Origin of the sequence: Pseudomonas sp. Tn43, assembly GCF_014192635.1 — a bacterium.
Lineage (GTDB): Bacteria > Pseudomonadota > Gammaproteobacteria > Pseudomonadales > Pseudomonadaceae > Aquipseudomonas.
In genome coordinates this window covers 365,508-418,176 of the sequence record NZ_JACHYG010000006.1, presented here as the reverse complement: position 1 = coordinate 418,176, position 52,669 = coordinate 365,508, and the positions used below count along the sequence as shown (strand labels likewise).

The 52,669-nt window shown below is 60.3% G+C and carries 45 protein-coding genes and 1 tRNA gene (1 of these 46 running past the window's edge); 22 read left to right on the top strand and 24 right to left on the bottom strand.

Annotation, left to right across the window (positions count from 1 at the left end):
- The 7 genes from FHW68_RS18435 to FHW68_RS18405 form a co-directional block, all read right to left on the bottom strand.
- Nucleotides 1–1,745: DUF5801 repeats-in-toxin domain-containing protein (locus FHW68_RS18435; protein WP_409258761.1), on the bottom strand; the 1,745-nt coding region annotated here is incomplete at its 3' end.
- Between the two features lie 296 nt (nt 1,746–2,041).
- The gene (locus FHW68_RS18430) at nt 2,042–3,034 is read right to left on the bottom strand and encodes a LacI family DNA-binding transcriptional regulator (RefSeq protein ID WP_095630542.1); all 993 of its coding nucleotides are present in this window, start codon (nt 3,032–3,034) and stop codon (nt 2,042–2,044) included.
- A gap of 75 nt (nt 3,035–3,109) precedes the next feature.
- A complete protein-coding gene (locus FHW68_RS18425) occupies nt 3,110–4,612 on the bottom strand; it encodes a glycoside hydrolase family 32 protein (RefSeq protein WP_183682087.1) in 1,503 nt (500 codons plus the stop codon).
- On the bottom strand, nt 4,609–5,754 hold the full coding sequence (locus tag FHW68_RS18420; protein WP_095630544.1) for an ABC transporter ATP-binding protein: 1,146 nt from the start codon (nt 5,752–5,754) through the stop codon (nt 4,609–4,611). The genes FHW68_RS18425 and FHW68_RS18420 overlap by 4 nt, the downstream gene beginning before the upstream one ends.
- Before the next feature lie 27 nt (nt 5,755–5,781).
- Entirely contained in the window at nt 5,782–6,624 is an 843-nt protein-coding gene (locus FHW68_RS18415; RefSeq protein ID WP_008074255.1) for a carbohydrate ABC transporter permease, read from the bottom strand.
- On the bottom strand, nt 6,621–7,583 hold the full coding sequence (locus tag FHW68_RS18410) for a carbohydrate ABC transporter permease (protein WP_183682084.1): 963 nt from the start codon (nt 7,581–7,583) through the stop codon (nt 6,621–6,623). The genes FHW68_RS18415 and FHW68_RS18410 overlap by 4 nt, the downstream gene beginning before the upstream one ends.
- A 21-nt stretch (nt 7,584–7,604) precedes the next feature.
- Nucleotides 7,605–8,879 carry an ABC transporter substrate-binding protein gene (locus FHW68_RS18405; RefSeq protein ID WP_095630547.1) on the bottom strand — a complete coding sequence of 425 codons (1,275 nt, stop codon included), beginning with the start codon at nt 8,877–8,879 and terminating at the stop codon, nt 7,605–7,607.
- Between the two features lie 168 nt (nt 8,880–9,047).
- Between FHW68_RS18405 and FHW68_RS18400 the strand changes: the two genes are divergently transcribed.
- A complete protein-coding gene (locus tag FHW68_RS18400) occupies nt 9,048–10,613 on the top strand; it encodes a carbohydrate porin (RefSeq protein ID WP_183682082.1) in 1,566 nt (521 codons plus the stop codon).
- Between the two features lie 89 nt (nt 10,614–10,702).
- Here FHW68_RS18400 and FHW68_RS18395 read toward each other — a convergent pair whose 3' ends face one another.
- The 4 genes from FHW68_RS18395 to FHW68_RS18380 form a co-directional block, all read right to left on the bottom strand.
- On the bottom strand, nt 10,703–12,679 hold the full coding sequence (locus tag FHW68_RS18395; RefSeq protein ID WP_183682123.1) for a metallophosphoesterase: 1,977 nt from the start codon (nt 12,677–12,679) through the stop codon (nt 10,703–10,705).
- 97 nt (nt 12,680–12,776) lie between these two features.
- Nucleotides 12,777–13,586 carry a diaminopimelate epimerase gene (dapF, locus tag FHW68_RS18390; RefSeq protein WP_183682120.1) on the bottom strand — a complete coding sequence of 270 codons (810 nt, stop codon included), beginning with the start codon at nt 13,584–13,586 and terminating at the stop codon, nt 12,777–12,779.
- A gap of 242 nt (nt 13,587–13,828) precedes the next feature.
- Complete coding sequence (locus FHW68_RS18385) at nt 13,829–15,568, bottom strand: dipeptidase (RefSeq protein WP_183682079.1); 1,740 nt, start codon at nt 15,566–15,568, stop codon at nt 13,829–13,831.
- A gap of 366 nt (nt 15,569–15,934) precedes the next feature.
- Nucleotides 15,935–17,047: a CapA family protein gene (locus tag FHW68_RS18380; RefSeq protein WP_183682074.1), complete on the bottom strand. Its 1,113-nt coding sequence runs from the start codon at nt 17,045–17,047 to the stop codon at nt 15,935–15,937.
- 152 nt (nt 17,048–17,199) lie between these two features.
- Between FHW68_RS18380 and FHW68_RS18375 the strand changes: the two genes are divergently transcribed.
- Nucleotides 17,200–17,274: transfer RNA gene (locus FHW68_RS18375), tRNA-Gln, on the top strand.
- Between the two features lie 197 nt (nt 17,275–17,471).
- Here FHW68_RS18375 and FHW68_RS18370 read toward each other — a convergent pair.
- Nucleotides 17,472–19,472: a U32 family peptidase gene (locus FHW68_RS18370; protein ID WP_183682071.1), complete on the bottom strand. Its 2,001-nt coding sequence runs from the start codon at nt 19,470–19,472 to the stop codon at nt 17,472–17,474.
- A 110-nt stretch (nt 19,473–19,582) separates the two neighbouring features.
- Nucleotides 19,583–21,469, bottom strand: coding sequence for a sigma-54-dependent Fis family transcriptional regulator (locus FHW68_RS18365; protein ID WP_095631149.1), 1,887 nt, complete (start codon nt 21,467–21,469; stop codon nt 19,583–19,585).
- Between the two features lie 359 nt (nt 21,470–21,828).
- Between FHW68_RS18365 and FHW68_RS18360 the strand changes: the two genes are divergently transcribed.
- The 5 genes from FHW68_RS18360 to FHW68_RS18340 all read left to right on the top strand — a co-directional run bounded on the left by FHW68_RS18360 (nt 21,829) and on the right by FHW68_RS18340 (nt 27,213).
- On the top strand, nt 21,829–22,887 hold the full coding sequence (locus tag FHW68_RS18360) for an ATP-NAD kinase family protein (protein WP_183682068.1): 1,059 nt from the start codon (nt 21,829–21,831) through the stop codon (nt 22,885–22,887).
- Nucleotides 22,888–22,920: 33 nt separating this feature from the next.
- Entirely contained in the window at nt 22,921–23,898 is a 978-nt protein-coding gene (locus tag FHW68_RS18355) for a thiamine pyrophosphate-dependent dehydrogenase E1 component subunit alpha (RefSeq protein WP_095631147.1), read from the top strand.
- Between the two features lie 32 nt (nt 23,899–23,930).
- Nucleotides 23,931–24,950 carry an alpha-ketoacid dehydrogenase subunit beta gene (locus tag FHW68_RS18350; RefSeq protein ID WP_183682065.1) on the top strand — a complete coding sequence of 340 codons (1,020 nt, stop codon included), beginning with the start codon at nt 23,931–23,933 and terminating at the stop codon, nt 24,948–24,950.
- Nucleotides 24,947–26,059 (top strand): acetoin dehydrogenase dihydrolipoyllysine-residue acetyltransferase subunit, encoded by a 1,113-nt coding sequence (locus tag FHW68_RS18345; RefSeq protein WP_183682060.1) that lies wholly within the window; start codon nt 24,947–24,949, stop codon nt 26,057–26,059. Before FHW68_RS18350 ends, FHW68_RS18345 begins: the two co-directional genes overlap by 4 nt.
- A gap of 89 nt (nt 26,060–26,148) precedes the next feature.
- The gene (locus tag FHW68_RS18340) at nt 26,149–27,213 is read left to right on the top strand and encodes a 2,3-butanediol dehydrogenase (protein ID WP_260296691.1); all 1,065 of its coding nucleotides are present in this window, start codon (nt 26,149–26,151) and stop codon (nt 27,211–27,213) included.
- A 136-nt stretch (nt 27,214–27,349) separates the two neighbouring features.
- On the opposite strand, the gene FHW68_RS18335 is transcribed toward FHW68_RS18340, so the two are convergent.
- The 6 genes from FHW68_RS18335 to FHW68_RS18310 are packed head-to-tail and all read right to left on the bottom strand — an operon-like array spanning nt 27,350 to nt 33,538.
- The gene (locus FHW68_RS18335) at nt 27,350–28,864 is read right to left on the bottom strand and encodes an ABC transporter substrate-binding protein (RefSeq protein WP_183682054.1); all 1,515 of its coding nucleotides are present in this window, start codon (nt 28,862–28,864) and stop codon (nt 27,350–27,352) included.
- Nucleotides 28,865–28,897: 33 nt separating this feature from the next.
- Nucleotides 28,898–29,869: an ABC transporter ATP-binding protein gene (locus FHW68_RS18330; RefSeq protein ID WP_183682051.1), complete on the bottom strand. Its 972-nt coding sequence runs from the start codon at nt 29,867–29,869 to the stop codon at nt 28,898–28,900.
- Nucleotides 29,866–30,852 (bottom strand): ABC transporter ATP-binding protein, encoded by a 987-nt coding sequence (locus FHW68_RS18325; RefSeq protein WP_183682049.1) that lies wholly within the window; start codon nt 30,850–30,852, stop codon nt 29,866–29,868. Before FHW68_RS18325 ends, FHW68_RS18330 begins: the two co-directional genes overlap by 4 nt.
- Nucleotides 30,849–31,703, bottom strand: coding sequence for an ABC transporter permease (locus FHW68_RS18320; protein ID WP_183682046.1), 855 nt, complete (start codon nt 31,701–31,703; stop codon nt 30,849–30,851). Before FHW68_RS18320 ends, FHW68_RS18325 begins: the two co-directional genes overlap by 4 nt.
- A complete protein-coding gene (locus FHW68_RS18315; RefSeq protein WP_095631139.1) occupies nt 31,700–32,647 on the bottom strand; it encodes an ABC transporter permease in 948 nt (315 codons plus the stop codon). Before FHW68_RS18315 ends, FHW68_RS18320 begins: the two co-directional genes overlap by 4 nt.
- 3 nt (nt 32,648–32,650) lie before the next feature.
- The gene (locus tag FHW68_RS18310; RefSeq protein ID WP_095631138.1) at nt 32,651–33,538 is read right to left on the bottom strand and encodes a proline iminopeptidase-family hydrolase; all 888 of its coding nucleotides are present in this window, start codon (nt 33,536–33,538) and stop codon (nt 32,651–32,653) included.
- 180 nt (nt 33,539–33,718) lie between these two features.
- On the opposite strand from FHW68_RS18310, the gene FHW68_RS18305 reads away from it, so the two are divergent.
- From FHW68_RS18305 to FHW68_RS18235, 15 genes are all read left to right on the top strand, one after another.
- Nucleotides 33,719–34,480, top strand: a complete 762-nt coding sequence (locus FHW68_RS18305) for a LuxR family transcriptional regulator (protein WP_183682043.1) — start codon at nt 33,719–33,721, stop codon at nt 34,478–34,480.
- A gap of 92 nt (nt 34,481–34,572) precedes the next feature.
- Nucleotides 34,573–35,472 carry a proline iminopeptidase-family hydrolase gene (locus tag FHW68_RS18300; protein WP_183682040.1) on the top strand — a complete coding sequence of 300 codons (900 nt, stop codon included), beginning with the start codon at nt 34,573–34,575 and terminating at the stop codon, nt 35,470–35,472.
- A 253-nt stretch (nt 35,473–35,725) separates the two neighbouring features.
- The gene (locus tag FHW68_RS18295; RefSeq protein WP_095631135.1) at nt 35,726–36,028 is read left to right on the top strand and encodes a hypothetical protein; all 303 of its coding nucleotides are present in this window, start codon (nt 35,726–35,728) and stop codon (nt 36,026–36,028) included.
- A 141-nt stretch (nt 36,029–36,169) separates the two neighbouring features.
- Nucleotides 36,170–36,826, top strand: a complete 657-nt coding sequence (locus FHW68_RS18290) for a cytochrome c3 family protein (protein WP_183682037.1) — start codon at nt 36,170–36,172, stop codon at nt 36,824–36,826.
- Complete coding sequence (locus FHW68_RS18285; RefSeq protein WP_183682033.1) at nt 36,823–39,717, top strand: TAT-variant-translocated molybdopterin oxidoreductase; 2,895 nt, start codon at nt 36,823–36,825, stop codon at nt 39,715–39,717. The genes FHW68_RS18290 and FHW68_RS18285 overlap by 4 nt, the downstream gene beginning before the upstream one ends.
- Nucleotides 39,707–41,071 (top strand): NrfD/PsrC family molybdoenzyme membrane anchor subunit, encoded by a 1,365-nt coding sequence (gene nrfD / locus FHW68_RS18280; RefSeq protein ID WP_183682030.1) that lies wholly within the window; start codon nt 39,707–39,709, stop codon nt 41,069–41,071. The genes FHW68_RS18285 and nrfD overlap by 11 nt, the downstream gene beginning before the upstream one ends.
- Nucleotides 41,064–41,588: a DUF3341 domain-containing protein gene (locus FHW68_RS18275; RefSeq protein ID WP_095631131.1), complete on the top strand. Its 525-nt coding sequence runs from the start codon at nt 41,064–41,066 to the stop codon at nt 41,586–41,588. The genes nrfD and FHW68_RS18275 overlap by 8 nt, the downstream gene beginning before the upstream one ends.
- A complete protein-coding gene (locus FHW68_RS18270) occupies nt 41,585–42,115 on the top strand; it encodes a cytochrome c (protein ID WP_183682025.1) in 531 nt (176 codons plus the stop codon). Before FHW68_RS18275 ends, FHW68_RS18270 begins: the two co-directional genes overlap by 4 nt.
- Nucleotides 42,115–43,125: a hypothetical protein gene (locus FHW68_RS18265; RefSeq protein WP_095631129.1), complete on the top strand. Its 1,011-nt coding sequence runs from the start codon at nt 42,115–42,117 to the stop codon at nt 43,123–43,125. The genes FHW68_RS18270 and FHW68_RS18265 overlap by 1 nt, the downstream gene beginning before the upstream one ends.
- Nucleotides 43,115–43,501, top strand: a complete 387-nt coding sequence (locus FHW68_RS18260; protein ID WP_183682022.1) for a hypothetical protein — start codon at nt 43,115–43,117, stop codon at nt 43,499–43,501. The genes FHW68_RS18265 and FHW68_RS18260 overlap by 11 nt, the downstream gene beginning before the upstream one ends.
- Entirely contained in the window at nt 43,491–44,291 is an 801-nt protein-coding gene (locus FHW68_RS18255; protein ID WP_183682019.1) for an SCO family protein, read from the top strand. Before FHW68_RS18260 ends, FHW68_RS18255 begins: the two co-directional genes overlap by 11 nt.
- Nucleotides 44,288–45,232, top strand: a complete 945-nt coding sequence (coxB, locus tag FHW68_RS18250) for a cytochrome c oxidase subunit II (RefSeq protein ID WP_183682016.1) — start codon at nt 44,288–44,290, stop codon at nt 45,230–45,232. The genes FHW68_RS18255 and coxB overlap by 4 nt, the downstream gene beginning before the upstream one ends.
- Entirely contained in the window at nt 45,229–46,827 is a 1,599-nt protein-coding gene (locus FHW68_RS18245) for a cbb3-type cytochrome c oxidase subunit I (RefSeq protein WP_183682013.1), read from the top strand. Before coxB ends, FHW68_RS18245 begins: the two co-directional genes overlap by 4 nt.
- Nucleotides 46,814–47,455: a cytochrome c oxidase subunit 3 gene (locus FHW68_RS18240; protein ID WP_183682010.1), complete on the top strand. Its 642-nt coding sequence runs from the start codon at nt 46,814–46,816 to the stop codon at nt 47,453–47,455. The genes FHW68_RS18245 and FHW68_RS18240 overlap by 14 nt, the downstream gene beginning before the upstream one ends.
- A 1-nt stretch (nt 47,456) precedes the next feature.
- Nucleotides 47,457–47,711: a hypothetical protein gene (locus tag FHW68_RS18235; RefSeq protein WP_183682007.1), complete on the top strand. Its 255-nt coding sequence runs from the start codon at nt 47,457–47,459 to the stop codon at nt 47,709–47,711.
- Nucleotides 47,712–47,726: 15 nt separating this feature from the next.
- Here FHW68_RS18235 and FHW68_RS18230 read toward each other — a convergent pair whose 3' ends face one another.
- From FHW68_RS18230 to FHW68_RS18210, 5 genes are all read right to left on the bottom strand, one after another.
- Nucleotides 47,727–48,020 (bottom strand): hypothetical protein, encoded by a 294-nt coding sequence (locus FHW68_RS18230; RefSeq protein ID WP_095631122.1) that lies wholly within the window; start codon nt 48,018–48,020, stop codon nt 47,727–47,729.
- Nucleotides 48,021–48,115: 95 nt separating this feature from the next.
- Nucleotides 48,116–49,588, bottom strand: coding sequence for a family 16 glycosylhydrolase (locus tag FHW68_RS18225; RefSeq protein ID WP_183682004.1), 1,473 nt, complete (start codon nt 49,586–49,588; stop codon nt 48,116–48,118).
- Complete coding sequence (gene galE / locus FHW68_RS18220) at nt 49,585–50,649, bottom strand: UDP-glucose 4-epimerase GalE (RefSeq protein WP_183682001.1); 1,065 nt, start codon at nt 50,647–50,649, stop codon at nt 49,585–49,587. The genes FHW68_RS18225 and galE overlap by 4 nt, the downstream gene beginning before the upstream one ends.
- An 83-nt stretch (nt 50,650–50,732) precedes the next feature.
- Nucleotides 50,733–52,151: an oligosaccharide flippase family protein gene (locus FHW68_RS18215; protein WP_095631119.1), complete on the bottom strand. Its 1,419-nt coding sequence runs from the start codon at nt 52,149–52,151 to the stop codon at nt 50,733–50,735.
- Between the two features lie 13 nt (nt 52,152–52,164).
- Nucleotides 52,165–52,669 carry the 3' portion of a glycosyltransferase family 2 protein gene (locus FHW68_RS18210; RefSeq protein ID WP_095631118.1) on the bottom strand. Its footprint extends 449 nt past the window's final position, so only the last 505 of its 954 coding nucleotides appear in the window; its start codon lies off the right edge, out of view — the gene reads right to left on this strand; it ends in the stop codon at nt 52,165–52,167.

Below are 52,669 nucleotides of genomic sequence, written 5' to 3'. Positions count from 1 at the left end.
TCCAGCGGCTTGAGCAGGGTGAAGCTGTACACACCCGCGGCGGTGAGGCTGAAGGTGAACACGTCGGCACCGGCTACGCCGGCCTTGGCGGTGAGCGTGCCGCCCACGACGCTGTACACCAGCGCCACCCCGCCCGAACTCAGCGCCGGCAAGCCGCTGGTGTCACTCGACAAGGCATAGGTCAGCGGCGTGTCGGCGCCCGACTGGAAGATACCGGTCACGCTGCCACCGGCCGTGGTCGCCTCGCCAGCCACGTCGCCCGTACCCCCGGCAATGCCATTGGCCAGACCGTCCTCGTCGACGGTTCCGGTCACGGCGGTACCGGTCGCGGTCGGCCCGTCGTCCTCGAAAATCATTTTGGAGCCGATTTCGGTTTTCGAAATGGAGGCCTGGACCAGCGTGAAACCACCGATATCAAAATCGGCATGGGCAGTGCCCTTGGCATCGAGGGCCGCTCCGTTCTCGATGAGCACGCGGTTGTGATCCGACGTTGTGGTGTATTCAATCTGATAGCCGGCTTTAACGCCGGTGATGGTTGCGACGCCACCAGAAAAGGTAATGTTAATGCTCGGATCATTCACCGATCCGTTTGAGTTCTCGATCACCTGCCCGGTGCTGATGTTGAAAACCCGAACATTGGTGATGGCAACCGACGTATCACCCACATAACCGTTAATGAAGTTCGCGCCAGATTCAACAGCGGTGTTGAATGCACTGATTTTTACCACGGCACTCTTGCCGCTTTGCAGCTGTACGACGTCGAAATTGGCCATCTTCGCATTGAAGACGCCGGTAAAATCGATATTGGATTCAATATCTGCTTCGTTCTGATCCAGATTTGGAATGGTCATATCCTGCCGGGCACCCGTGACAAACGAATAACGAATGCCTTCCTGTTCCGTAATCATCTGGTTGTTGGTGCCGAAGGTGGTCGGGCCACCCGCCTGGCTGGTATTGATGGTGTCGCCAGTCGTTATATTGGCGCCGCTTGACTGGTCCGCGGGGTTCTTTCCGGTGGCGATGATGGTGGGGTCCGTGATCCGCACGACACCATTGACCGTTTCAGTTGCCGGGTTCGCTTTGGTGAACATCAGGAACAGGTTCTGCCCGGAGGGGGCATTGGCCAGGCTGAATTCCAGGTCCTGACTGGCTCCGATGAACACCTTATTCAGCAGATTGAGCGAATCATCGGGATTCGCCGTATCTGTATGCTTGAGCGGTTGGTACTCCACGGTCCAGATCTTGCCGCCCGAGACCGGCGATCCGGTTTCTTCGATGTAGGCGGCGAACACGATCGTGCCATTAGCGCCACCGGCCCGGCCCAGAACGATATTGTCGTTGTTCGCATCCGTGTAGAGAAGGATGCTGGTGCCATCGAGGGTATCCAGGCCACTGTCCAGACCATTGAGTGGTGCGCCATTGCTGTCGACGAAGCTGATATTGGTAATGGTGGCTCCGGGGTCGGGGGTGACGGTGAACGCATTGCTGCCTGTGTTGCCCACGGCACCGGTATAACCACTCAACGCTGCCCCCGTTGCGGTACCGGCGCCCAGGGCGGTCAAACGGGTAGCGAAGGTCGAGGGCAGGGAGGCCACCAGAATGTCATTGTCGTCAGCGTCGCCCGATGGGGCTGGCGTGGCGGTGGCATTTTGCAACCCGGATGTTTCGTCCAGCGAAACGCTCGCGCCGCTCCCGACCACGCTCAGAGCAATGGTCAGCGATGAGTTTTGTTCTTCAATAGTCATTACGTTTACCTGGGCAGTTGCGGTCATCTAGGCCTGACCGTTGACCTTTGGTCGCAACTATGGATAAGCGCCAGGTATTGCGCATCGGCGGATACTCCCAGACGGTGTGGGAGTTTCGGACTACTCGGGAGGGGAGGCGGGATGAGGCGAGAGGGCGCGGCGTGGCAGCGATCATGAGCAACAGTCATGATGCTGGGGGAAATTGGTGGTGAATCGGATGCCGGTAATAACTTCGTTCCGTAGTAAACACTCAACCCTTTACCGAGCGCTGGCCCTCGGTAAAGGGGGTTGATGGCTCACAACGACGTTCTGACCACCAATGGACAATCAACGCTCTGGGCTCCCTCTACCTCAAGGGCCTCAATCAGGTGCCGGGCCGCATTGCGACCGATCTCGTAGTACGGTAATTGCACCGTGGTCAGCGGCGGAATGAACAGTTCGGCAATGCCGATCATGTTGTCATAGCCGAGCACGGCGACATCGGCGGGAATTTTCAGACCTCGGCCCAACAACAGCTGATAGGCACAAAAGGCAATCCGGTCGTTGCCACAGATCAGGATGTCGAATTGCGGGCGACCCTCGATGATGTGCCGGTCGAGGATGGCTGCGGTTTCACCATAGGCGTCGTGATCGGAAAGGTCGTATTGCAGCAGCGCCTCAGGCGCAAGGCCAAATGCCTGACAGGCACGCTGCAGGCCTTTTTGTCGCAAGCCCCAGGCCAGGCTCTGTTTGGGCAAGTTGATACACAGCGGACGCCGATAGCCTTGGCTCAACGCGTGATGGACGGCTCGATACTGCCCCATTTCGTCATCGGGCACATAACTGACCAGGCGACTGTCATCTGCCAGGCAATTGGCGAGCACCAGGGGTTTGCTCTTCAAGCGTTCGGGAATGCACACCTGGCGAAACCCCATGGCGCTGAAGATCAACCCGTCGGGACGGTGCGACAGCATCAAGTCGATGTTCTGGTCGGTCGGCGGGTTGCTCAACAGGTTGAGGATGAACACATTCCAGCCCGCCTGCTGCGCGGTCTGTTCGATGGACAGCAGCAACTCGACCGCGAACGGTGTGGTCGCGGTGTCCAGCGCGAACACACCGATGGTGCGCGACTGGAGGTTGTCGCCGCGCATTTTGCGCGCCGACAGGCTCGGTACGAATTGCAGTTCGTCAATGGCGCGACGCACCCGCTGAAGGGTTTCTGGGCTCAGTTTTTCCGGGTTGTTGAGCGCTCGAGAAACCGTCATCAGGGACACGCCGGCCAGCTGTGCAACGTCTTTCACTGAAGTCATGCGAGGCGAGGCCGGTCAGGTTGACGCAGGATCATGACACAGGGCCCGGGTTTCCCGCGACTCGAATGACGCCGCTCATAGCCATCCCGAGGCCAGAGGCCACGCCTTGGGAATCGAGACACGGCCACCACTCCCATTGGCAAACAGCTTCACGCCCAGGCTGTCGGGTCGCGGATAGAACCGACTGCTGAGGCTGAAGCGTCCGTTTTCGTCGAACACCTCGATGGACGAGCGATCGAGGAACACCCGCAGTTCCAGTCGTTCTTGTGTCGGGTCAATCGCCACGCTGCGCTGGCCAGTGACTTGCGCACCCGCGCGACTGCGGTCAAGCACCAGACGTTGCAACGATGCATCGTAATAAAGCAGGGTTTCTTCTTGGCCATCGTCGCTACAACGCAAGGCGATTCCGAGGTGGCCGTGGGTGCAATCACGCAAATCCAGATGCACATGAATTTCGAGCATCTGGCCATTCACTTCCGGCACCCACCGGCTTCCCGAACCCTCCCACCAAGGCGCGCCCGGCAATGGCGCCATGCGCAGCGCGGTGAGCTCCCGTGCCGGATACACGCAAAGGCGATCGGCGTGCAGTTCAAGTTCGCGTGGCACGCCGAGCATGCCGCACCAGTGATGGGCCTGGCTCGGCATCGGGCTTTCCCACATGTCGAGCCACGCCCACACAAGGCGCCGGCCATCGGCCGCCAGGAGCGTTTGCGCGGCATAGAAATCGTGGCCGTTATCCAACTCGATAAAAGGCCCGCCGTTGAAGTGCCATTCGCTGTCGAGTTGGCCCACTCGATAACCGGTCTGGTATTTGTTGAGTCGATCGTAACCCTGGGGTTGCATGCCTTGAGGGGAGTAGAGCAGCACCTGGCGTCCGTTCAACCGGAACAGGTCCGGACATTCCCACATATAGCCATCGCCTGCGCTGCCGCTGGCCACATAGTTGAGGAACTCCCAGACGTGCAGATCCGTGGAACGGTACAGCGGCAGCAACGGTTTATCGCCCAGACGTGCGCCGGCAATCAGGTACCAGCCGTCATCCTCCTGCCATACCTTGGGGTCACGAAAGTGCATGATCGAATCGTGCGGCGCGGTCTCGATGACGGCGCCATGCTTGACGAACCGGATGCCGTCGCTGCTGGTGGCCAGGCACTGGACTTGACGGATCGAGCGCTCGTCACCCACGTCCCCCAGCCAGGTGTGCCCGGTATAGATCAGTGCCAGGGTATCGCCACACACCACCGCGCTGCCGGAAAAACAACCGTCTCGGTCAAAGTCATCGCCGGGCGCCAGCGCAATGGGCAGATGCTGCCAATGGACCAGATCGGTGCTCTTGGCATGCCCCCAATACATCGGGCCCCATTTCGCGTCGAAGGGGTGATGTTGATAGAACACGTGGTATTCGCCACGAAAGTACACCACCCCGTTAGGGTCGTTCATCCAGCCCACGGGAGGGGCAAGATGATAACCGGGACGATAATCATCGATGACGCGAGACAAACCGTCATTCAGCGCCTGTTGCGCAAGCTCAAGGGCAGCGGACATTGGAACACTCATGCAATTCAAAGACACAGTCATAGGGCGCTTGCTCGTGCCGAGCGCTGAGGGACGCCAGCCGGCAGGGTTTCAATGGCGTGTGGATGACGGCTCAAGGCCGTGCCGTCGGCGTCGAACAGGTGCAGGTTGTCGATGTCCAGTTGCAGCTCAACCCGATCGCCCGCTTGCCATCCGGCGCTGACCTCGCAACGACAGATCAGTGGTTCGTCCTGACCTGTCTCCAGGTGCACATAGGTTTCGCTGCCCAGGTATTCGACCGCGATCACCACGACGCCGGCAGTTCCGTCCACCGCTTTGAGCGACACGTGTTCCGGGCGAATCCCCAGAGTCAGCTGCGTGCCGGCCGCCAGGTTCGAGCTGTCGAAGGGCAGGGAGGTGACACCCCACACGAGGGTATCGACCAGGCTGGTTTCGCCTGGCGTCTGCAGGCGCGCCGACAGAAAATTCATTCTGGGCGAACCGAGAAAACCGGCGACAAAGCGGCTGGCCGGGCGCTCATAGAGTTCACGCGGTGAACCGACCTGTTCTACGCGACCACCATTGAGCACGACAATTTTGTCGGCCAGGGTCATCGCTTCAACCTGATCGTGGGTGACGTAGATCATGGTCGAGCCGAGCCGATCATGCAGTCGGGCAATTTCGTTGCGCATCTGCACCCGCAAGGAGGCATCCAGGTTGGAGAGCGGTTCGTCGAACAACAGAATGTCCGGTTCCCGCGCCATGGCTCTGCCCATGGCCACACGCTGACGTTGCCCACCGGACAGCTCTTTTGGCTTGCGTTGCAGCAGTTTGTCCAGTTGCAGGATTTGCGCGGTTTTCAGTACGCGCTCGCGCAGGCTGGCCTTGTCCGTCTTGGCCAGTTTGAGACCAAAACTGATGTTGTCGTAGACGCTCATATGCGGGTACAGCGCATAAGACTGAAACACCATGCCGACGCCACGCTCGCGGGGCTCCAGGTCGTTGACCCGACGCCCGTCGATCAGCAGGTCGCCGCCGCAGATCGAATCCAGGCCGGCGATCAGTCGCAGCAGGGTCGACTTTCCGCAGCCCGAAGGGCCGACGAACACCACGAATTCACCCGCCGCGATTTCCAGGCTGACGTCGCGAAGAATTCGCGCGCCGCCCAATTGTTTGTTCACGTTGTCCAGTTTCAATTTGATCACGATGCTGTTCCTTGTCTTTGTTGGGCATCAACCCTTTAACGCGCCGGCAGTGAGACCGGAAACGATTCGGCGCTGGAAGATCAGCACCAGAATCACCAGTGGGACGGTGACCACCACCGATGCAGCCATCAACAACCCCCAAGGCAACTCATGGGGGCTGCCGCCGGAGATCAGGGCGATAGCGACCGGCACCGTGCGTTGGGTGTCGGTGAGGGTGAAGGTCAGGGCAAACAGGAACTCGTTCCACGCGGCGATGAAGGCCAATAGGCCGGTGGTGACCAGTGCGGGCCAGAGCAGCGGCAACAGCACGCGGGTCAGCGTGACCCAGGGCGAGGCGCCATCCATGATTGCCGCTTCTTCCAGTTCATGGGGCAGTTGTCCCATGAACGTGGTCAGCACCCAGACGGTGAAGGGCAGGGTGAAAATCGTGTAGCTCAGAATCAATGCCCACGACGTGTTGTACAGGCCTAGCGCGCGGATCACTTCAAACAGCCCCGACAACACCGCGACCTGTGGAAACATCGACACACCAAGAACCATCATCAAGACCGTGCCACGCCCCCGAAACTTCACCCGGCCCAAGGCATAGGCGGCGGTCAGGCTGAGGAATAGCGCCAGGGTCACCACGCACAGCGCAACCACCAGCGAGTTGCCGATCGCCCGCAGGAATGAGGCTTGATTGAGCACCGCCGCGTAGTTGGAGAAGTCGGGGTTTTCAATCCAGTAACTCACCTCGAACAAGGCGCTGGACGGCTTCAGAGACGTCACGATGGCGTAGTAGAAAGGGAAGACCGCATACAGCAGCAACACCCCGATCAGACACCAGAACCCGAGGCGCAACAGGGCTTTTTTCAGTAGGCGCAGGTTCATGAGCGGACCTCCAGTTGACGGCGTCCGAGGTAGAGATAAAGCAGGGCGATGACCGCAACCACCAGGAACAGCAGCGTTGAGGCCGCGCTGCCGTAACCGACGTCCTGGAACTCCACCAGGTGCTGGCGGGCATACACCGACATGCTCATGGTGCTCGACGAGTTCGAGGTCAGCACATAGATCACATCGAACACCCGCAGCGAGTCGAGGATGCGGAAGATCGCCGCTACCAGCAGTGCGGGCATCAGCAGGGGCAGCGTGACACGCCAGAACACCTTCAGTGGATGAATGCCGTCGACCCTGGCGGCTTCGTAGCAATCGCTTGGCAACATCTGCAACGCGGCCAACATCAGCAGCGTGACAAACGGGACGGTCTTCCAGACATCGACGATGATCACCGCCCACATCGACAAATCCGCATCGGCCGTCCAGGCCAGAGGGACCTCTATCAAGCCAAGGCTGAGCATCAGGTGATTGATGATGCCGAACTGGTCGTTAAGCATCCATGACCAGATCTTCGCCGAGACAATGGTTGGAATCGCCCAGGGAATCAGAATCATCGCCCGCACCAGCGAACGGCCGGTGAACTTGATGTTCAGCAGCAACGCCACCAGCAGCCCCAGTACGACTTCCAGCCCCACCGATACCACGGTGAAATGCAAGGTGTTGCGCACCGCATTCCACCATTGCGGATCGACCAGAATGCCCGACCAGCTGGAACCGTTGTGGAACAGATAATTGCCAAAGCCTATGAAGGTTCCGCCACCGGTGTCCGCCAGGTTGGCGTCGGTCAGGCTGAACCAGAATGTGCGCAGCAGCGGCCAGGCTGCCACCAGGGTCAGACACAGCAACATTGGCATCAGGAACAGCCAGGCGGCGCGTACCCGGCGACGTTGTATGGGCGTCTCCCTGGTGAGCAGCAGCTCGTCACCGGGGACATGGGTTGTAGAGACAGACATGGTGATTTCCTTCCTTGTGGCTTACCAGTTCCGGCGTTTGATACGTGTAAGTTCGCTTTCCAGATCGGCCAGTGCCTGATCGACAGGCAACTCGCCCGCCAGCACGCCATGCACTCGATCGAAGAACGCATTGGTGACCCGTGGATAGCGATCGGCAGTGATGGAGGCGGGGCGCATGACCCCATCGTTGAGAATGCTGTGCAACTGAGCGTAATAAGGCATCGCCGCGAGCAGGTCTGGATCTTGATACAGCGACTCGATGACCGGGTTATAGGCACCGATCAGGGCACGATGTTTTTGCTCTCGGGCGCTGGTCAGGTAGCTCACCAATTCGGCGGCCAGTTCTGGATGAGCGCTGTAACGCGATACCGCCAGGCCCCAGCCACCGAGGGTGGATGCATGGGTGCCGGTCTCGCCGCCACGGGGCAGGGGAGCGACCCCGACCTTGTCTTTTACAGCGCTGTCCTGGCTTTGCACCAGGGCCCAGACATACGGCCAGTTACGCATGAACAGCGCATTGCCCGACTGGAACACGCCCCGGCCTTCTTCTTCGGTGTAATTGAGCACGCCGGGCGGGGAGATGTCGCCGACCCAACTTTTGGCCAGGGTCAACGCTGTTCTTGAGGCCTGACTGTTGACCACGATGTCGCCTCGTGAATTGACCAGTCCGCCTTGCGGTTGACTGCTGATCCACTCCAGCGCATTGCACGTCAGGCCCTCGTAGGCGCGCCCTTGAAAGATATAACCCCAGGCATTGGGGTTTCCGGCGGTGCGCTCAGCCTGTTGAATAGTTTTGGCGGTAGCGGTCATTTCCTCCCAGGTCTGGGGCACCTGCTGGTTGTACTTCTCGAGCAAGTCCTTGCGGTAATACAGCAGGCCCGAGTCAGTGAACCACGGCATCGTCACCAGCCGTCCGTTCACCGTGGCGTTGTCCACCTGTGCCTGGAAATAGCCTTGGGTCGCGTTGGCGGGAAGCACCTGGCGCAGATCCAGCAGATGTTTGGCCAGCATCCCCGGCCACACCATATCGATTTGAATGATGTCGATGTCGCTGGACTGCGCACTGAGGATCTGTTGGTAGAACGACAATCGCTCGGTTGCCGAGTTAGGCGTGGAAACCACCTCGACGTTGTTGCCAGTCTGTTTCGACCACGCCTGCACAGCCTCTTTGCAGAGTTGCAACTCCGCACCTACCGCCCCGCACGAGATCGTCAAATCGGCGGCGCTCGAGAGGGATGGAAGCCCGGCGCAGAGGGTAAGCAGTGCTGCTGGAAGAAGAGATTTGAGCTGTTTCATAAAGCCCTCTTTATTTTTGTTTTTAGAAAAGTTAACGTTAACATCGCCAAATGTAGCAGCGTATTTGCGATGAGGCATCCTTTTTTTCGTCGATTTTGGCAAATCACGACTCTCGACAGAAAAGGTCGGTCGCAGGACCAAACAATAAAAACAAAACAGGAAATCCCCATGCAGAAAGCATCAAGCTGGCTACTCGCAGGCGTGCTCGGCACCTCGGCGGCGACCACTCAAGCCGCGACTCTGGAACAACGAATGGCCGCGTTTGAAGCGCGTGCCGCCGCTGCGGAAAAACGCGCCGCCGCAGCCGAGCAGCAAACCCAGGCACTCGCCAGGGAATTGCAGCAGATCAAACTGGCGACTCCTGCCTTGCAACCGGCGGCGTCTACTGCAGCCGCCACTGCGGCGCCTACTTTGGACACTCGACTGGCAAAACTCGAAGCCCGCCAGCAAAGCATGGAAAAGCAAGACAGTAGCGGACACCTGACTGACGGTTTCAGCTTCAAGGGTTACGCCCGCTCCGGATTGCTGATCAACGATGGGCTGGGCGGTGGTCGTGGCGGCCCTTACACAACACCTGCCGGTTCAGTCGGTGGTGCCGTCGGGCGACTCGGTAACGAAGACGACACCTACATGCGCATAGACCTGGCGAAAGAAATCTACGCGCAGAACGGCACCCGTTCCAAATTCACCGTGTCCATCGCCGACGGTGTGGAAAGCTCCAACGACTGGACCGCCGACGAGAGCAATCTGAACGTGCGTCAGGTGTTTACCGAGCTCGATCATCTCGCCGCCTTCAAGGGCAATTCAGTGTTCGAGAACTCCACCCTGTGGGCAGGCAAACGATTCGACAGAGACAACTTCGATATCCACTGGCTGGACTCGGACGTCGTCTACCTGGCTGGCACCGGAGGGGGTATCTACGATGTGCAGATGAACAAGCACTGGCGCTCGAATTATTCCTTGATGGGGCGCAACTATGGGGATTTCAGTGAGGGCGGTGTCAATGCCGATGTGGAAAGCTACATCCTGACCTCCAACCAGTTCTTCGATGATGGTCAGTGGCAGTGGATGTTCAACGGCATTGGCTCAAAGAAAAACGACTTTGCCACTCGCACCAATGAAGCGGGCCTGACGCCTGCGGATTCCGGCTTGCACAGCATGCTGGCCAATCACCAGAAAGACTTTTTCGGCCGCGAAGGCTTCTTTAAAACAGCGCTGCTCTACGGGCAAGGCCTGGGGGCAGAGGTCAAGAACATCGGTGCGGATGGCGAGCTGATTGACGATGCCCGCGCGTTGCGTCTGGCGCTTTACGGCGAGACGCCCATTGCCCCCGGCTGGCGCATAGGCCCCAGTTTGCTGGCCGAACAAAGCAAGGACAGATACGTCAAGGGTGACGACTATCGCTGGATGACGTTGAACGTGCGGTTAGCCAATGAAATCAACAGCAATTTCGAGATGGCCTACGAGATGAGCTGGCAAACCATGGACCTCGACCCCAAGGGCTACATGCAACGTAATGCGGTCGATGGCAACTTCTGGAAATTCACGATTGCCCCGACATTCAAACCTGACGTTGGAGACCTGCTCACACGCCCTGAATTGCGAGTGTTCGCAAGCCTGATGAACTGGTCTTCGGATCTGGACGGATACAGTTCCACAGACAACTTCGGCAAGTCGGACTTCAACGCCGGCGGTGTATGGCAGTACGGCATACAGATGGAAACCTGGTTCTGATGTCGGCTTCATCTGTGTAGGCGTCAGGCTTGCCGGCGAAGGTGTCTTTGAAAACGCCTTCGCCGGCAAGCCTGGCGCCTACGAAGCGTTCATGAGGCGGTTTTTCCACGTTGAATCACGATCGGCGGCTCGATCAGTTGCAGTTCGAGCGCCCCCGAGGCTGGCACGAAGCGCGGGCCAGTGCTTTCAGGTGTTGCCCGCAACCTCCAGGTGCGCTGTACCTTTGCCAGTTTGGCGACTCCCGATCCCAGGGACCAGCGCCGGCAGACCTTCTCCAGCTTGAGTGGATAAATGGTCAGTTCGTCGCCTTTGAAATGCATGCGCAGGAAGCATTTGTGGTCGGCGATGCACTGCGAAGAGAAAACCGCCTCGCTGTGCAGCCCCCAAAAGGTATTGCCCATCACCATCCAGGCACCGAACAACAGGCCTCCCAAACTGCCGCCGAGCACCAGCGTCTCCGCCAGGAACAACACAACCTGGTGCAGGTTTTCAACCTCCAGCTGCAGGTAGTGGATGTTGACACGGCCCATCAACCACAGCAGGCCGATTGCCAGTGCCAGATGAAGGACCCCGTGAACAGCCCCAATGGCATAGGCGAGCTTTCGGGTGCGCTTGACCCCGGCGGCAGAGAACACGGCGCAACCCAGCACGATGATCACGGCGAACATCACCGACGAAGGACTGTGGGACAAGACCAGGAGCAGATGTCGCCAAACTTCGCTGATGTTGGGAACAGATGCCTGGAGGTCGGACAATACGTCCATCAGGCTGCGGTTGCCTCGTGCCGGGTGGGGCACCGTGCTTGCGCTTTGTACCATCCAGTCGAACAGCAGATACAAGATGGCCAGCATGCCGCAGAACGAGAGATTGCGGGTAGGCAGCCGCCATGCCCGGTTACGCAGTTGCTCGGAGGTCTTTTTGGCCGGATAGACCGCCGCCAGCTCGTAATGCTGGCGGGTTCCGCCCACGTTGATCGGCTTGGGCGGATCGGGAAGGTGATGGGTGGCATTCAAGAAGGCGCCGCCGCCTCCGCAGGTGATGCGCTGCGGCGCCGGGGTGCCCGCTTTTGGCTGATAGCGCGCGTAATGGTGTGAGTCGCCGGCCAGGACTACCGCAAGGTGGTCACCCAAGAGTTCCTCGATCTCGCGCAGGCTGCGAAAGCGCGGCGTCTGGGTTTCGATCGAGGGCAAGGCCTTGCTGTCTTCCCGTGCCAGCCGTTCGGCCTCGTCCACCCAGCTTGGCTCGGGTGTGCAGAGGATCACGCGATCGCCTGGCTGCAATTTGGCGTGCATCTGCTGGAAGTATTGCTTCTGCTGGCGGTCGATCATGGATTCAAACTGCAGATCCAGGCCCCAGACCCACCAGCCATTGGGCAACTGCAGCACGTAGTAACCGGTGCGCTGACGGGTTTCCCAGGCGCCGATGGGCTTCTGCTCGCAAAACAGTTGGGAGAAACCGCGCAGACCGTCATACCAATCATGGTTGCCGGGCGTCGCCAATATCCACGGCGCACCCGGCTGCCGCACGGGCTGGGCCTGGTCATCCGGGCGTTCCTTGGGTACCGGCGCGGGAAATGCGGCGCGGAAGGGGTCAAGGAAACGGGTGCGATACCCATTGCCGGCTGGCGTGGGATAGACCTGATCGCCGCCGAGCAGCAGCACGTCGCCGCGCGGCAGTGAGCGCTGGTGTTCCGGCAACTCGACAGCCTGGCTGACACACAGCGCCATCGAGTAGGTGGAGTCCCAGCCATCGCCGGTATCGGCCAGATAATCGATCCACACGTCACCGTCGGCAACCACCTGGATGGGCGGGTTAGAGTCCCGGGGGTTGAGCATCGCCAGCACTTCGCGCGGGTCGGCGAAGGCTCCCATCGTGGTGGCGACAGCCGTTTGTATGCCCGTGCGCATCAGTTGCAACGGACCCAGCCAGTTGACCATCGCCTCCTGGGTATAAAGCTCGATGCGGCTATTGAGCGTGGAAGAGTGGGTGGAACGGGTCATGGCGAGGGGCGGAGTGTGCGGCGTACGCACTTCTCCAGCGCGAAACTCAATCGAATGCTCCTTCATCATCCAGCCTCCATTGCTGTAACGAGTTCAGGTACCGCAAAAGGATGATCTTTTGTCGGTCGATTCAGAATAGGTCAGTTACGCGATAGCTGCCGGTTCAGGAGACGTTGTCGTGAACGGTTCCAGAAAACGTTGTCTCTACCGGCCCGATGAGAAAGACAGGTCCCACGCCATCCCATCGAACCGTTACAGTGCCGCCATCACATTCGACCTCAACGCAATGATCTAACAAGCCACGACGAATGCCGTTAACAGCGGCGCCACAAGAGCAGGAGCCTGAACCGAGTGGAATCCCGCCTCCGCGCTCCCAGATACGCAATCGAATGTGCTTTCGATTAATGATCTGGACGAAATGCACATTCGTCTTGAGGGGGAATAGCGGGTTAGTTTCAATGGTTGGTCCGAGGGTCGCGATATCGATGGCGGTTAGATCTTCGACGAAATAGGTGCAGTGCGGATTGCCCATACTGGTCGCTGCCGGGTCACCCGCCAGGGGTAAAACAGCCGTATCCAGTTCCAGCGCCAGGGGAATTTGCGCCCAGCCGAAAAGCGGTTCCCCCATGTTGACGGAAATCGCACCGCTTGAAGTTCGCTCACACGTGAGTAGGCCACGGTTGGTTCGCAGTGTTATCGATGTAGTATTTGATTCGCGCATCAGCCTATCCGCGGCGCCCCGGGTTGCGCTGCCGCACGCATCCAGGGTGGAGCCATCGGCATTCCAGAACATCAGGCGCGCAAAGGCATCATCGCAATCGAGCATTACCGCGAGTTGATTGAACCCGATTCCCCGATGTCGATCACCCATGCGCCTGGCCATGGCGCTTGTCATTGGATTGGCCGAATTTCGCGAGTCCACAATGACGAAGTCATCGCCATTGGCGTGCATTTTATGAAAACTTAGCGACATAAATTGATCCCACTGAATTCCAGGCAATTTCAGCCGTGACGCACCCGTTGTAGCAGCTGCCGAGCCTGCGTTCGGCTGCGAAGCAGTCGTAAAACCAGAAATTATGGTGTGTGTCAGGCAGACCGTATCTGTCGGACTCACGACTGCTGCGCAGCCTCGCAGGCTCGGCAGCTGCTACGGATAACATGACGTCTTGACTGATTGACAGACCCGCCACAATAGCGGGTCCGAAAGGGGAAGAGTCAGAGTGTCGGCATCTGCCCGATGCGCCCGAACATTTCGGTCACGATCTGCAGGTCCAGCAAGAACTGGTCGACGGTCTTGAACTCGTTGTCGTTGTGGCCGGTGTACTTGACCTCGGGCCTGGCCAGGCCGAATTGCACGCCATTGGGCAGCTCATGGACCGAAGTGGCGCCGGCAGAGGTGCCGAACTTGTGTTCCATGCCGAGGTTTTCGCTGGCCACGGCCAGCAGGGCCTTGACCCATTCGCCCTCAGGGTTGCGGTGCATCGGCTCGGCGATCGAGTAGTCAAAGGCCGCCGCAATCTGGGTCTTCTTGCTCCAGGTGCCAAGCTTGTCGGCGATTTCGGTCTGGAGCACTTCCGGGGATTTGCCTTTGGGCACCCGCAGGTTGACCGCGAGCTTGAAGGCTTTTTCATCCATCCCGATGTAGGTCAGGGAGGCGGTCAGCGGCCCCATGAAGTCATCGGAAAAGCCGACTCCCAATTTGCCACCCAGGTAGTCCAGCCCCCAGTTGTCGGCGGCGTAGCGGGCGGCATCGGTGATGTGGTTGTGCTTGAGCGCGACCTTCCCGTCGAGGCTGTTGATGAAGTCCAGCATCCTTGCCACCGGGTTGACGCCTGATTCGGGCTCGGAGGAATGGGCGGAAACGCCGGTGACGGTCAGTTTGACGTCCTTGCCGACGACCTTGGCGCTCACCTCGAAGTTACCGCCATTGCGCTTGGCATAATCGCTACCTGCCTTCTGCAGGCTGGCAGCCAATTCGGCGGGCTTGGCAGTTACCAGGGTGGCGACCGACGTCGATGGAATCTGGTTGGTTGCCAGGCCGCCCGTCATTGCTGTGATTTCGGCGCCTTTGCCCTGTGCGGCGCGACGAGGAAAACTGGCCATGACGGTGCCATAGCCTTTCTCGGCAATCACCACCGGATAGCCGCCATCCAGCGCCAGGTTGTAGTTGGGTGTCGGATTCTTTTCGAAGTAATAAGGGATGGCGTCGCCGGTGGTTTCTTCGGTGGTGTCGATCAGCAGCTTGAAATTCCTCGCCAGCGGCAGCTTCTCTTCCTTGATGATCTTCATGGCGTAAAGCGCCACCACGATACCGTTCTTGTCATCCTCAGTGCCCCGGCCATACAGGCGGTCGCCGACCAGGGTGACTTTGAACGGGTCGAGTCGGGTGCCGTCTTTCAAGACCCAGTTTTCTGGCGTCACGGGCACCACATCGGCATGCGCGTGAATACCTACGACTTCGTCGCCATTGCCCGCGAGGGAGATTTCATAGACGCGGTTGTCGATGTTGCGAAAGTTCAGGTTGAACGCTTGGGCAAGGCCCTTGAGCTTGTTGGCGATCTTGATGAATTCGGGATTGTCATGCTGGGCAACGCCGTCCACGCGGAAGGTCGGGATTGCCACCAGCTCGCGCAGAGTCTCGGTGGCAGCGTTGCCGTATTTCACCCGTGCATAGAGGCCGAGCAGGCGATGGATCTCGTTCTGTTGTTCCGCAGTAAGCGGCTTGTTGCCCTGGAAGGCACTGATTGCCGGGCCGAGATCGCTGGCGTGGGCAAGGTCGCTCTTGGCCAGGCGTCCCAGGAATTGCCTGAAATCGGTGACCGACGTGTCACTGAAGGTCTTGAGGATGGTCGCGCTCTGTTGCGGGGTGATGTTGGCGTGCGCTGAGGTGGTGAACGACGAAAGGCTGGCCACCATCAGGGTGGTCGCGGCCAGGTGCTTGAGTGAGAAATCCATTGTTGGGGCATTCCTTTGCAGGCAGGTTGTAAGAAATATCTGCTCGATGAGTCAGAAACGTTGCCAAACTAACACCACCAAGGAGTGGTACGGGAGTCCCTGAAGTAGGATTTTTCGCACAAAAATGCAAAAGTGACGCAGGCTTGCTTCTGTGGCGAGGGGGCTTGCCCCCGTTCGGCTGCGAAGCAGTCGTAAAGCTTTTGAGGCCGCTTCGCGACCCAACGGGGGCAAGCCCCCTCGCCACAGAGTAAAATCAGAAATTGTGGTGTGTCAGGCAGACTGCATCTGTCGGACTCACGACTGCTACGCAGCCAAACGCAGCCTCGCAGGCTCGGCAGCTGGTACATGGATTGCGTCGTGGCGCTCTTACCAACGCAACTCGAAGGCATTATTCGCCCCCGGCAAGATGCTGCTGCCCAAGCGTGCGCACTCGTGAGCAAGGGTGTCGTGCAGCCATTGATGGTCATCCCCTTCGGCGCGACAGATGCGAAAGCCACGCAAATGAGTGGGGACCAGGTCCAGCGACTGCAGGTGCCCGTTCGGGGCCAGCGAGGCAAAGTACAGAAGCCCCAGGTCGCCGCGAAAGGCTGTGTGGCCCTCGATGCCTTCGTAGTCGTTCAGCAGATCACCGCAGCCATAGAGAATCAGGCGTTCGCGGTACACCTCAATGCCCTTGATGTGGTGCGAGGAATGTCCATGCACCAGGTCAACTCCGGCCTCATCGATCAAGGCATGGGCGAACCGGACCTGTTCGCGTGGGATATCGAATCCCCAGTTGCCGCCCCAATGAATGGAGACGACCACCAGGTCCCGTGGTTTTTTGTCCCGGAGTATTCGTTCGACCACAGGGCGCAGGCTGTGCTTCGACAGATCCTCCAGGCACGCAACGCCTGCGCCTTTGTCCGTGGCGGCCCAGTCCGACGCTATGCCGCTGTCAGGTGCGCCGAGGCCATACACCAGCAAGCGTCGCCCGCCAGGCTGTGGCAACACGGCGGGTGCCTCGGCAGATTGCCGGTTGTGCCCGGCGCCGGCGCTGCGCATGCCGTTGCTCGACAAGGTATCCAGCGTATCGACCAGGCCGGCGGCTCCCCAGTCCAGCACATGATTGTTGGCCAGCACGCAACAGTCGATGCCGGCTGCGCTGATGACCGGGAAGTTCTCCGGGCTCATGCGGTAATGGATGCCTTTTGGCGCCGGTCGTCCACGGCGGGACACTGCTGTTTCCAGATTGATGATGCGTGCGTGTGGCTGGCGACGTTCAAACTCATCCAATGCGGCGCCCCAGACATAAGTGAAATCGACGGGGAGGGGAATCGGGCCATTGAGTCTTTCTGCCAGCCGGACATAAACGCCGGCATTCTTGACGTAGTCTTCATAAAGCTGCGGATCGCCAGGATGCGGCAGTATGGCGTCAATGCCACGGGCGGTCATGACGTCGCCGGCGAGAAACAGCTTCAGGGAGTCAGTATCAGTTGCCATGGCACCCTCCAGCATCAAGAGTAAGCATCTGTTTTAAAACAAATATATTTTTGTGTTGGCCTTCCCAGGCGATGAGAAAGTTGATAAATTGCCGCCCGTTCTTGCAGCAACCCTTACAGGGTTTATAGGGCAAGGGCATTCGCTACAGATACAGGGGCGTCGCCAAGCGGTAAGGCAGCAGGTTTTGATCCTGCCATGCGTTGGTTCGAATCCAGCCGCCCCTGCCATTTTCCTGATACTCATCCAAGTATGGCTCCGCCGGCAGGTAGTGCGGGAGTCCTGGAGAGTCATCTACAAAGAAAACGCCAACGCCGATCCGGCCTGGCGTTTTTTTATGCCTGCCAATCCCTCAGGGTGATGTCTTTAACGTTCAGCCTTGCCAATGCAGCGAGCGCGGCGCCGTAGCGGCGCGCTCGCCAGTCACTCAGTGGGGTGCGCGAGGGATGGTCTTGAGCAGTTCCTCGGGGCTGATGTAGCCGACGACCGGCTCTACCGCGCTGCCCGGTTGCGGCAAGTCAAGGATGTGCCCCTTCATCTTGCCGATCACGTGCATTTCGCAAGGCTTGCAGTCGAACTTCAGCGTCAGCACCTCATCACCATGCACCAGTTGCATCGGCGCGACTTTGGTACGCACGCCGGTAACGCCCTTGGCCTGTTTGGGGCAGAGGTTGAAGGAGAAACGCAGGCAGTGCTTGGTGATCATCACCGGCACCTCGCCGGTCTCCTCGTGAGCCTCATAGGCCGCGTCGATCAGCTTGACGCCGTGGCGGTGATAGAAGTCCCGGGCTTTCTGGTTGTAGACATTGGCCAGGAACGACAGGTGCGACTCCGGGTACACCGGTGGCGGCTCGATCTCGGCCTTGCGACCACCACGAGGGTGGGCTTTGATGCGGGCTGTGGTCAGCGCTTCGATGACTTCGCGGCGCAAGGCCTTGAGCTGCGAGTTGGGAATGAAATACGCCTGCGGTGCATCCAGTTCGATCGCCGTGGCGTGATACTGAGTAGTACCCAGTTGGCCGAGCAGGTCGTGCAGTTGCTCCAGCGCCTGCTCCGGCTTGTTGGCCAGACCGAACGGACCGTTCAGGGTGACACTCACACTGACACCTTCCTCGCTGGTGGCGGTCAGCTCCAGGCGCTCCTCACGCAGGCGAGCGACCCAGGCAACACCGACCCGGCGCTCGGCGGAAGTCTTGAGCAGGGCCTGCTGCCAGTTGTGGTCCAGGTTGCGGCTCAACGGGTGATTCGGTCGCAACTGGTGCAACCCGTTTGGCATCTCATTGGGCTCCACACGGTAGCGGTAGCGCTTTTCCCCGTCCTCTTCGAACTCGCCCTTCGGCTCGGCGATGTTGGTACGCCAGCCCACGACTTCACGCTTGACCAGCACATTGAGGCCGTCGCCGTTGGACAGCGGTTCGTGGGTAACCACCAGCAGATCGCGCTTGCCGACTTTCTCCACCACGCCTACCGGCAGGCCGGTGAAGGTCGGTGTGTCGAAGGCGCCAATGTCGATCTTGCGGTCGCTGACGAAGTAGTCGGTGCTGCCACGGTGGAAGGTTTTGTCCGGATCGGGCACAAAGAAGTGTGCAGTGCGGCCGCTGGACGCGCGAGCCAGGTCCGGGCGGTCTTCGAGGACATCGTCCAGGCGCTGGCGATACCAGGCGGTGATGTTCTTCACATAGCCCATGTCTTTGTAGCGACCCTCGATCTTGAACGAGCGCACGCCGGCTTCCACCAGCGCGCGGATGTTGGCGCTCTGGTTGTTGTCCTTCATCGACAGCAAGTGTTTTTCGTAAGCGATCACACCGCCTTTTTCGTCCTTGAGGGTGTAGGGCAGGCGGCAAGCCTGGGAGCAGTCGCCACGGTTGGCGCTGCGGCCGGTCTGCGCATGGGAGATGTTGCACTGGCCGGAGAACGCCACGCACAACGCGCCGTGGATGAAGAATTCGATCGCCGCATCGGTTTCGTCGGCGATGGCACGGATCTCCTGCAGGTTCAGCTCGCGGGCCAGTACCAATTGGGAGAAGCCGGCCTGATCGAGGAATTTCGCCCGCGCCAGGGTGCGGATGTCGGTCTGGGTGCTGGCGTGCAGCTCGATCGGCGGGATGTCCAGCTCCATCACGCCCAGGTCCTGGACGATCAGCGCGTCGACGCCGGCGTCGTACAACTGGTGGATCAGCTTGCGCGCCGGCTCCAGCTCGTTGTCGTGCAGGATCGTGTTGATGGTGGTGAACACCCGGGCGTGGTAGCGACGGGCGAATTCCACCAATTGGGCGATATCGCTCACCTCGTTACAGGCGTTGTGGCGGGCGCCGAAGCTCGGGCCCCCGATGTACACGGCGTCGGCGCCATGCAGGATGGCCTCGCGGGCGATGGCCACATCGCGGGCGGGGCTAAGCAGTTCCAGATGATGTTTGGGCAGGGACATATTTTTTTAGTCGGGCTTGTCACGGTCGAGGTGCGCATTGTAGCGGCGAAATGCTTGATCAGCACCCACAGGCCCCTCCGCTGACGAGCGGCAACCGGATGAAACTGTGGTCAGCCTCTGCCAGGCATGTCGATGTCATGTTGATGCACCCGTCGATACAGCGTTGCCCGTGAGATGCCCAAAGCCTTGGCCGCGGCGGTGGGTTTCCAGCGATGACGCACGAGGGCATCGATCAGTGCCTGGCGTTCCGGACTGGCGCAGCGTTCCACAGTGTCAGCTGAAGCGGGATCATTGAGTCGGTGGCCGAGCAGTTGTTCCGGCAAGTCACTCAACTGAATCAAATGGGTCTCGCACACCGCACAGGCGTAACGCAGTACGTGCCGCAGTTCGCGCACATTTCCCGGCCAGCGATAGCCGAGCAGGCATTCCAGCGCAGCGCTTCCCAGTTGTACCGCTATTCCACAGGCCGACGATTCTTCTTCGAGTATCCGGTTGATCAAGGCCAGCCGATCGCTGCGCTCGCGCAACGGCGGTAACTGGAACCGCGCACCTCTGAGGCGAAAATACAGGTCCTCGCGAAACTCCCCAGAGGTCACCAATGCTTGCAGATCGCGGTGGCTCGCGCAGACGACCTGAATGTCGATCGCTTTGCTTCGCGACGCTCCCAGAGGCGCCACTTCGCCCTCGGCTAAAACCCGCAACAGGCGGGTTTGCAGGGCCAGGGGCATATCACCGATTTCATCGAGAAACAGCGTGCCGCCGTGGGCCTGTTCCAGCAGACCTTGCATGCCTTTGCTCGAAGCACCGGTGAAGGCGCCAGCCACATAACCAAACAGCTCACTTTCGATGAGGTTTTCGGGAATCGCTGCGCAGTTCAGCGCGATAAATGGTCGATCACGGCGCAAGCTGGCCTGATGCAGTTGGCGGGCGAAGACTTCCTTGCCAGAACCGGTTTCTCCCTGGATCAGCACCGGTAGATTGCGGTCCTTGACCCGTACCGCAAGGCGCAGGCTTTCTTCCAGTCGCGGGTCGAGTTCGGCGGGGGACAGTACCCGACGCGCCGGGGTGCGTTTGATCCGCCGTGGCGCGTTGAGTCGGCCATGCAAGGTGTGGCGGGCTCCCTGGCAGTGAAACAGGCAAAGCGATTCGTCCCTGGCCCGATGCAATAGCTGTTGATCGAACACGTGGTCGATGTGTTCCGGCACTCGACCCAAGCTTTGCGACAGCCACTGCCGCGCCGCGGGGTTCAGCGCTTGCAGTCGTCCGTCATCGTCCCAGGCGAGCAGGTAATCGGGTTGGCTGTCGACGTAGCCCGGGCTGTTGTGGGCTCGCAGCACCCAGTAGCCCTGGGCACTGCTCATGAAAAACGCCTGTTCTATTTCCCGCGCGCTCTGCACCACCATTTGCCGGATCAGGTGTTGCGAGCGGCGGTCATCCGCAGAGCGCACCGCGGACACATCGAGCACGCCGAGCAGTTCGCCTCGAGGGTCGAAGACGGGCGCTGCAGAGCAGGTGAGCCCGATAAAAGCGGCGCGGAAGTGATCTCGCTTATGCACCGTGACCGGCGTCCGTGCGGTCAGCACCGCGGCCACGCCACAGGTGCCTTCTTCACCTTCTGACCAGCAGGTGCCCAGGTACAGGCCGGCTTTGCGGCAGTCATTGCGGATCGCGCTTTCCACGCGGTAGTCGATGGTCTGGCCCTGGGCATCGGTCAGCAACACGCAGTAGTCGGCATCGCGCACCCGACCATGGAGGCGGGCGACTTCTTCGCTGGCGATACGCAGGAACAGCTCTGAGCGTTCTTGACACTCTTGCAGCACGTTTTGCGAAAGGATCCGTGGCCCTTGTAATGAGCCGGGGTCCAGGTGGTGCTGCTCCATGGAGCGGCGCCAGGAGTCCAGAATCAAGTCCGGCACGGGCAGCTGCGGCAGGTGCGCTGCGTTCTTCAAAACACGGCTGACGCAATCCACGTGCGCCTTCGAGTGGGCGGAAAGCATTTAAGGTCTCCGGTTCGATGTTCTTTTAGTTGTGCGGCCATTAAGCGCCGTTCACGGACGCTCGACAAGCATCGGTTCACTCACGACGGCGGTGAGACGCAACGTCTCAAGGTCTCACCACGACCCGGTGCCGGCTGACATGGGACGTCTCAATCGAGCGTGATCCCAACCTTCATGGACTCAGGTCGGAGCCGCTCTGGAACAGGCCTCCTGGCGCTTTTTTGCAAATCTGGCACCGGCTTTGCTCTAGCCCCTGAAACGTAGCCCCAGCAACCAGTGCGCTGGCAACCCGATAATAAAAAGAGGTGCCCTATGTCCTCCTGCCGAGGCTTTTTCCCTGTTCTACCCGCGGTGCTGGCATGAGTCGCTTGCCATTGACCGTCGGCATCATTGCCAACCCCGCGTCCGGCCGGGATGTACGGCGCCTGACGGCGAATGCCGGGTTGTTTTCCAGCACCGACAAGGTCTCGGTGATCCAGCGTTTGCTGGCAGCTTTTGGTGCCACCGGTGTCGAGCGGGTGCTGATGCCCACCGACATGACCGGTATCGCCGCCGCGGTGTTGAAGAACAGTCATGGCCGCCAGGCGCGTGACAGCCACTGGCCTACCCTGGAGTTCCTCGACCTTACCTTGCGCCAGAGCGTGGCGGACACCCGCCAGGCTGCGCGCTGGATGGCTGAACGCGGCGTATCGCTGATCGCCGTACTTGGCGGTGACGGCACCCACAAAGCGGTGGCTGCAGAAGTCGGCGACATTCCACTGCTGACACTGTCGACGGGGACCAACAATGCCTTTCCGGAACTGCGTGAGGCCACCAGTGCCGGGCTGGCCGGCGGGTTATTCGCCAGCGGGCGGATTCCACCCGAAATCGCTTTGCGCCGCAATAAACGTCTGCTGGTGCGGATTGCGAACCGCGATCTGTGCGAAGTGGCCTTGGTGGACGTGGCGGTGTCCTCGCTGCCGTTTATCGGTGCCCGCGCCATCAGCCGTGGGATCGATCTGGCGGAGGTGTTTGTAACCTTCGCCGAACCTCAGTCCATTGGCCTTTCGGCGCTCTGTGGCTTGTGGTTTCCGGTATCGCGCCAAGCCCCCAATGGCGCCTGGATGCGCCTTGATCCGCACTCTTGCGAAGCGTTGCTGGTGCCACTGGCGCCCGGCCTGCTGCAAGGCTGCGGCGTACTCGCCGCCGCCAGTCTTGAACCGGGCGTTGCCCATGGTCTGAGCCTGACCAGCGGCACCCTGGCCCTGGATGGCGAGCGGGAAATCGAATTCAACGCCCCTGATTTACCCACCGTTACCCTCGATGCCGGCGGTCCGCTGAGCATCGATGTCAATGCGGCGCTGGCCTATGCAGCGCGAGAGCGGCTGCTGGCCATCGGCCGTGAACATCCGCAACACCCCTTGAACCTTGCACCTTGAAACCTGAGCCTCAAGACACCCTGGAGAATAAAAATGTCGACACAGCTGACCGCTGATCAATTGCTGCATGCCTATCGGGTGATGCGCACCATCCGCGTCTTTGAAGAGCGCTTGCACGTGGAGTTCGCCACTGGCGAGATTCCCGGTTTCGTTCATCTTTATGCCGGTGAAGAAGCCTCGGCCGCCGGTGTCATGGCGCACCTGGGGGATGATGATTGCATCGCCTCCAACCACCGTGGCCATGGTCATTGCATCGCCAAGGGCGTTGATGTGTACGGGATGATGGCCGAAATCTACGGCAAGAAAACCGGGGTCTGCCAGGGCAAGGGCGGCTCCATGCACATTGCCGATTTCGAGAAGGGCATGCTCGGCGCCAACGGCATCGTCGGCGCCGGCGCACCGCTGGTTGTGGGCGCGGCTCTGGCCGCCAGACTCAAAGGTACCGACAGCGTTGCGGTGGTGTTCTTCGGTGACGGCGGCTCCAATGAAGGGGCGGTATTCGAAGCGATGAACATGGCTTCGGTGTGGAACCTGCCGTGCCTGTTCGTTGCCGAGAACAATGGCTATGCCGAGGCCACGGCCTCCAACTGGTCTGTGGCGTGCGATCACATCGCCGACCGCGCAGCCGGCTTCGGCATGCCCGGGGTCACCGTCGACGGCTTCGATTTTTTCGCTGTTCATGAAGCCGCCGGTGCCGCCGTGGAGCGGGCTCGCGCCGGTGAAGGACCGTCGCTGATCGAGGTCAAGCTGACCCGCTATTACGGCCATTTCGAGGGCGACGCCCAGACCTACCGGGCACCGGACGAGGTCAAGTATTTCCGCGAGCACAACGACTGCCTGATGCAGTTTCGCGAACGCACCACCCGGACCGGTCTGATTAATGCCAGCCAGTTGGACCAGATCGATAGCGAAGTGGACCTGCTGATCGAAAATGCCGTGCGCAAGGCCAAGTCCGACCCCAAGCCGAGCGCGGCCGACCTGCTGACCGACGTCTACGTTTCCTATCCCTGAACGCCCCCATAACAAGAATCGAGACCTTCATCATGGCGAGAAAAATCAGTTATCAGCAGGCAATCAACGAAGCCCTGGCCCAGGAAATGCGTCGCGACTCCAGCGTGTTCATCATGGGGGAGGACGTCGCTGGCGGCGCCGGTGCTCCCGGTGAAAACGACGCCTGGGGCGGGGTGCTAGGCGTGACCAAGGGCCTCTATCACCAGTTCCCCGGACGTGTGCTGGACACGCCGCTGTCGGAGTTGGGTTATGTCGGGGCCGCGGTAGGCGCAGCGACCTGTGGTGTACGCCCGGTGTGTGAATTGATGTTTGTCGACTTTGCCGGTTGCTGCCTGGACCAGATCCTCAATCAGGCGGCCAAGTTTCGCTACATGTTCGGTGGCAAGGCCTCCACTCCGTTGGTGATTCGCACCATGGTCGGCGCGGGCCTGCGGGCAGCGGCCCAACACTCGCAAATGCTCACATCGCTGTGGACCCACATCCCCGGGCTGAAAGTCGTCTGCCCGTCGTCTCCTTATGACGCCAAGGGCCTGTTGATCCAGGCTATTCGCGACAACGACCCGGTGATCTTCTGCGAACACAAACTGCTCTACAGCATGCAGGGCGAGGTACCGGAAGAGCTCTATACCATCCCGTTCGGTGAAGCCAATTTCCTGCGCGATGGTAAAGACGTGACGCTGGTCTCCTATGGGCGCACGGTCAATACGGCGATGGATGCAGCCCGCAACCTGGCCGCGCGAGGCATTGACTGCGAGGTCATCGACCTGCGCACCACCAGCCCGCTGGACGAAGACAGCATTCTCGAAAGCGTGGAAAAGACCGGGCGCCTGGTGGTGATTGACGAAGCCAACCCGCGCTGTTCCATGGCCACTGACATCTCGGCCCTGGTGGCGCAAAAAGCCTTCGCCTCGCTCAAGGCGCCGATCGAGATGGTGACTGCGCCGCACACCCCGGTGCCCTTCACCGACGCCCTGGAAGACCTTTATATCCCTGATGCGGCGAAGATCGAGAACGCCGTGCTCAAGTTGATCGAGTGGAGCAAGCGTTCATGAGCCAGATTCATACCCTGACAATGCCCAAGTGGGGCTTGTCCATGACAGAAGGCCGGGTCGATGTCTGGCTCAAGGAGGAGGGCCAGGCGATCGCCAAGGGTGATGAAGTGCTCGATGTGGAAACCGACAAAATTTCCAGCAGCGTCGAGGCGCCGTTTTCCGGTGTGCTGCGTCGGCAGATCGCGCGCCAGGATGAAACCCTTGCGGTCGGTGCGTTGCTCGGCATCGTGGTCGACGGCGAAGCCAGCGAGGCCGAAATCGATGCAGTGATCGAGCAGTTTCAGGCCACGTTCGTGCCGGGTGACGGCGCCGAGGAAGACACTGGGCCGAAACCGCAGAAGGTCGAACTGGACGGGCGGCTGATCCGTTACTTCGAGCGCGGTGAGGGCGGGGTGCCGTTGCTGCTGGTGCACGGGTTTGGCGGTGATCTGAACAATTGGATGTTCAATCATGAAGCACTGGCTGCCGAACGCCGGGTGATTGCTCTGGATCTGCCAGGCCATGGCGAATCGACCAAACAACTGGAGCACGGAAACCTGGATGAACTGAGCGGCGTGGTGCTGGCATTGCTCGATCACCTGGACATCCCCTCAGCGCATTTGGTGGGTCACTCCATGGGCGGCGCGGTATCACTGAACACAGCGCGTCTGGCGCCACAACGGGTTCGTTCCCTGACTTTGATCGGCAGCGCCGGTCTGGGCGCGGACATCAACGGCGATTACCTGCAAGGTTTTGTCGAGGCGGCCAGCCGCAATGCCCTCAAGCCACCGCTGGTGCAACTGTTCTCCGACCCCGAACTGGTCAATCGGCAGATGCTCGAAGACATGCTCAAGTACAAGCGCCTCGAAGGGGTGGACACAGCCCTGCGCCAGCTGGTTTCGGGATTGTTCAAGGAAGGACGGCAACAGTTCGATCTGCGCGACGTGGTGCAAGAAAGCCGGCAGCCGGTGTTGCTGATCTGGGGCGGTGACGACGCGATCATTCCTGCCGCCCACAGTGCTGGCCTGACAGCTCGGGTCGAGATCCTGCCGGGCCAGGCGCACATGGTGCAGATGGAAGCGGCCGAGCAGGTCAACCGGCTGATTCTGGACTTTGTGCAACAACACTGATGCTCCCATGGCGACCGCTTGCCGGTCGCCAAGGCCAACGACTTCAAGGAGATAGCAACATGAGCCTTTCAATTGATCCGACCCGCCGCATGCGCGCCGCTGTGTGGCATGGCCGTCACGATATCCGTGTCGAAGACGTTCCGTTGCCCGTGTCGCCACCTGCGGGCTGGGTCCAGATTCGCGTGCAATGGTGCGGTATTTGCGGCTCCGACCTGCATGAATACGTGGCCGGGCCGGTGTTCATTCCGGTGGAGGCGCCGCACCCGCTGACCGGAATCAAGGGGCAGTGCATTCTCGGTCATGAGTTCTGTGGTGAAATCGTCGAACTGGGAGCCGGTGTCGAGGGGTTCAGTGTGGGTGAGCCAGTGGCAGCCGACGCCTGTCAGCACTGTGGCACCTGTTATTACTGCACCCACGGCTTGTACAACATCTGCGAGAACCTGGCCTTCACCGGACTGATGAACAATGGTGCGTTCGCCGAGTTGGTCAACGTGCCGGCCAATCTGCTGTACAAGTTGCCGGCCAACTTTCCCGCCGAGGCCGGGGCGCTGATCGAACCGCTGGCCGTGGGCATGCACGCAGTGAAAAAGGCCGGGAGTGTGCTGGGGAAAAATGTGGTGGTGGTTGGCGCGGGAACCATTGGCCTATGCACCATCATGTGCGCCAAGGCTGCCGGGGCGGCCCAGGTCATTGCCCTGGAAATGTCAGGAGCGCGCAAGGCCAAGGCTCTGGAGGTTGGGGCGAGCCATGTGCTGGATCCCAATGAATGTGACGCTCTGGCAGAGGTGCGGCGGCTGACCGGCGGACTTGGGGCGGATGTCAGCTTCGAATGCATCGGCAACAAACACACGGCCAAGCTCGCTATTGACCTCATCCGCAAGGCCGGTATGTGTGTGCTGGTGGGCATCTTCGAGGAACCCAGCGAGTTCAATTTCTTTGAGTTGGTCTCCACCGAAAAACAGGTGCTGGGTGCGCTCGCCTACAACGGCGAGTTCGCCGATGTGATCGCCTTTATTGCCGACGGCCGGCTGGACATCACACCCCTGGTAACCGGGCGCATTCAGCTGGAACAGATCGTGGGGCAGGGCTTTGAGGAGTTGGTCAACAACAAGGAGCACAACGTGAAAATCATCGTGTCCCCCGCTCGAGTCTGATGGCGCAGCCTGTATAGAAATTTCTGGATCTGGACAGCGGGTGCTGGATGCGGGTTTTCAGCATCCGCTACAGGCATAAAAAAAGGACCTCTGAAAAGAGGTCCTTTGTTTTTCCATGCTTCAGCGTAACGATTGCTTAGTTCTTCACTGTTTCCTCAAGAGAGAAACGCCCCAGTGGATTCTGCTGGAAGTTTTCGATGTTCTTGCGCGAAATGTTGATGTAAGGGCTGTAGTAAAGGTCGATCCAGTTGACGTCATTTTTGGCGATCTTCTGCAGGTCGACATACATTTGTTCACGCTTGGCCGGGGCCGCTTCAATGCGGGCTGCTGATACCAGATCCTTGACCTTGTCGTTCTTGTAGCGGGTCATGTAGTTCATGTTGGTGTCGTGGCCCAGAACGAAGGTGGTCTTCTGGTCCGGGTCGAGGATGTCGTTGGTCCAGTACATCACGGACAGGTCGTAGTCACCGTCGACCAGCATCTGCCAGCTCTGGGTGGGGTCGACCTTTTGCAGGGTGGCGGTCACACCGACGGCCGCCAGTTGCTGCTGAACCAGTACGGCAATCTGTTCATCGGCTTCGTTGCCGGCGTTGACCACGTAATTCAGCTTCATGCCCGCTGCACCGGCATCTTTCAGCATTTGCCTGGCTTTGACCGGGTCGAATGGACGCTGCAAGTTGTCCGCGTAGTGGTAAAGCGAGCCTTTGGGAATGTAGGAGTAAGCCTCCTGGCCATGGCCGAAAGTGACGGTGTCGACCACCGATTTTTTGTTGATGGCCATGTCCAGCGCCTGACGTACTTCAGGCTTGGCCAGCAGCCCGTGCTCATGGTTGATCAGCAGGTGATCTTCCCGAGTGGAAGGGTCGGAGTGGATGGTCAGGTTGGGATCCTTGCTCAGCGCATCGACGCGCGAAAACGGTACGAAAATCGCTGTATCCAGCTCACCTGCCTGTACTTTGAGCATCCGGGTATTGTCGTCCGGAATGGAAATCCACTCCACGCCATCCAGGCTGACCTTGTCGGCCTGCCAGAAATGCGGGTTCTTCTCCAGCTTCACGCGATCGCCGCGCAGCCATTCCTTGACAAAGAATGCCCCTGACACCACAGGCTCCTGGGCATAAGCGTCTTCGCCCATGCGGGTCATGGCCTTCTGCGAGAGCACCGACACAGTCGGCGAGGCCAGTTGCGAAAGGAACGGCACCGACGGGGCGGTCAGGGTGACGACCAGGGTTTGCGGATCGGCCGCTTTCGCGGTGTCGATCAGTTTGTAGGCATCGCTCCACAGCGAGGCCTTGTTATCGCGAGTGCGCAACAGACTGAATGCCGCATCGTCGGCGGTGATCGGCGAGCCGTCGGAGAATTTCGCCTTGCGCATTTTGAAGGTGTAGGTCAGGCCATCGTCGGAGACTTTCCAGCTTTCAGCCAGGCCAGGTTCCATCTTGCTGCCGGCCTTGTTGACCCGTATCAGCGTGTCGTAGACATTGGAAAACACCCAGGTATCGCGGTTTTGCGCGCTTTTGATCGGGTCGAACGTGGTGCTTTCTTCACGGCAACCGATGGTGAGTACACCGGCTGCCTGGGCAATGCCGCTGGCAAGGGTGCAAGCGGTCAATGTGGCCGCTGCAAGCAATTTCAAATGCCTGGATCTCATGGTCAAACTCCTTCTTGATGAGTACGTGGTTTTTTAAAACAAAGGCTCCTCGAGCACGCAGTCGTAACGGCGAGCATCGAGTTGACGGGTAGGGGGCGCCACCTGGCGACAAGTGGCACGAACGTAGCGACAGCGCGGGTGGAAGGCGCAGCCGGATGGCAACTGCAAAGGGCTGGGCGGTTCACCGGGCAATGGGTCGGTGGGTAGCGTGCGGGCTGGATCGATTTCTGGAATCGACTGGATCAGCGCGGCGGTATAGGGATGTCGCGGGGAGCGAAATACGTCCTCCACGGGGCCTTCCTCGACGATCTTGCCCAGGTACATCACCGCCACCCGATCACAGAGCCGGCGAACGATCGCCAGATCATGGGCGATGAACACAATCGCCAGGTTCATGCGTTGGCGCAGCTCCAGCAGCAGGTTGATGATCTGCCCCTGGATGGACACGTCCAGCGCGGCGACGCATTCATCGGCGACGATCAGGCGTGGCTCCACGGCCAGTGCACGGGCGATTCCGACACGCTGGCATTGGCCGCCGCTCAAGGCGTGCGGTTTGCGGGCGGCCAATTCAGGGCGCAGACCAACCAGCGTCAGCAGTTCATCGACACGGGCGGCAATCAGCGACTCCGGCACCTTGCGTTGTACCCGAAGCACTTCTGCCAGGGTCTGGCCGATGCTCAAGCGTGGATTGAGCGCGGCATAAGGGTCTTGAAAAACCATCGCTGTCTCATGACGCAGCCGCTCGATGTCGACTTTCCCGGCATGGGCCATGTCGATGCCGTCGAACAGTACCTGCCCGGCGTGAATCTCGTTGAGGTGCAGGATCGCCCGCCCCAGGCTGCTTTTTCCGCTGCCCGACTCGCCGACCAGCCCGAGGGTTTCACCCGCCGAGAGGCTCAGCGAAACGCCGTTGACCGCGGTCAGCCATTGCCGGTTCATGCCCAGAAAACCGGTGCCCGGCGCGGCGAAGCGCACATGCAGATCCTTGACCTTGAGCAGGGTCATGAGCGGTCTCCGGCGGCCAAGGGGTAATGACAAGCGATGCGGTGTCCATGGCTGACCGGCTGCAACCCCGGCATCAGTGTTGTGCACTTGTTGCCGATTTGCTGGCAGCGCGGATTGAAGCGACAACCCTGGGGCAGGGCGTCGAGCAAGGGCGGTTGCCCGGCGATGGTTTTGAGCAATCCGTGACCGTGGCTGGTGGCCGGTTGACAGTCGATCAACCCCGCGGTGTAAGGGTGGCGTGGATGAGCCAGTACCTCGTGCTTGTTGCCGTGCTCGCACAAGCGTCCGGCGTACATCACCGCAATCGAGTCGCAGGTCTGCGCAACGACCCCCAGATCATGGGTGATCATGATGATCGACAGGCCACGCTGGTCGCGCAGATCGAGCAATAGGCGCAGGATCTGCGCTTGCACTGTGACGTCGAGGGCGGTGGTCGGTTCGTCGGCGATCAGTACGTGCGGATTGCAACCCAGCGCCACGGCAATCATCGCTCGCTGGCGCATGCCGCCGGAGAATTCGTGAGGGTAACTGTCAACCCGCCGCTGCGGATCGGGAATGCCCACTTGCCGAAGGACGTCGATGGCCTGGGCGCGGGCTTCACGCTTGCTGGCGCCCTGGTGCAGACGAATACCTTCGCCAATCTGCTCGCCGATGCGCATCAACGGGTCGAGATGGCTGCTGGGGTTCTGGAAAATCATCCCCAATTGGCGCCCACGCATGCGGCGCATGCCGGCCTCGTCCAGGCGCAGTAGATTTTCTCCGGCCAGTTGCACGGCGGTGCCTTCGACACGCAGGTTTGGCGATGGCAGCAGCCTCATTAAACCGCGACAGGCCATGGTTTTACCGGAGCCGCTTTCGCCCACCAGTCCAAGCACTTCACCCTCGGCCAGATCGAAGGACAAGCGGTCCACCAGCGTCACCTCGTGCTCACCCTTGCGGGCGATAACGCTGAGCTCTTCGACCTTCAGCACAGGCGCACTCACGAACGTTCACCCAAGTGTTCGGCAACCGCATCGGCCAGCAGGCTGAAGCCCATGGCCAGGGTGACGATCGCCAATCCCGGGAAGGTGCAGACCCACCAGGCGGAGGTGATGAAACTCTGACCTTCGGCGACCATCGTGCCCCACTCGGCGGTCGGTGGTTGAACACCAAGACCGAGGTAACTGACCGCCGCGCCGCTGAGCAATACCAGCACCGCATCGGACATGGAAAACACGATCGAGCCGAACATCGCGTTTGGCAGCAGGTGCCGAAACAGAATGCGTCCATGGCCGAAGCCAAGGCTTTTGGCGGCCAGGGCAAAATCGCTTTCCTTGAGGATCAGGATCTGCGAGCGGATCAAGCGTGCGTAGGACACCCAGCCCACCAATGCCATGGCGATATAGAAACTCATCAGGCCGGGACCGAGGATCGCCATGATGGCCAGCATCAACACCAGGAACGGGAAGGCCAGGATGATATCGATCAGGCGCATGCAGAACGTGTCGAAACGCCCGCCGATGTAGCCGGACAACGCCCCGACACAGGTGCCGATCAGAAACGGGAAAATCACCCCGATCACCGCCAGCTGCAAGTCGACGCGGGCCGACCAGATCACTCGGGACAAAACGTCGCGGCCAAAATTGTCAGTGCCGAACGGGTGGGCCAGATGGGGCGCCAGCAAGCGTATATCAGTGTTCTGGACGATCGGATCGAAGGGTGCGATCCAGGGCGCGAAGATCGCCAGCACCAGCCAGCCCAGCAGGATTGCCAGGCCCAATCCCATTGCCAGTCGAGGATTGCGCAAACCCAGGCGCAGATTCGGTCGAGGAACCGTCGTTGCCTGGCTGTTCATCGGATTTTCACCCGTGGATCGATGGCGACTGTCACCACGTCGGCGAGAAAGTTGACCGCCACAGTGGCGCAGGCCAGCACCATCGCCACGCCCTGGACCACCATGTAGTCACGGGTGAAGATGCCTCGGACCAACAACTGGCCGATCCCGGGAATGGCGAACAGACTTTCGATGACCACCGTGCCGCTGATCAGCCAGCCGATGTTCACCGCCAGCAGGTTGACGGCGGGTACCAGGGAGTTGGGCAGCACATGGCGACGAAACACCGCGTCTTCAGACAGGCCGCGAGCCCGGGCTGCCGTGACGTGGTCGGCTTGCAACTCCATCAGCATGCTTGCCCTCAGGTTACGTATCAAAACCGCCGATAACGCCAGGGCAATGGTCAGGCAGGGCAAGACCATGTGGTGCAGTTTGTCCAGCCAGGAACGGCCGTAGCCGGAAACCGGGAACCAGCCCAGCTGTACGCTGAACAGCAGGATCAACATGATCCCCAGCCAAAACGCCGGCATGCCGAGGCCGGCGGTGGTGAACAGGCGGATCAGGTTGTCGCCCCAACCACCCTTGTGCCGGGCCGCAACGGTGGCCAGCGGCACCGCGATCAACATGGCCAGCAACACGCTGCCCAGCACCAGAAACAACGTGGGCTCGATGCGCGTGCTGATCAGCTTCAAGGCGTCGACCTTGTACAGCAATGACTGGCCAAGGTCGCCGTTGAACAGGTTTTTCAGGAAGTAGAAGTACTGCATCCACAGCGGCTGATCGAGGCCGAACTGAGCACGCACCCTGAGCAGCCCCTCTGGCGTACTGCGCGAGCCGAGCAGGGCGCGCGCCGGGTCGCCGGGAATCGAGCGCACCAGCACAAACGTGATGAGACTGATGCCGAACAGCACCGGCAGCAGCTGCAGGGGGCGTGACAGGATGAAACGGTAACGCGACAGATTCATCGACTAACCTCGGTGCCGCTGGAGGAAATCCAGTAACACCGGAAAGTAGGCATGAGGTTCTTCGTAGAAGGGCATGTGGCTGCTGTTGGGGAATACATGCAGTGCCGCGTCCTTGAGCGCCATTTTCATGCGCATGGCACAGGCGGGCGTCAGTTCGTCGTGCTGGCCGGTGGTAATCAATACCGGCATGGTGAAGTCGGCCATTTCCTGAAGACGGTTCCAGTCTTTCAGGTTGCCGACGTAGAGAAACTCATTGGGCCCCTGCATGGTTGTGTAGGGGCCCATGTTCCAGTCGCCCAGAGAGCGTGTAACCGGCGCCGGCCATTCGTCCAGGCGGCAGACGTGGCGATAGTTGAGCAGGGTGATTGCCGCTTGGTATTGAGGGTGATCGAGGGTGCCCATGGCTTCATGGCGCTGCATCATGGCCACGGTTTCGCTGCCGAGTGCACCCCGCAGACGTTCCAGTTCCTGAGACAGGTGCGGGATATCGCCTACGGTATTTTCCAGAATCAGGGTTTTAATTGCATGAGGGTGGTAAATGGCATATTCGATCGCCAACCAGCCGCCCCAGGAGTGCCCCAGCAAGTGCACCCGGCCCAGGTCGAGGGCCTGCCGAACGGTTTCCACCTCAGCGACATAACGGGAAATATCCCACAGTGATGGGTCTTGAGGTCTGTCAGACGCGCCGGTGCCGAGTTGGTCGAAGGCGACCACGCGCAACCCCTTGTCCTTGAGCCAGCCATGGGCGTCACGCAGATAATCGCAAGGAAGCCCCGGGCCGCCATTGAGGCACAACAGGACTTCATCGCCCTCGCCGAAGCTGTAAACCACGAGATTGTGGCCATCGACTTCGACATTAAAGTGCTGGTCCGGCTCGATTTCACGCCACATCGCAACTCTCCCTTTATGATGCTGACCGGTTCGGATGCAAACTAAATGGCCTACCTTACTGAGTAAGTCATGTGCCCAAAAGCTAGTATTTGTTATAGGTTTGGTCTGGCAGTCCCTCGCCGAGGCGTGGCATTCTACGTGCTGAATTTCAGGATTGAAATTAATTACGGAGCGCAATGGATGCAGAGCAAGCTATCTGACGTCAATCCCCGTCTTTTATCGGGCAAGAGCCTGGATGAGCAGATGGACAACGCCTTGCTGTTGGCCCAGGAGCTGGGCTTCGATGCTTTGGTGTACGACTACAGCCCGGTGCCGCTGGACCATGAAGGCAAGTTAATCACGCCCTCGGTACTCAAACTGCGCAACACGCCATCCGATTGGCATACGCGTTGGTGTACGGAGGGTTACTACCAGATCGACCCTGTCCAGCAGGTGGCACTCGATCGTGTTTCACCCTTTGTCTGGTCCTACAAACCCGGGACTGACACCCTGCTGGAGCCGGTGATAAGTCAGTGCCATGCGCCCGTGGTGAGCTATCTGGAAGACACGCAAATGACGTGTGGTGTCTCGGTTCCGATTCATCTACCCAGAGGCGGTTTTGCTTCGTTGACGGGGTTGCGTACCGGCAGCAGCGCCAGTGTGTTACACGATGCCCGGCGGACCCTGGCCGACTTCAGCCTGATTTCCCATGCGTTACAGGAAGCGGCCTATCCGTTGCTTGGCAAGGAGGCTCACACGCCTCCCATTCATCTGACCAAACGTGAACGCGAGTGTCTTAAATGGGCGGCCCAGGGGCTGACCGCCGCCGAGATTGCCAATCAACTGAATCGTTCATTGGCCACCATCAGCCTTCATCTGACGTCCGCCATGCATAAACTCGGGGCCAAGAATCGAGTCCAGGCCGTGGTTCGGGCCACCCACTATCGATTGCTCGATAGCTGAAACGGGGCAAAAACCTATCTGTTTCTCTAGTTATTTTGAAGGTCTGATCCAGATATCGTGTGCCTACGGTTTTTCAGGGGCGGCACGAAGAAATGGAATCTATTGGAACACGCGAAGGCTTTGCACCTTTTGGTCCTTATCAGACCTGGTACCGCGTCACAGGTCACTTTGACGGCAAAAAAACGCCGCTGGTGATTTTGCATGGCGGCCCGGGCTGCACACATGATTACGTTGATGCGTTCAAGGACATTGCCGGGAGCGGCTATCCGGTGATTCATTACGATCAACTGGGTAATGGTCGCTCGACCCACCTGCCGGAAAAAGACGCTTCGTTCTGGAACGTGGCGCTGTTTCTCGAGGAGCTGGACAATCTGCTGGATCATCTTCAGATCAGCGACAATTACGCGCTGCTGGGGCAATCCTGGGGCGGCATGCTCGCCAGCGAACACGCCGTATTGCAACCGGCAGGGCTACGGGCCTTGATCCTCGCCAATGCTCCTTCGGACATGCGCGTCTGGGTCGAGGAAGCCAACCGCTTACGCAAACTGCTGCCGGGCGGTGTGCATGAAACATTGCTTGAACACGAACAGGCAGGGGATTTTCAAGCGCCCGCCTATCAAGAAGCCTCAAGGGTTTTTTACGACAACCATGTGTGTCGTTTACTGCCCTGGCCCGACGAAGTCGCACGTACGTTTGCCCAGGTCGATGCCGACCCCACCGTTTACCATGCCATGAGCGGGCCGACGGAGTTTCATGTGATCGGCAGCCTGAAAGACTGGACCATCGTCGACCGCTTGCAGAACATCAACGTGCCGACGCTGGTGATTTCCGGTCGCTACGATGAAGCCACACCGAAGGTGGTCAAACCCTATCTGGAGCAGATCCCGAACGCTCGCTGGGCGTTGTTCGAGAACTCCAGCCATATGCCCCATGTCGAGGAGCGGGTCGGCTGCATGGGAACGGTGGTGAGGTTCCTGGATGAGTGCTTGTAGGCGGAACGGCCCGTGAGGTCCACGGGCCTGCTTGTGCGGCAAAACCACTCAACGATCATCGGCTTGCTGCGATCTCATCGTGGCATGAGGGAACAAATGGACCTCTGAAAAGAGGTCCATTTTTTTCGCCCGCAAAAAACCTTTTGCACCCAAATCATCGCTCCGACCGCACGCACCATTCGTCAACTGCGCTGCACTCTTGGCATGGACAAGGTCTCCAAAGAAGTTCCATTACCTGGTATTGGAGACTGAGATGAAACCTGATCCTTCCACCACCCAGGATGAGCCCACCCAGGATTTGAGCAACCCCAATGACGACGGTTGCGTGCTCGGTACCGCTGGCCGCGATGAAGACCCGAATGCCACCACCGACTGGGACAAGGAAAGGAATGCTGAAGACCATCGCCAAGGCCCGAGTGACGCCCGAGGCATGCCCGGTTACCCCCGCGACGCGCCTGATGAGCAGACGCCATCGACAACCAAAACCCGGGCACAAACCAGCGAAGCGGAGCCGGGCATCGAAACGCCAGAACAGGATAACGACAAGGTCGGTTGATTTGCGCCGGGGTGATGGAGAGCTGCCACAGCCTCGCTCCAACATGGATCCATGCAGTCGTGATGACGTGCATCGGAAATAAAGAACTCCTGAGCGCAAACGCAGCCATAGCCTTAAGAACGTGAACTCTGGAATCCGGCGATGGCGCAGATCTTCAGCCGCTCGGCCGATACCTGGCTGCGCCTGGGGCTGTTGGTGCTGTTCGTCGGCGTCACGGGAGGTTTGCTTGTGGCAGTGGCCCTGGACCGTTCCGATTACCGAACCGGCCGTAACTGGGTGGTCGAACAGCCGCTGCCGTTCAGTCACGCCCACCATGTCGGTGAGCTGAAGATTGATTGCCGCTACTGCCACAGTTCCGTGGAATCTTCCGCGATGGCCAGTCTGCCGACCACCGAAACCTGCATGACGTGCCACTCGCAAATCTGGAAAAACGCCGACCTGCTCGAACCCTTGCGCAAAAGCCTGCGCCAATCACAGCCGTTGCATTGGCAGCGAGTGGTCAAATTGCCGGACTACGTGTACTTCCATCATGGCGTGCACGTGAAGGCGGGCGTGGGTTGCAGCGAATGCCACGGCGCGGTGGACCGCATGCAGCTGATGTTCAAGGCCGAACCCCTGAGCATGGGCCAGTGTCTGGCCTGTCACCGTGATCCGGCACCGTACTTGCGCCCTGCAGGGCAAGTGACCCAGGGGCAATGGCACACCGATCAGGATCGTCGGGCGCCGGGTGAACCATTGATCAGGCAGCGACGAATCGACCCCCGAGGCCTGAGCGATTGCGGGATTTGTCACCGATGAGCGCTTCCTCGCCGGACTTCGCCGCATGGCGCGAGCAGCTCGCCGGGCTCAAAGGCGCCGCGTACTGGCGCGGCCTCGAAGCGCTGGCGGCGACGCCTGAGGCGCAGGCGCTGATCGAGGCCGAATTTCCCGGTGCCGCGCCCTTGTTGAACCGTCGACATTTTCTGCAACTGATGGCGGCGTCCCTGGCCATGGCAGGCTTGGCCGCGTGTGGCAAAACCCCTGAGCACGCCGTGCCGGCGATCAGACAAGCCCCTCAACTGACTCCCGGCATCGCGAGCTGGTATGCCACGGCCATCCCGTTTTGTGGCATCGCCCAACCCGTGCTGGGCAAGACCCTCGCCGGGCGCCCGATCAAACTTGAAGGCAATCCGCAGCACCCCGTATCCGGTGGCGCGTGTGATGCCTTTACCCAGGCCGCAATCCTGCAACTGTACGACCCGGACCGCTCCCAGACGCCGCGCTTCAAGGGCCGGGAAACCAGTTGGGACGAAGTGCGTGGTGCGCTGGCTCGACAACGGTTGACGCTGGACACCACGCGAGGCAAAGGCTTGCATATCGTCTGTGCAGCCAGCAGTTCGCCGACTCTTGGTCGGCAACTCGAAGCGCTGCGTCGGCGTTGGCCCGAAGCGCAGCTGTATCACGCCGAACCATTCGCCGAGACCCAGGCATTGCACGTCAGCGAACGGGTATTCGGCCAGCCGCTGGATGCCCGGCGTTACCTGGAACGCACCGAGGTGCTGGTTTGCCTGGAAGACGATCCGCTGGGCAGCGGTCCGCGCCAGACGCTGTTGCAACGCGGCTGGGCGGAACGTCGACGGCAAGCGGCGCAAGGGCACGGTGCGGCGTTATCGTTTGTCGCCGAAAGCATTCCGACGCTGACCGGGGCTGCCGCCACGCGACGGTTGCCGATTGCCCCCTCGCGACAGCCTGATCTGGTGCTGGCGCTGAGCCGCGCCTTGGGCGACAACGTGGCCGATCAGCCGCGCCTGAATGCGCGACAGCTCGACTGGGTCGATGAAGCCGCCTCGGCGCTCAAGGCTCATCCCGGCCGTGGCCTGATTTGCGTGAGCAAGCAAGCGGCAGGTGATGTGCAGGCGCAGGTGATGCGGCTCAACCAACGGCTGGGTGCGCACGGTCAGACGCTGGATTGGCAGACGCCGACGTTGCTCGGTTATGAACGCGGACGGTTCTGGGCATCGCTGGAGCAACTGAGTCAGCAATTGGCCGGTGGCAACGTCAGCCAATTGTGGCTGCTCGATTGCAACCCGCTGCTGACCTCGGCGCCGGATCTGGGGCTTGAAGGGTTGCTGCAAAAAGTACCGTTGCGCCTGCATGCCGGGCTTTACTACGACGAGAGCGCCGCACATTGCCATTGGCATTTGCCGCTCAACCATGCGCTTGATGGCTGGAGCGACACCCGGGCAGCGGACGGTAGCGCGTGCATTGTGCAGCCGCTGATCGAGCCGCTGTACTCGACCCGGACCTTGCATCAAATCATCGAACTGCTGCTGACTTCCGCCGACAGCGACGCTCTGGATCTGGTGCGACTCACCTGGTCCCACGTTCCGCGAAATCAGTGGCGCCAGGCCTTGGCCGATGGCTGGATTGAAACCTCAGCACCCGCGGTGGATGTCCCTGAAGCGGCGACATGGGTGCTGAACCTGATCGATATCGATGGCCTGGAAGCCGTGGTGCGTCCGGACCCTTGCGTATGGGATGGGCGATTCGCCAATCTGGGCTGGTTGCAGGAGTTGCCCAAACCCATCAGCACCCTGACCTGGAGCAACGTGGTCGGGCTGTCGCCACGGTTGGCGGAACAGGTGGGCGTGCGCAATGGCGAGGGCGTCGAAGTGGCGCTGCCGGGGCAATTATTGCGCGGCGCGGCGTGGATCGAGCCGGGCCAGGCCGATCAGGTGATTGCCCTGTACACCGGTTACGGGCGCAGCCATGCCGGGCGAGTCGGTAACGGGTTGGGTTATGCGGTACGGCCGATCCAGTCCTGGTCGGTGAGTGCTTCGGTACGTTCCAGTGGCGAGCGCCATACCCTGGCCATGACCCAGACCCATCATCAGTTACCCAGCGATGAAGCGCCGCCGATTCGCGTGGTGCAGCGCCAGGCGCCGCAGTTGCCGGCGCAGCAGATTCCGGCCTCGCTCTACAGCCCGGTCGTTGACAGCGGCCCGCAGTGGGGCATGGTCATCGACCTCGACTTGTGCACCGGCTGCAATGCTTGCGTCACCGCGTGTCAGGCGGAAAACAACATCGCCGTGGTCGGTGCCGAGCAGGTGGCCAAAGGGCGCAACATGCACTGGCTGCGCATCGACCATTACTACCAGGGATCACTGGATGCGCCACGCTCACGCTTCCAGCCCTTGCCGTGCATGCACTGCGAACAGGCGCCGTGCGAAACCGGTTGCCCGGTGAATGCCACGGTGCACAGCCGCGACGGCTTGAATCAGATGGTCTACAACCGCTGCATCGGCACGCGCACCTGCGCCTCGTATTGTCCGTACAAAGTACGGCGCTTCAATTGGCTGGACTGGAGCGCCGACAGCGCTCCGTCGATTCAGGCCCAGCGCAACCCTGACGTCACCGTGCGCGCCCGGGGCGTGATGGAAAAATGCACTTATTGCATTCAGCGCATCAGCGCCGCACGCATTGAAGACAAACAGCAGGGCACCGACTTCGACACCACAAAAGTCGTCACCGCGTGCCAGCAAACCTGTCCGAGCCAGGCGATCCGTTTTGGTGACATCGCCGACGCCACCAGCGCGGTCAGCCATGCCCGCAAGGATCCGCGTCATTACCGCTTGCTCGAAGCCCTCGGCACACGCCCGCGCACCACTTACCTGGCGCGGATCGAGGAGGGGGGTGGCGATGAGGCCTGAACCGCTGCTGCACGATACCGAGCATTTTTTGCCACGGGACCTCAGCGATCAGCAAGTGTCACGGCAGGTGTTCGGCCCCTTGCAGCAGTTTCCCCGGCGGGTGGCGTGGCTTTGGTTGTTCGCAATTGCCATCACGCTGTTGCTGATGTACCTGGCTTCGGCCGCGGTACTGCTGGCCAACGGCGTGGGCATCTGGGGCAACAATCAGCCGGTGCATTGGGGCTTGGGTATTCTCAACTACATCTGGTGGCTGGGCATCGGCCATGCCGGCACCTTTATTTCGGCTGTGCTGTTGCTGATCGAGCGGCCGTGGCGGCACACCCTCAATCGCTTGGCCGAATTGATGACACTGATGGCGGTTATCTGCGCCGCGCTGTACCCGATCCTGCACCTGGGCCGGCCCTGGCTATTTTACTGGATCCTGCCGTACCCCAATCAAATGGGCCTGTGGCCACAGTTCAAGAGCCCGACGGCCTGGGACATGTTTGCGATCCTTTCGTACCTGACGGTGTCGCTGCTGTTTCTGCTGGTGGGGGCCATTCCTGATTTCGCCACGGCGCGGGATCGTGCCCAAGGTTCGTTGAGGCAAACGCTGTATGGCCTGATGGCGCTGGGCTGGCGCGGTTCGCAGCAGCATTGGGCGTTGTGGCGACGTACCAGTCGGGTGCTGGCGATGCTCGCGATCCCGTTGGTGTTTGCCGTGTCCAGCGGCTATTCGTTTCTGCTGACCATGGGCCCGCAAAGTGGTTGGCATTCGACGCTGTTTCCGCCGTACTTCGTGGCTGGCGCAGTGTTTTCAGGATTTGCCTTGGTGACGTTGCTCGCCATTGGCGTGCGCTGGTTGTTGCACATCGAAGCGCTGATCACCTTGCGTCATCTGGACACGCTCGGTTGCCTGCTGCTGGCCACCGGTTGGCTCACCGCCTATGGCTACCTGATGGATCTGTTCATGCCGTTTTACAGTGGCGATTCCCATGAGATCGAAGTGCTGCTGACACGCCTGAGCGGCCCTCATGCCTGGAGTTTCTGGTTGGCCATGATCTGCAACGTCGCCGTACTCCAGGCGTTGTGGTGGCGTTCGGTGCGTCAGCGTCCGGGTGTTTTGGCTGCGGTGGCGCTGGCGGTACTGGTGGGCATGTGGGCCGAGCGTTTCATGCTGGTGATCCCGCCCCAGACCCGCGATTTTCTGGCCTCGACCTGGGGCAGCTACACCCCGACGCTTTGGGACTGGACGCTGTTCATTGGCAGTTTCGGTGTGTTTCTTTTGCCCTACAGCCTGTTTCTGCGCTACGTGCCCATGGTCTCGGCGTTCGAGGTCAAGCAGGCGCTGCATCAGGAGCGCGGCGATGACTGAATCCGTGGGGTTACTGGCTGAATTCGATGCGCCGCAACCGCTGGTAGAAGCCAGCCTGCACGCCTGGGCCATCGGCTACCGACAGCTCGATGCGTTCGCGCCGTTTCCGCTTGAGGCGCTGCAACCGTTGTTGCAACCCAAGGCTTCCAGGGTATCGGGCATGGCCTGCATCGGCGGATTGCTCGGCATCGGCCTGGCACTGCTTATGCAGATCGGCTCGGTGTGGAGCTATCCGCTGAATGTCGGCGGCCGGCCGTTGATTGCCCTGCCGTTGCTGATGGCAGTGACCTTTCTGTTCGCCGTGGTCGGGGCGGCGATGGCTGCGGTATTTACGCTGCTGATCAGCAGCCGCCTGCCACGTTTGCATCACCCGTTGTTTGCCGCTGAGGGTTTCGAACGGGCCAGTGACGATGGGTTTTTCCTGTTTATCGAAGCCGGCGATCCATTGTTCGACGCGCAGGCTACCCGAGCCTGGCTGGCTGAGCGGGCGATCAGCGTGCGCGAGGTCCAGCCATGAAAGCCTGGCCGTGGGCGCTGATCATCGCTGTGCTGGGCAGCGGCTGCGATGACATGTCGCGTCAGGCGAAAATTGCCCAACAACGCCCCGACGCCTTGTTCGAAAACGGCCTGAGTAGCCGACAACCTCCCGTCGGTACCGTCGCCCGAGGGCAACTGGAGCGTGAAGCGATTGTGCAGCAGCGCCCGCCATTGACCGCTGCGTTGCTTGCCCGTGGCGAAGCGAGTTATCAAACGTTCTGCACCCCGTGCCATGGCCTGAGCGGGCGAGGCCATGGTCTGGTGGTCGTCCGTGGTTTTCCGGCACCACCGGCGTTGACCACACCGCGATTGCTCAACGCCTCCGATGCTCAACTGATGCAGGTCATCGCCCAGGGCAAAGGCCTGATGTACGGCTATGAATCACGCATCCCGCCGGCGGAACGCTGGGCCATCGTTGCTCATGTGCGCTTGCTGCAGTTGAGCCAGCACGCGCCTCTGGAGCGCTTGCCAGCCGAGCTGCGTCAGGCGTTCGAGGAGAGCAACTGATGAGGCGGTTAGCGGGAACATTCGCCATCGGCGCCGTCGGCGTATTGCTGCTTGGGGTTTGGCGGCCGGCCTGGGTAGGCGCCGGGGTGTTGGCGGCCGCGGTCAACGGCAGCAACATTGTGTGGGGTTGCCTGCTGCTGGCGCTGCTGACGCCCTTGATCAGTGGCCGCTGGCAAATGCTGCTGGCGCCGGGCAGCCGACTGGGGAGCGGCGCGGTGCTGCTGATTGTGCCGATGCTGGTGCCGGTACTGCTCGCCATGAACTGGCTGTATCCGTGGTTCCACCTCGACACACCGGGGTTTCGCGGGCTGTGGCTGTCGCCGTGGTTTTTTGTGCTGCGCACGCTGCTTTACGCCGGGCTTGCGCTGGCCCTGCTGGGCTGGTCGCAGCGTCCGGATGCCGAGCGCAGTGGCCCGGGGCTGATCCTGTATGGGCTGGTGGTCAGCCTGGCGGCGGTGGATTGGTTGATGTCGTTGCAGTCGGAGTTTGTGTCCAGCCTGTTCGGTGTATTGCTGATTGCCCGGCAATTGCTTGATGGCCTCGCGTTTGCCGGCCTCTGCGTGCTGTGCTGGAACCTTGTGCCGCTACCGGCCCCACAGCGTCAGGTGCTGCGCGGCTTGCTGATCAGTGCCTTGGCGTTCTGGGCCTACGTGCATTTCATGCAGTACCTGATTATCTGGTCGGTGAATCTTCAAGACGAAACCCAGTGGTACCGCGTACGCCAAGCAGGCGTCTGGGGTGCGCTCAGCGGGTTGCTGATGGCAGGGCAGGTGATGTGCCTGCTGGCGTTGGCCTCGCCTTGGGGCGCTCGGTCAAAGGTTCTGATTTGGGGTTGCTCGGCGATTCTGCTGCTGGGCAGTGTCGAGTCGATCTGGATGAGCTTGCCGTCGATATTCCCCGACGTCGAAATCGGAGCCGGCCTGATGGCCGTGCTCTGCCAAGGGATTTACGGTCTCGGTCTGTGGGCATGGTGGCGTTGGCAATGGCAACGGAGGCGTCATGAAGTCTGAAAAACCGCTCGGCTACGAACCCGACACGGTCGACAGTGACACCGTCTGCAGCCTGGTGGCGCTGTTTCTGGCGGCGGTGCTGTTGTGCCTCACCGGCGTGGCCTGGTGGCTGATCAGCTATCAGCAGCGCGCAGAATCGCGGCAGCCACCCTTGAGCGCTCTGGAGCGTGAGCGGCTGCTGCCACCGGCCCCGCGCTTGCAATCCCAGCCTCGGCAGGAAGGCGAACGCCAGCTTGCCGCCGAGCGTATTCACCTCGACAGCTTCGGCTGGGTCGACCGCGAGCGGCGCATTGTGCACCTGCCGCTGGAACACGCGCGGCAAGTGCTGCTGGAGCAGAGTTGGCCAACACCCGAGGACACCTCGCATGAACCGTGAACGGGTCTCGCTGACGCTGGCGTTGCTGTGGCTGATCGCCGTTCAACACAGCGCCGCGCAAACGTTCGACCCGTTTTCCGCCGCCGCTATCGACACGGCCCAGGTCGGCCAGCGTTTGGCGCTGGACGGGCAATTTACCGACCAGCACGGTCGCTCGGTACGCTTCGGCGATTTGCTTGGCGGGCGGCCAACACTGCTGGTGCCTTTGTACTACCGCTGCCCGAACGTCTGTGGCGCGGCGCTCTCGACCCTGTTCAGCCAATTGGCTATTCAGCCTTACCGCTTGGGCCGGGATTTTCAGGTGATCGCGTTCAGTTTCGATCCGCGGGAAGACAGCCATGCCGCCCGCGAAGAGCTGGCCAGACTGAGTCAGCGTTGGCCGTCGCTGGCGGCTGAGCCGGCCTTGCATCTGTTGACCGGCGACGCCGATGCGGGGCAGGCCCTGGCCCATTCACTGGGTTTCAGTTATCGCTTCGATGAGCAACAGCAACAATACGCGCATAGCTCGGCGGTGGCGGTGTTGACTGGTGATGGACGCCTGTCGCGCTGGCTCTACGGTCTCGGTTATCAGGCCAGCGATGTGCGTCTGGCATTGACCGAAGCGGGGCAGGGCAAGCTGGGCGCATTCAAGGAGCAGCTTCTGCTGCTGTGTTACCACTACGACCCGCAGAGCGGCACCTACAGCAGTCGGATCATGGTGTTGCTGCAAGTGGCGGGACTGGTGACCGTATCGGTATTGGGCCTGTTCATTGTTCTGGCGTTGCGCCGCGATCGGCGGGGACAGCCATGAACGAACCCTTCCTGCGCTTGTGGCCCGTGCAGGGCTCGGACTACGCCGCCTCGGTCGATTGGCTGGTGATCGGCTTCACCGCAATGATGGCGTTGTTTGTAGTGCCCGTGTTTGTCGCGCTTTGGGTGTTTATCTGGCGCTATCGACGCGGGCGCGAGGCGAATCGGGACCATCGGGCGCAGAGCAATCTGCCGATCGAACTGGCCTGGATCATCTTGCCGTTCATTGGCTCGCTGGTGATTTTTCTGTTCTCGGCACGGCTGTTCTTTTTCGCCCGCACGCCTCCCGCCGATGCCCTGGAAATCCAGGTTACGGCGCGGCAATGGATGTGGAAGTTTCAGCATCAGGGCGGGCAGCGTGAGATCAACACCTTGCATGTCCCGGCAAGGCGCCCGGTGAAGCTGACGATGATTTCCGAAGACGTGATCCACAGCCTGTTTTTTCCCAGCTTGCGGATCAAGCAAGACGTGTTACCGCAGCGTTACAGCATGCTCTGGTTCCAGGCCGAACACAGCGGCACCTATCAGGTGTATTGCGCCGAATACTGCGGCACCGACCATGCGGCGATGCTCGCCCGGCTCGTGGTGCTTGAGCCGGGTGACTATCAGCAATGGCTGAGGGACAACGGCAATGCCGCCGACCTGATCAGTCAGGGCGAGACCTTGTACCGCCAATACGGCTGCGGCCGTTGCCACGATTCCGGCAACGCGCCGTCCTTGGCCGGCGTATTCAATCGAACGGTGCGCCTGACTGACGGCAGCCAGGTCGTGGCGGACGACGTCTACCTGCGCGACAGCATTGTGTTGCCACAAAAACACCTGGTGACCGGTTACCTGCCGGTCATGCCCACCTACAGCAACCTGTTGGACGAAGAGGCCGTGCAGCGCCTGGTGGCTTACCTGCGTTCGTTGCCTGCCACGGCTTCCGGGGAGCCGAAATGAGCGCTCCCGGCTATCTGCATCAACAAGGTCTGCTTTCGTGGTTTCTGACCCGCGATCACAAGCGCATCGCGGTGCTATACATGGTCACGGTGACCTTCTTCTTTTTCGCCGGCGGGTTGGCCGCGACCCTGATCCGCCTCGAACTGGTCACCCCGCAAGGCGATCTGCTGACCGCCGACGGCTACAACCGTGCGTTTACCCTGCACGGGGTGATCATGGTCTGGTTCTTCCTGATACCGTCGATCCCCAGCGTGTTCGGCAACTTCCTCGTGCCGATCATGATCGGCGCCCGGGACATGGCGTTTCCACGCCTGAATCTGTTCAGCTGGTACCTGCTGCTCGGCGGTGGTTTGTTCACATTACTGGCGCTGTTGCTCGGCGGGGTCGACACCGGTTGGACCTTCTACACGCCGCTGTCGACGATGTTCAGCAACGGCCATGTGGTGGCAGTGATCTGCGGTGTGTTCATCGCCGGGTTTTCCTCGATTTTCACCGGCATCAACATCATCGTCACCGTGCACACGTTGCGCGCGCCGGGCATGACCTGGATGCGTCTGCCGCTGTTCATCTGGGCGATCTACGCCACCTCGATCATTCTGGTATTGGCGACGCCGGTACTGGCGATCACCTTGTTGCTGTTGGTCGCCGAGCACCTGTTCAGCATTGGCGTATTCGACCCGCGCCTGGGCGGTGATCCGTTGCTGTTCCAGCACCTGTTCTGGTTCTACAGCCATCCGGCGGTGTACATCATGATCCTGCCCGCGATGGGGGTGGTCAGCGAACTGATCACGGCGGCGGGGCACAAGCGCATCTTCGGTTATCGTTTTGTCGCCGGGTCCAGCGTGGCGATTGCGATCATCGGTTTCCTGGTCTGGGGTCATCACATGTTTGCCGCCGGTCAATCGATGTATGCCAGCCTGGTGTTTTCGTTGCTGAGTTTCCTGGTGTCGATTCCGTCGGCAATCAAGGCCTACAACTGGAGCGCGACCCTGTACAAAAGTGACTTGACCCTGCATGCGCCTTTTCTGTTCGCTCTGACTTTTATCGGGCTGTTCATTATCGGTGGAGTGACCGGGTTGTTCCTGGCATTGCTCGCCGCCGACCTGCATGCCCATGACACGTATTTTGTGGTCGCGCACTTCCATTTCATCATGGTTGGCGCGGCGGTGGCCGGCTACTTTGGTGCGTTGCATTTCTGGTGGCCGAAAATCACCGGACGCCTGTATTCGCAGCTGTGGGGCAAGATCACCGCGGTGCTGGTTTTTTGCGGTTTCAACCTGACATTCTTTCCGCAATTCCTGCTCGGGTACCTGGGCATGCCCCGGCGTTATCACAGCTATGACCCGGATTTTCAATTCCTCAACGTCCTGTCATCGGCTGGTGCCTCGATTCTGGCCCTGGCCTACGTGTTGCCGTTCTTTTATCTGCTGGGCTCCTTGCGCTGGGGCGAGCGGGCGCCAATGAATCCCTGGGAAGCGGCGGGCCTGGAGTGGCGCGTGCCGTCACCACCGCCGCCGCACAACTTCGAGGTGCCGGTGACGGTGGATTTCGAAGCCTATGATTATTCTCCCGAGGCGCGCCGTGATCCGGTCTGACGAGACGCCAGCCGAGCCCTTCGTGGCCTGGGCGCAGCAGCGTGAGGCCGCGAGGCTGGGCATGTGGCTGTTCTTGGCCACCGAAGCGATGATGTTCGGCAGCCTGATTCTGGTGGCATGGTTTTACCAGCTGCAGCACCCCGACGGTGTGGCGCAAGCGGTGGCGGTTTTGCACTGGCAACTGGCAGCGGCCAACACCTTCATGTTGTTGACCAGCAGTTTGCTGATGACCCTGGCGCTGGCGGCTCGCACGCCGCGGTATGCGCGGCGTCTGCGTCGTTGCTTGCTGGGGGCGACGCTGTCGGGAGTACTGTTTCTGATGTGCAAAGGCGTCGAATACGGTCTTGAATACCGCGAAGGACTGCTGCCAGGATTCGCCGTCGACTCACCGCTGCCTCTGCCATCCGCGCGTTTGTTCATGAACCTGTATTTCATCGCCACGGCGCTGCACGCCGTGCATGTACTGGTGGCGGTCGGTTTGGGACTGTGGCTTTACCTGCGACTGGCTCCAGACACCCTGTTAACGCGTGGGACACGCACACGTCTGGAAATGGTCACCCTGTACTGGCATCTGGTGGACGGGATCTGGATTCTGCTGTTTCCGACCCTCTACCTGGCAGGGCGCTGAGATGAGCACGGCGAACGCGTTGAAAGTCTACGTCGGCTTGCTCCTGCTTCTGGCAGCAGAAGTGCTGATCGCGCTGTTCTGGCCGCGTAACAGCAGCTTGATTATGCTTGCCGCTGCCGGGCAATTTTTGCTGCTGTTGATATTTTACCTGGGCCTTTATCGCCATCAGGGTTGGGTGCGACTGTTTGGTTGGCTGTATCTGCTGTGGCTGCTGATGATGATGCTGTTCATCCTTGGTGAAGCAGCGACCCGCTGAGGTCGGGTTTCGCCATCATTTGCCCGCCGAAACCTGCGGCGCATGGGCTGAATGCGCAACTGAAAAGAGATGGACAGGATATTCCGCCATGATCAATCGCAAGTGTTCGATAGCTTCCAGGTATTTAAGATCGGCCTGCCGTCTTTTCCTCTGATACTGGGTGAACTTTTCGGCGTCCATGTTGGGCTGATCGAGAAGATCAAAGGCGGCGTGGCTCAAGTGATAGGCGTCGCTGAACAGTTGTTGGTTACGTTCAAGCGCCAGATTCAGGCAGGCTATCGCTTGATCGGAAGTCATCGTACCGTTCATTGTTGCGACCTCTTTTATGGGGGGTTCCTGGATGTTGAGTAATGCCTGGCACCGGTGAAAAGCGGTGGAAGCCTTTCAAGAAAACCGGTCGACGACTATCTGCCGCGACGCCACACCTTGAGGTAGTCCACGCTGAAGGTGGAGGGCAGATCGGCGTCGTCGACAACGCCGAACCACTGCCACATGGCCTCGCTGTCAAAGAGGATATACATGGGGAAAAACCAGTGGGTGTTCTTTGCCTCGCGCACCAGTACGCCGTCGACGTACCAGCGCAATGTGTCGGGCTGCCAGTCAAAACCATAGACATGGAAGTCACTGGCCAGCCGCCATGGGCTGACCCAACTGCTGCCATCGCTCAAATGTTCGGTACTGTGCGGCGTGGCCCATACGTGGGCATTCATGTTGTAGCGACGGTCGAAGGTGCCATTTTTGGTCTTGCCACCGATTTCGAAAATATCGATTTCCGTGGCATTGTCGGCAAGCCCCGTAAACGCGAGCCAGAAGGCGCTGGAGCCGGCCGAGTCCATCGGTTTGGCGCGGGCTTCGTAGTAGCCGTAAAAACTGCGCTCGATCGTTCGCACCATCGCCGAGCTGTAATCTTCAAAGCCGAGTTTTACGTACTTTTGCGGCAAGGTTTGCTTGCGGAAAACGATGTTCAGATGGCCATCGCTCAGGTAAGCGTTGTCCGGCATGAACAGCGCCGGTTTGCGGCCCAGCGAGTCGGTGCCCGTGGCGTTGTTGACGTGCCAGCGACTGGGGTCAAGGTGCTTGCCATCGAAATCGTTGGAGAATCGTGTATCCAGCATCCACTGGCCGGCATTGCCCTGATCGGACAACGGCAGTCCGCTGTTGGTCTGTTCCGGTACCTTTCCCAGCGGGCCGACGCGGGTCCAGGAATTGGCCGCCTTGGGGAGGGCGACGGACCACTTGTCCGCCAGGTACTTAAATACACGCTGCCGTTCTTCCAGGGAGGCGAGATGGCGGTCGTACATCAGTATTTCTGCGATGTCGCCGCGCAAATGTTCGACGCTGCCGACCACGTTCCGCCCCACCGCGTATGGGCCGATGGGCACGTCGTTGAGTTCCAGGACGAAAAGGGTCGGATCGTAGGCGGTGCGTTGTTGCACGCTGATCGCGAAGTTCGGCGGCACGTTGTCGTTATCGCCGATTATCGGGCGCGAACTGAACAGTCGCTGCCAGGTCTCGCCGCCGCTTTGCTCGTTTACTCTGCGTGACACGATCAATAAGGTTACAGGGCCTTTTGCCGTACGAATGGCCTTGCCAAGGAAGGCTGAAGTACCACTCAAACGCACCACCGGATGGCCATTCATGGCGTTCTCCACACGCTGCGGCAGTGCGGCGTCTGCGCCATGGTCTACGGTAGCGTCATTGGCTTCGCCGGACTTGTCGTGCCACCGCAGGAGGTGGTTCTGGGCATCGAGGGTCATTGTCGACGCGTCGGTGGCGTCGAGCCACAGCACCAGGCCGTTGCCCTGCGGCGGGGCAGTGCCCCCCAACGCGTTGCAAACGAGCGATAGCAGGGCCGCCAAAACAATGAACTTGCTCATATCCATTGCTTCAACGCAGCCGATGCCGCCAATCCGGGTGGGGAGTGGTACCCATGCGGATTACACAATTGCCATCGCCAAGTGTCGATGATCATTTGCATCAGGTCGCGCTGAGCGTACCAGCCTAGTTCACGCCCTGCCTTGGTGGGGTCGGCCCAGCATTCGGCGATATCGCCGTCGCGGCGCGGTGCGAACCGGAAGGGGATGGTGATGCCGGTAATGTTCTCGAAGCTTTGGATGATCTGCAGCACGCTATAGCCAATGCCTGTTCCCAGGTTCCAGATGTGGATGCCGTTTGTGTTCTGCAACGCCCGCAACGCTTTGAGATGGCCATCGGCAAGGTCGACCACATGGACGTAATCGCGCACGCACGTTCCGTCGACAGTGGGGTAGTCGCTGCCGTACACCATGAGTTCGGGCACTTGCCTCATCGCGACCCGTGTCAGGCAAGGCAGCAGGTTGTTGGGCCTGCCGTTGGGGTTTTCTCCGATCAGCCCGCTTGCGTGAGCACCAATCGGGTTGAAGTAACGCAACACCGCAATGCTCCATTGCGGATTGGACAGGCACAGGTCGGTGAGCAACTCTTCGATCAGCAGCTTGGTGCGGCCGTAGGGATTGATCGGTTTGCCTGCGCCCAAATCTTCGATGAGCGGTATCTGGCGGGGGGGGCCATACACGGTGGCCGACGAACTGAACACCAGTTTGAAGACCTCAAAGCGGGCCATCGCATGGCAGAGGTTGAGCGTGCCGACCACATTGTTGGCGTAATAATCCAGCGGCTTGTGAACGCTTTCTTCGACGGATTTGAGGCCGGCAAAATGCATCACGGCATCGATGTCGTAGCGGCTGAAAATATCGTCGAGCAGGTGGCTGTCGCGAATATCGCCTTCAATGAAATCGATTCGTTTGCCCGTCAGATACTCCAGGCGCGTGAGCGATTCGCGGCAGCTGTTACACAGGTTATCGAGGACCAGCACCTGTCGACCGGCGTCAATCAGGGTCAGCGTGGTATGGGAGCCGATGTAGCCGGCCCCGCCGGTAATCAACGTGGTTTTGTGCATGATGAGGCATTCCTGTCACAAGGAAATTGCACGAGTCAGGAGAATGGGGTCCGGGAAGGGAAAAGGTTGTCGGGTGCGTCCTCTCAGCGGGTGGTGAAGACCGATTTGAATTCTTGCGGCCAGCGCGGATGCATCACGCTGTACGCCACGGCATAACTCAGCGCGCCAACCACGATGGTGCTGATCAGGTGCAAGTAGCCCTGAACACCCAGGCGGGGAGAAACCATCAGGACGACCGCTGCCATGACGAACGAAGCAATCACGCTGCGATAGTTGGTTTCGAAAAATCGCCGCCAGCCATAGCCGATGGCACTGTTCAACCCGCGGATTTGCAGTGGCGTGATGATTGCCATCCGGACCAGCAGGGCGAGGGCGGCGGCCATGGCGCCATAGAGGCTGCCGAAGCCATAGACCAGCGCCAGTGCCAATACGGTGGTTGCCACTTCGGCCTTGATGGTCAGGTGGCTGCAATTGACCGCGACCAGTGCGGTCGTGGCGTACATGGCGGTATTACCGATGGCTGCCGTGCATGCAAGCACTTGCAGCAGCACAATGGCCTCGGTCCATTTGGCGCCGAAGATCAACAGGATCAGGTCGTGCGCCGTGAGGGCGATGCCGATGAACAGGGGCGTCAGCAGGAAGCAGCTGACGGCGGTCGAATCGCTGATGATGGTGCGCAACCGCGATGGATCGGCGCTGCGTCGGGCAAACACCGGCAGCGCATAGCTGATCAGGCCGTGATAGATCGCCGTGCGCGGCAGATCGATGATGCGCATCGCCATGTTGAACATGCCAACCGCGTTGGTGCCGGCCGTCATGCCCAGGATGACGGTGACCCCGCGCTGTAGCGTTTGTGAACTCAGCGCGTTGACGGCAACCGGTGCGCCAGCCCTCAACAGTTCGCGCAAGAGCGGGCCGTCAATGTAAAAGGCAATGCGGCGCGGGTCTGCGCGCATCAATACGATAATGGATACGAACTCCATGATCAGCGCCTGGGCAATGACCGCCCAGGCGCCCAATCCCCAGAGCGCGACAGCGATGCCGCCCACGCCACCACACACCTTGCCCAGCAGCGTGCGCGAGGCCAGCATCTTGAAGTTGCCGCTACGGCGCATTTGCGCCACATAGACCCGCGCCATCATGGTGAACAGGATTTTTACCGAGGCCACCGCCGTCATCCATTGCAGCATCGGGTCAGGCGTGTACAGCATCGCCGCGCCCGAGATGACGACGATGGACGCCAGGCTGACGAGTACCGAGGCCCAGAAGGCTGTGGCGATGTGTTTGTCTTCCAGCCGCTCGAGTCGTACCAGCGGGTCTTCCAGAACCGAGGAATACATCATGCCGATCAACTCGACGATGGCGATGATGACCGTGCCCACTCCCAACTCTGTGGGCGACAGCAGCCTGGCATACGCGACAAAGGTAATCATCGACAGGAAAATCAGGCCGAATTTCTCGGTGAAAATCCAGATCAATTTAACCAGACGGTGATTGGCCATGGCGGATACCGGCTCAATGAGCGGTGGTTGACGCAACTGCCTTGCGCAATGACTGCAGGCATGCATAAAGCAAGCGCAATGTCGGTTTGCCGTTCCTGAAGATCAGCGTTTGCCAGGAGTACTCCAGCATTCGCCGGTACACATCGATCACTTGGGCATGCTCGCCTCTGCGGGAAAACAGTTCGAGAAAGTCGGAGTGGGCGCCCAGCGCGAAATCGATCCGTTGCTGCTTACTCAACCGCGGGCCAAAGTGGTCGAGGAACGCTTCGATGAACCTGATCTTGGACGGGTAGTACCTTGTCGGTTGCGCGGTCATGTTGCCGCTGTTGACCATGCGCTGCAGCAGCACCTCTGGCACCGTGTGAACCTCCCAGTGTTCGGCGATCCGGGTCCACATGAAGCGGTCTTCGGAGTAACGCAGGCTGGGATTGAAGCCGCCCAGTTGCATGATCACGTCACGTCTGACCATCGCGGAGGACACGCCATTGAGGACGTTAGCGCGGATGAAATCGTCGAAA

Coding starts and splice junctions, on each gene's coding strand:
- FHW68_RS18430 (WP_095630542.1), bottom strand. CDS start 3,034: ATGACTTCAGTGAAAGACGTTGCACAGCTGGCCGGCGTGTCCCTGATG.
- FHW68_RS18425 (WP_183682087.1), bottom strand. CDS start 4,612: ATGACTGTGTCTTTGAATTGCATGAGTGTTCCAATGTCCGCTGCCCTT.
- FHW68_RS18415 (WP_008074255.1), bottom strand. CDS start 6,624: ATGAACCTGCGCCTACTGAAAAAAGCCCTGTTGCGCCTCGGGTTCTGG.
- FHW68_RS18410 (WP_183682084.1), bottom strand. CDS start 7,583: ATGTCTGTCTCTACAACCCATGTCCCCGGTGACGAGCTGCTGCTCACC.
- FHW68_RS18405 (WP_095630547.1), bottom strand. CDS start 8,879: ATGAAACAGCTCAAATCTCTTCTTCCAGCAGCACTGCTTACCCTCTGC.
- FHW68_RS18400 (WP_183682082.1), top strand. CDS start 9,048: ATGCAGAAAGCATCAAGCTGGCTACTCGCAGGCGTGCTCGGCACCTCG.
- FHW68_RS18395 (WP_183682123.1), bottom strand. CDS start 12,679: ATGAAGGAGCATTCGATTGAGTTTCGCGCTGGAGAAGTGCGTACGCCG.
- dapF (WP_183682120.1), bottom strand. CDS start 13,586: ATGTCGCTAAGTTTTCATAAAATGCACGCCAATGGCGATGACTTCGTC.
- FHW68_RS18385 (WP_183682079.1), bottom strand. CDS start 15,568: ATGGATTTCTCACTCAAGCACCTGGCCGCGACCACCCTGATGGTGGCC.
- FHW68_RS18380 (WP_183682074.1), bottom strand. CDS start 17,047: ATGGCAACTGATACTGACTCCCTGAAGCTGTTTCTCGCCGGCGACGTC.
- FHW68_RS18370 (WP_183682071.1), bottom strand. CDS start 19,472: ATGTCCCTGCCCAAACATCATCTGGAACTGCTTAGCCCCGCCCGCGAT.
- FHW68_RS18365 (WP_095631149.1), bottom strand. CDS start 21,469: ATGCTTTCCGCCCACTCGAAGGCGCACGTGGATTGCGTCAGCCGTGTT.
- FHW68_RS18360 (WP_183682068.1), top strand. CDS start 21,829: ATGAGTCGCTTGCCATTGACCGTCGGCATCATTGCCAACCCCGCGTCC.
- FHW68_RS18355 (WP_095631147.1), top strand. CDS start 22,921: ATGTCGACACAGCTGACCGCTGATCAATTGCTGCATGCCTATCGGGTG.
- FHW68_RS18350 (WP_183682065.1), top strand. CDS start 23,931: ATGGCGAGAAAAATCAGTTATCAGCAGGCAATCAACGAAGCCCTGGCC.
- FHW68_RS18345 (WP_183682060.1), top strand. CDS start 24,947: ATGAGCCAGATTCATACCCTGACAATGCCCAAGTGGGGCTTGTCCATG.
- FHW68_RS18340 (WP_260296691.1), top strand. CDS start 26,149: ATGCGCGCCGCTGTGTGGCATGGCCGTCACGATATCCGTGTCGAAGAC.
- FHW68_RS18335 (WP_183682054.1), bottom strand. CDS start 28,864: ATGAGATCCAGGCATTTGAAATTGCTTGCAGCGGCCACATTGACCGCT.
- FHW68_RS18330 (WP_183682051.1), bottom strand. CDS start 29,869: ATGACCCTGCTCAAGGTCAAGGATCTGCATGTGCGCTTCGCCGCGCCG.
- FHW68_RS18320 (WP_183682046.1), bottom strand. CDS start 31,703: ATGAACAGCCAGGCAACGACGGTTCCTCGACCGAATCTGCGCCTGGGT.
- FHW68_RS18315 (WP_095631139.1), bottom strand. CDS start 32,647: ATGAATCTGTCGCGTTACCGTTTCATCCTGTCACGCCCCCTGCAGCTG.
- FHW68_RS18310 (WP_095631138.1), bottom strand. CDS start 33,538: ATGTGGCGTGAAATCGAGCCGGACCAGCACTTTAATGTCGAAGTCGAT.
- FHW68_RS18305 (WP_183682043.1), top strand. CDS start 33,719: ATGCAGAGCAAGCTATCTGACGTCAATCCCCGTCTTTTATCGGGCAAG.
- FHW68_RS18300 (WP_183682040.1), top strand. CDS start 34,573: ATGGAATCTATTGGAACACGCGAAGGCTTTGCACCTTTTGGTCCTTAT.
- FHW68_RS18295 (WP_095631135.1), top strand. CDS start 35,726: ATGAAACCTGATCCTTCCACCACCCAGGATGAGCCCACCCAGGATTTG.
- FHW68_RS18290 (WP_183682037.1), top strand. CDS start 36,170: ATGGCGCAGATCTTCAGCCGCTCGGCCGATACCTGGCTGCGCCTGGGG.
- FHW68_RS18285 (WP_183682033.1), top strand. CDS start 36,823: ATGAGCGCTTCCTCGCCGGACTTCGCCGCATGGCGCGAGCAGCTCGCC.
- nrfD (WP_183682030.1), top strand. CDS start 39,707: ATGAGGCCTGAACCGCTGCTGCACGATACCGAGCATTTTTTGCCACGG.
- FHW68_RS18275 (WP_095631131.1), top strand. CDS start 41,064: ATGACTGAATCCGTGGGGTTACTGGCTGAATTCGATGCGCCGCAACCG.
- FHW68_RS18270 (WP_183682025.1), top strand. CDS start 41,585: ATGAAAGCCTGGCCGTGGGCGCTGATCATCGCTGTGCTGGGCAGCGGC.
- FHW68_RS18265 (WP_095631129.1), top strand. CDS start 42,115: ATGAGGCGGTTAGCGGGAACATTCGCCATCGGCGCCGTCGGCGTATTG.
- FHW68_RS18260 (WP_183682022.1), top strand. CDS start 43,115: ATGAAGTCTGAAAAACCGCTCGGCTACGAACCCGACACGGTCGACAGT.
- FHW68_RS18255 (WP_183682019.1), top strand. CDS start 43,491: ATGAACCGTGAACGGGTCTCGCTGACGCTGGCGTTGCTGTGGCTGATC.
- coxB (WP_183682016.1), top strand. CDS start 44,288: ATGAACGAACCCTTCCTGCGCTTGTGGCCCGTGCAGGGCTCGGACTAC.
- FHW68_RS18245 (WP_183682013.1), top strand. CDS start 45,229: ATGAGCGCTCCCGGCTATCTGCATCAACAAGGTCTGCTTTCGTGGTTT.
- FHW68_RS18235 (WP_183682007.1), top strand. CDS start 47,457: ATGAGCACGGCGAACGCGTTGAAAGTCTACGTCGGCTTGCTCCTGCTT.
- FHW68_RS18230 (WP_095631122.1), bottom strand. CDS start 48,020: ATGAACGGTACGATGACTTCCGATCAAGCGATAGCCTGCCTGAATCTG.
- FHW68_RS18225 (WP_183682004.1), bottom strand. CDS start 49,588: ATGAGCAAGTTCATTGTTTTGGCGGCCCTGCTATCGCTCGTTTGCAAC.
- galE (WP_183682001.1), bottom strand. CDS start 50,649: ATGCACAAAACCACGTTGATTACCGGCGGGGCCGGCTACATCGGCTCC.
- FHW68_RS18215 (WP_095631119.1), bottom strand. CDS start 52,151: ATGGCCAATCACCGTCTGGTTAAATTGATCTGGATTTTCACCGAGAAA.